The sequence below is a fragment of the Arthrobacter sp. FW306-07-I genome (assembly GCF_021800405.1).
Lineage (GTDB): Bacteria > Actinomycetota > Actinomycetes > Actinomycetales > Micrococcaceae > Arthrobacter.
The window spans coordinates 3,756,886-3,812,824 of sequence record NZ_CP084550.1 but is presented as its reverse complement, the minus strand read 5'-3'; the positions used below and the strand labels follow the sequence as shown (position 1 = coordinate 3,812,824).

General features: G+C 65.9%; 59 protein-coding genes and 1 pseudogene (2 of these 60 running past the window's edge). 40 read left to right on the top strand and 20 right to left on the bottom strand.

All coding sequences use genetic code 11. From position 1 onward, the window contains the following. The 6 genes from LFT46_RS17755 to LFT46_RS17730 all read left to right on the top strand — a co-directional run. Positions 1–543, top strand: partial view of a LysR substrate-binding domain-containing protein gene (locus tag LFT46_RS17755; protein WP_236799732.1) — the 3' portion only. Its footprint begins 354 nt before the window's first position; the window shows 543 of its 897 coding nt (coding positions 355–897); its start codon lies off the left edge, out of view; its stop codon occupies positions 541–543. A gap of 151 nt (positions 544–694) precedes the next feature. Next, positions 695–1,888 (top strand): acyl-CoA dehydrogenase family protein, encoded by a 1,194-nt coding sequence (locus LFT46_RS17750; protein WP_236799731.1) that lies wholly within the window; start codon positions 695–697, stop codon positions 1,886–1,888. A 124-nt stretch (positions 1,889–2,012) separates the two neighbouring features. After that, complete coding sequence (locus LFT46_RS17745; RefSeq protein ID WP_236820536.1) at positions 2,013–3,461, top strand: HNH endonuclease signature motif containing protein; 1,449 nt, start codon at positions 2,013–2,015, stop codon at positions 3,459–3,461. A gap of 196 nt (positions 3,462–3,657) precedes the next feature. Beyond that, positions 3,658–4,524, top strand: coding sequence for a phosphatidylinositol-specific phospholipase C/glycerophosphodiester phosphodiesterase family protein (locus tag LFT46_RS17740; protein WP_236820535.1), 867 nt, complete (start codon positions 3,658–3,660; stop codon positions 4,522–4,524). A 32-nt stretch (positions 4,525–4,556) separates the two neighbouring features. Beyond that, positions 4,557–5,609: a hypothetical protein gene (locus LFT46_RS17735; RefSeq protein WP_236820534.1), complete on the top strand. Its 1,053-nt coding sequence runs from the start codon at positions 4,557–4,559 to the stop codon at positions 5,607–5,609. A 176-nt stretch (positions 5,610–5,785) separates the two neighbouring features. After that, a complete protein-coding gene (locus LFT46_RS17730; RefSeq protein WP_236820533.1) occupies positions 5,786–6,268 on the top strand; it encodes an SRPBCC family protein in 483 nt (160 codons plus the stop codon). 80 nt (positions 6,269–6,348) lie between these two features. On the opposite strand, the gene LFT46_RS17725 is transcribed toward LFT46_RS17730, so the two are convergent. Further along, entirely contained in the window at positions 6,349–6,822 is a 474-nt protein-coding gene (locus tag LFT46_RS17725; protein WP_236799726.1) for a GNAT family N-acetyltransferase, read from the bottom strand. Positions 6,823–7,013: 191 nt separating this feature from the next. On the opposite strand from LFT46_RS17725, the gene LFT46_RS17720 reads away from it, so the two are divergent. Further along, complete coding sequence (locus tag LFT46_RS17720; protein ID WP_236820532.1) at positions 7,014–7,925, top strand: patatin-like phospholipase family protein; 912 nt, start codon at positions 7,014–7,016, stop codon at positions 7,923–7,925. A gap of 18 nt (positions 7,926–7,943) precedes the next feature. Continuing rightward, the gene (locus LFT46_RS17715; RefSeq protein ID WP_236820531.1) at positions 7,944–8,198 is read left to right on the top strand and encodes a hypothetical protein; all 255 of its coding nucleotides are present in this window, start codon (positions 7,944–7,946) and stop codon (positions 8,196–8,198) included. 76 nt (positions 8,199–8,274) lie between these two features. Here the strand turns inward: LFT46_RS17715 and LFT46_RS17710 are convergent, their stop codons facing one another. Beyond that, on the bottom strand, positions 8,275–8,559 hold the full coding sequence (locus LFT46_RS17710) for a DUF427 domain-containing protein (RefSeq protein WP_236820530.1): 285 nt from the start codon (positions 8,557–8,559) through the stop codon (positions 8,275–8,277). Positions 8,560–8,647: 88 nt separating this feature from the next. Beyond that, a complete protein-coding gene (locus LFT46_RS17705; protein WP_236799722.1) occupies positions 8,648–9,007 on the bottom strand; it encodes a VOC family protein in 360 nt (119 codons plus the stop codon). A gap of 287 nt (positions 9,008–9,294) precedes the next feature. Between LFT46_RS17705 and LFT46_RS17700 the strand changes: the two genes are divergently transcribed. From LFT46_RS17700 to LFT46_RS17690, 3 genes are all read left to right on the top strand, one after another. Further along, positions 9,295–9,621, top strand: coding sequence for a helix-turn-helix domain-containing protein (locus tag LFT46_RS17700; protein WP_208324301.1), 327 nt, complete (start codon positions 9,295–9,297; stop codon positions 9,619–9,621). Between the two features lie 38 nt (positions 9,622–9,659). After that, positions 9,660–10,472, top strand: coding sequence for an IS3 family transposase (locus LFT46_RS17695; protein WP_236800190.1), 813 nt, complete (start codon positions 9,660–9,662; stop codon positions 10,470–10,472). Positions 10,473–10,559: 87 nt separating this feature from the next. Beyond that, the gene (locus tag LFT46_RS17690; RefSeq protein WP_134166000.1) at positions 10,560–11,246 is read left to right on the top strand and encodes a hypothetical protein; all 687 of its coding nucleotides are present in this window, start codon (positions 10,560–10,562) and stop codon (positions 11,244–11,246) included. A 240-nt stretch (positions 11,247–11,486) separates the two neighbouring features. Here the strand turns inward: LFT46_RS17690 and LFT46_RS17685 are convergent, their stop codons facing one another. Together LFT46_RS17685 and LFT46_RS17680 are read right to left on the bottom strand one after the other, a co-directional pair. Further along, a complete protein-coding gene (locus LFT46_RS17685) occupies positions 11,487–13,370 on the bottom strand; it encodes a pectinesterase family protein (RefSeq protein WP_236820529.1) in 1,884 nt (627 codons plus the stop codon). Beyond that, a complete protein-coding gene (locus LFT46_RS17680) occupies positions 13,370–14,719 on the bottom strand; it encodes a pectate lyase family protein (RefSeq protein ID WP_236820528.1) in 1,350 nt (449 codons plus the stop codon). The genes LFT46_RS17685 and LFT46_RS17680 overlap by 1 nt, the downstream gene beginning before the upstream one ends. Before the next feature lie 221 nt (positions 14,720–14,940). Here LFT46_RS17680 and LFT46_RS17675 point away from each other — a divergent pair, with 221 nt between their 5' ends. After that, positions 14,941–15,246 carry a hypothetical protein gene (locus tag LFT46_RS17675; protein ID WP_236820527.1) on the top strand — a complete coding sequence of 102 codons (306 nt, stop codon included), beginning with the start codon at positions 14,941–14,943 and terminating at the stop codon, positions 15,244–15,246. Between the two features lie 44 nt (positions 15,247–15,290). Here LFT46_RS17675 and LFT46_RS17670 read toward each other — a convergent pair whose 3' ends face one another. Beyond that, the gene (locus LFT46_RS17670; protein ID WP_236820526.1) at positions 15,291–16,310 is read right to left on the bottom strand and encodes a LysM peptidoglycan-binding domain-containing protein; all 1,020 of its coding nucleotides are present in this window, start codon (positions 16,308–16,310) and stop codon (positions 15,291–15,293) included. A gap of 171 nt (positions 16,311–16,481) precedes the next feature. Here LFT46_RS17670 and LFT46_RS17665 point away from each other — a divergent pair, with 171 nt between their 5' ends. From LFT46_RS17665 to LFT46_RS17645, 5 genes are all read left to right on the top strand, one after another. Next, the gene (locus LFT46_RS17665) at positions 16,482–16,796 is read left to right on the top strand and encodes an ArsR/SmtB family transcription factor (protein WP_236820525.1); all 315 of its coding nucleotides are present in this window, start codon (positions 16,482–16,484) and stop codon (positions 16,794–16,796) included. Continuing rightward, complete coding sequence (locus tag LFT46_RS17660; RefSeq protein ID WP_236820524.1) at positions 16,793–17,200, top strand: SRPBCC family protein; 408 nt, start codon at positions 16,793–16,795, stop codon at positions 17,198–17,200. Before LFT46_RS17665 ends, LFT46_RS17660 begins: the two co-directional genes overlap by 4 nt. A gap of 92 nt (positions 17,201–17,292) precedes the next feature. Beyond that, the gene (locus LFT46_RS17655) at positions 17,293–19,233 is read left to right on the top strand and encodes an ATP-binding protein (protein WP_236820523.1); all 1,941 of its coding nucleotides are present in this window, start codon (positions 17,293–17,295) and stop codon (positions 19,231–19,233) included. Positions 19,234–19,300: 67 nt separating this feature from the next. Then, complete coding sequence (locus LFT46_RS17650) at positions 19,301–19,549, top strand: hypothetical protein (RefSeq protein WP_236820522.1); 249 nt, start codon at positions 19,301–19,303, stop codon at positions 19,547–19,549. Positions 19,550–19,749: 200 nt separating this feature from the next. Then, positions 19,750–20,436 carry an SOS response-associated peptidase gene (locus LFT46_RS17645; protein ID WP_236822071.1) on the top strand — a complete coding sequence of 229 codons (687 nt, stop codon included), beginning with the start codon at positions 19,750–19,752 and terminating at the stop codon, positions 20,434–20,436. A 39-nt stretch (positions 20,437–20,475) separates the two neighbouring features. Here the strand turns inward: LFT46_RS17645 and LFT46_RS17640 are convergent, their stop codons facing one another. Next, entirely contained in the window at positions 20,476–20,640 is a 165-nt protein-coding gene (locus LFT46_RS17640) for a hypothetical protein (protein ID WP_236820521.1), read from the bottom strand. Positions 20,641–20,768: 128 nt separating this feature from the next. Next, a complete protein-coding gene (locus LFT46_RS17635; protein WP_236820520.1) occupies positions 20,769–21,854 on the bottom strand; it encodes a hypothetical protein in 1,086 nt (361 codons plus the stop codon). 117 nt (positions 21,855–21,971) lie between these two features. On the opposite strand from LFT46_RS17635, the gene LFT46_RS17630 reads away from it, so the two are divergent. Next, a complete protein-coding gene (locus LFT46_RS17630; RefSeq protein ID WP_236820519.1) occupies positions 21,972–22,220 on the top strand; it encodes a hypothetical protein in 249 nt (82 codons plus the stop codon). A 59-nt stretch (positions 22,221–22,279) separates the two neighbouring features. Here LFT46_RS17630 and LFT46_RS17625 read toward each other — a convergent pair whose 3' ends face one another. Next, on the bottom strand, positions 22,280–24,028 hold the full coding sequence (locus LFT46_RS17625) for a DUF5671 domain-containing protein (RefSeq protein WP_236820518.1): 1,749 nt from the start codon (positions 24,026–24,028) through the stop codon (positions 22,280–22,282). After that, on the bottom strand, positions 24,025–24,525 hold the full coding sequence (locus LFT46_RS17620; protein ID WP_236820517.1) for a hypothetical protein: 501 nt from the start codon (positions 24,523–24,525) through the stop codon (positions 24,025–24,027). The genes LFT46_RS17625 and LFT46_RS17620 overlap by 4 nt, the downstream gene beginning before the upstream one ends. Before the next feature lie 159 nt (positions 24,526–24,684). Between LFT46_RS17620 and LFT46_RS17615 the strand changes: the two genes are divergently transcribed. The 13 genes from LFT46_RS17615 to LFT46_RS17555 all read left to right on the top strand — a co-directional run bounded on the left by LFT46_RS17615 (position 24,685) and on the right by LFT46_RS17555 (position 38,375). Continuing rightward, entirely contained in the window at positions 24,685–25,290 is a 606-nt protein-coding gene (locus LFT46_RS17615) for a helix-turn-helix domain-containing protein (RefSeq protein WP_236799710.1), read from the top strand. Positions 25,291–25,453: 163 nt separating this feature from the next. Continuing rightward, positions 25,454–26,785 carry an MFS transporter gene (locus LFT46_RS17610; protein WP_236799709.1) on the top strand — a complete coding sequence of 444 codons (1,332 nt, stop codon included), beginning with the start codon at positions 25,454–25,456 and terminating at the stop codon, positions 26,783–26,785. Positions 26,786–26,795: 10 nt separating this feature from the next. Next, positions 26,796–28,160 carry an FAD-dependent oxidoreductase gene (locus LFT46_RS17605; protein WP_236820516.1) on the top strand — a complete coding sequence of 455 codons (1,365 nt, stop codon included), beginning with the start codon at positions 26,796–26,798 and terminating at the stop codon, positions 28,158–28,160. Further along, the gene (locus tag LFT46_RS17600; RefSeq protein WP_236799707.1) at positions 28,157–29,407 is read left to right on the top strand and encodes a CaiB/BaiF CoA transferase family protein; all 1,251 of its coding nucleotides are present in this window, start codon (positions 28,157–28,159) and stop codon (positions 29,405–29,407) included. Before LFT46_RS17605 ends, LFT46_RS17600 begins: the two co-directional genes overlap by 4 nt. Further along, entirely contained in the window at positions 29,404–30,207 is an 804-nt protein-coding gene (locus LFT46_RS17595) for an enoyl-CoA hydratase-related protein (RefSeq protein ID WP_236799706.1), read from the top strand. The genes LFT46_RS17600 and LFT46_RS17595 overlap by 4 nt, the downstream gene beginning before the upstream one ends. 56 nt (positions 30,208–30,263) lie before the next feature. After that, complete coding sequence (locus tag LFT46_RS17590; RefSeq protein ID WP_236799705.1) at positions 30,264–31,214, top strand: dihydrodipicolinate synthase family protein; 951 nt, start codon at positions 30,264–30,266, stop codon at positions 31,212–31,214. Further along, on the top strand, positions 31,214–32,014 hold the full coding sequence (locus LFT46_RS17585; protein ID WP_236820515.1) for an SDR family oxidoreductase: 801 nt from the start codon (positions 31,214–31,216) through the stop codon (positions 32,012–32,014). Before LFT46_RS17590 ends, LFT46_RS17585 begins: the two co-directional genes overlap by 1 nt. Positions 32,015–32,043: 29 nt before the next feature. Further along, on the top strand, positions 32,044–33,513 hold the full coding sequence (locus tag LFT46_RS17580) for an aldehyde dehydrogenase family protein (protein WP_236820514.1): 1,470 nt from the start codon (positions 32,044–32,046) through the stop codon (positions 33,511–33,513). 5 nt (positions 33,514–33,518) lie between these two features. After that, entirely contained in the window at positions 33,519–33,839 is a 321-nt protein-coding gene (fdxA, locus tag LFT46_RS17575) for a ferredoxin (RefSeq protein ID WP_236799702.1), read from the top strand. 285 nt (positions 33,840–34,124) lie between these two features. Further along, positions 34,125–35,495 carry an MFS transporter gene (locus LFT46_RS17570; protein ID WP_236820513.1) on the top strand — a complete coding sequence of 457 codons (1,371 nt, stop codon included), beginning with the start codon at positions 34,125–34,127 and terminating at the stop codon, positions 35,493–35,495. Positions 35,496–35,582: 87 nt separating this feature from the next. Beyond that, the gene (locus LFT46_RS17565; RefSeq protein ID WP_236820512.1) at positions 35,583–36,839 is read left to right on the top strand and encodes an aminopeptidase P family protein; all 1,257 of its coding nucleotides are present in this window, start codon (positions 35,583–35,585) and stop codon (positions 36,837–36,839) included. An 87-nt stretch (positions 36,840–36,926) separates the two neighbouring features. Further along, on the top strand, positions 36,927–37,763 hold the full coding sequence (locus LFT46_RS17560; protein ID WP_442863656.1) for an IclR family transcriptional regulator: 837 nt from the start codon (positions 36,927–36,929) through the stop codon (positions 37,761–37,763). Positions 37,764–37,811: 48 nt separating this feature from the next. Next, on the top strand, positions 37,812–38,375 hold the full coding sequence (locus LFT46_RS17555; RefSeq protein ID WP_236820510.1) for a dihydrofolate reductase family protein: 564 nt from the start codon (positions 37,812–37,814) through the stop codon (positions 38,373–38,375). 54 nt (positions 38,376–38,429) lie between these two features. Here the strand turns inward: LFT46_RS17555 and LFT46_RS17550 are convergent, their stop codons facing one another. Both LFT46_RS17550 and LFT46_RS17545 read right to left on the bottom strand, forming a co-directional pair. Next, positions 38,430–39,017, bottom strand: a complete 588-nt coding sequence (locus LFT46_RS17550) for a DinB family protein (protein ID WP_236820509.1) — start codon at positions 39,015–39,017, stop codon at positions 38,430–38,432. 61 nt (positions 39,018–39,078) lie between these two features. Then, positions 39,079–40,695, bottom strand: coding sequence for a PucR family transcriptional regulator (locus LFT46_RS17545; RefSeq protein WP_236820508.1), 1,617 nt, complete (start codon positions 40,693–40,695; stop codon positions 39,079–39,081). Between the two features lie 106 nt (positions 40,696–40,801). On the opposite strand from LFT46_RS17545, the gene LFT46_RS17540 reads away from it, so the two are divergent. The 3 genes from LFT46_RS17540 to LFT46_RS17530 are packed head-to-tail and all read left to right on the top strand — an operon-like array spanning position 40,802 to position 44,609. Next, on the top strand, positions 40,802–42,334 hold the full coding sequence (locus tag LFT46_RS17540; RefSeq protein WP_236820507.1) for a purine-cytosine permease family protein: 1,533 nt from the start codon (positions 40,802–40,804) through the stop codon (positions 42,332–42,334). 57 nt (positions 42,335–42,391) lie between these two features. Then, complete coding sequence (locus tag LFT46_RS17535) at positions 42,392–43,339, top strand: polysaccharide deacetylase family protein (protein ID WP_236799694.1); 948 nt, start codon at positions 42,392–42,394, stop codon at positions 43,337–43,339. A 43-nt stretch (positions 43,340–43,382) separates the two neighbouring features. Continuing rightward, positions 43,383–44,609: an amidohydrolase gene (locus LFT46_RS17530; RefSeq protein WP_236820506.1), complete on the top strand. Its 1,227-nt coding sequence runs from the start codon at positions 43,383–43,385 to the stop codon at positions 44,607–44,609. On the opposite strand, the gene LFT46_RS17525 is transcribed toward LFT46_RS17530, so the two are convergent. Further along, positions 44,606–45,442, bottom strand: coding sequence for a helix-turn-helix transcriptional regulator (locus LFT46_RS17525; protein ID WP_236799692.1), 837 nt, complete (start codon positions 45,440–45,442; stop codon positions 44,606–44,608). The genes LFT46_RS17530 and LFT46_RS17525 overlap by 4 nt on opposite strands. A gap of 85 nt (positions 45,443–45,527) precedes the next feature. Between LFT46_RS17525 and ilvD the strand changes: the two genes are divergently transcribed. Then, positions 45,528–47,387, top strand: a complete 1,860-nt coding sequence (gene ilvD, locus LFT46_RS17520) for a dihydroxy-acid dehydratase (protein WP_236820505.1) — start codon at positions 45,528–45,530, stop codon at positions 47,385–47,387. 66 nt (positions 47,388–47,453) lie between these two features. Here the strand turns inward: ilvD and LFT46_RS17515 are convergent, their stop codons facing one another. Next, positions 47,454–47,723 carry a hypothetical protein gene (locus LFT46_RS17515; protein ID WP_236820504.1) on the bottom strand — a complete coding sequence of 90 codons (270 nt, stop codon included), beginning with the start codon at positions 47,721–47,723 and terminating at the stop codon, positions 47,454–47,456. On the opposite strand from LFT46_RS17515, the gene LFT46_RS17510 reads away from it, so the two are divergent. The 5 genes from LFT46_RS17510 to LFT46_RS17490 all read left to right on the top strand — a co-directional run bounded on the left by LFT46_RS17510 (position 47,722) and on the right by LFT46_RS17490 (position 51,763). Continuing rightward, complete coding sequence (locus LFT46_RS17510; RefSeq protein ID WP_236820503.1) at positions 47,722–48,240, top strand: hypothetical protein; 519 nt, start codon at positions 47,722–47,724, stop codon at positions 48,238–48,240. The two genes, LFT46_RS17515 and LFT46_RS17510, sit on opposite strands and share 2 nt — an antisense overlap. An 80-nt stretch (positions 48,241–48,320) precedes the next feature. Next, entirely contained in the window at positions 48,321–49,139 is an 819-nt protein-coding gene (locus LFT46_RS17505; protein WP_236799689.1) for an oxygenase MpaB family protein, read from the top strand. After that, complete coding sequence (locus LFT46_RS17500) at positions 49,132–50,028, top strand: DUF817 domain-containing protein (protein ID WP_236820502.1); 897 nt, start codon at positions 49,132–49,134, stop codon at positions 50,026–50,028. The genes LFT46_RS17505 and LFT46_RS17500 overlap by 8 nt, the downstream gene beginning before the upstream one ends. Before the next feature lie 61 nt (positions 50,029–50,089). After that, positions 50,090–51,355 (top strand): MFS transporter, encoded by a 1,266-nt coding sequence (locus tag LFT46_RS17495; RefSeq protein WP_236820501.1) that lies wholly within the window; start codon positions 50,090–50,092, stop codon positions 51,353–51,355. 12 nt (positions 51,356–51,367) lie between these two features. Next, a complete protein-coding gene (locus LFT46_RS17490) occupies positions 51,368–51,763 on the top strand; it encodes a (R)-mandelonitrile lyase (protein WP_236820500.1) in 396 nt (131 codons plus the stop codon). A 76-nt stretch (positions 51,764–51,839) separates the two neighbouring features. On the opposite strand, the gene LFT46_RS17485 is transcribed toward LFT46_RS17490, so the two are convergent. The 6 genes and pseudogenes from LFT46_RS17485 to LFT46_RS17465 form a co-directional block, all read right to left on the bottom strand. After that, on the bottom strand, positions 51,840–52,262 hold the full coding sequence (locus tag LFT46_RS17485) for a universal stress protein (RefSeq protein WP_236799685.1): 423 nt from the start codon (positions 52,260–52,262) through the stop codon (positions 51,840–51,842). Positions 52,263–52,362: 100 nt separating this feature from the next. After that, positions 52,363–52,914, bottom strand: a complete 552-nt coding sequence (locus LFT46_RS21300) for a hypothetical protein (protein WP_336885535.1) — start codon at positions 52,912–52,914, stop codon at positions 52,363–52,365. Continuing rightward, complete coding sequence (locus LFT46_RS21295) at positions 52,857–53,696, bottom strand: NtaA/DmoA family FMN-dependent monooxygenase (protein ID WP_336885534.1); 840 nt, start codon at positions 53,694–53,696, stop codon at positions 52,857–52,859. Before LFT46_RS21295 ends, LFT46_RS21300 begins: the two co-directional genes overlap by 58 nt. Continuing rightward, a pseudogene (locus tag LFT46_RS17475) lies at positions 53,696–55,074 on the bottom strand (LLM class flavin-dependent oxidoreductase). Before LFT46_RS17475 ends, LFT46_RS21295 begins: the two are co-directional and overlap by 1 nt. A gap of 18 nt (positions 55,075–55,092) precedes the next feature. After that, positions 55,093–55,854, bottom strand: coding sequence for an ABC transporter ATP-binding protein (locus LFT46_RS17470; protein WP_236820499.1), 762 nt, complete (start codon positions 55,852–55,854; stop codon positions 55,093–55,095). Then, positions 55,830–55,939, bottom strand: the 3' portion of a protein-coding gene (locus LFT46_RS17465; protein WP_236799682.1) for an ABC transporter permease. 745 nt of this gene lie beyond the right edge of the window; 110 of the gene's 855 nt are visible here — the last part of the coding sequence; its start codon lies beyond the right edge, outside the window; its stop codon occupies positions 55,830–55,832. The genes LFT46_RS17470 and LFT46_RS17465 overlap by 25 nt, the downstream gene beginning before the upstream one ends.

The following is a 55,939-nucleotide window of genomic DNA, read 5'->3' as shown; positions in this document are numbered from 1 at the left end:
GGTATCGACTTCGAGCTGTCCAGCTCCAATTTCGCCCTTCCGGCTATGGACAAGGTCATGGGCGGGGCCATGGAAGTCGGCCTCGGCCGCTGGAATTTCATCCCGGCTGTCCTCGATTCGCGGATCGTGGCCAACGAGCGGCTCGTCGTGGCCCTGTATGAGAGTCACCCCCTGAGCGGTCAGGCTTCGCTGCGCATGGCAGACCTTGCCGGACAGCCCTTCGTCACGTTGCCGGAGCACCCGGGCGCCATCCTCCATGACCACCTTCGAAGGCTCTCAAGTGCCGCGGGATATGTCGTGGAGATCGCCCAGGTTGCGCCGGATTCCCAGACGCTCATGGCACTGGTGGCGGCAGAAATTGGTGTCGCGCTGACAGTGTCGTCTGTGCCGGAAAACTTCAGCCATCCGGGTGTCGTGTTCCTTCCCCTTGACGACCCGGCCGACCCCATCCAGCTGCGGCTGGTTTGGCGGAAGGACAATGCCAGCCCGGCTCTGCGCGAGGTTCTTCGGCTCTCGGAAGAGGTCCTCCCGTCGCCGGATTGAACGGTTATTGATGCACGTGGGGCATAAGCGGGATCCTTATTAGGTATTGGCTTTGACCGCAATCGGACTGGCACAGTGGTTCAGGTCACCGGGTGGTGCAAATCACGCCCGTGCCGACACCGACCCACCCTTGACCTGCCAGGAGAACCCCGTGACCGTAACCGCACCCGCACCCGCCCTGGTCTTCGACGACGTGCTCAACCTCGACAGCCTCCTGACCCCCGCGGAGCTGGAGCTGCGCAGCACGGTCCGTAACTTTGTGGATGAACGGATCCGGCCCAACATTGCTGGCTGGTACGAGGACGCCCGTTTCCCGCTCGAGCTTGTTCCCGAGCTTGGGAAGTTGGGGGTCCTTGGGATGCACCTGAAGGGCTACGGATGCCCGGGCCGCAGCGCGGTCGAGTACGGAATCGCCGCCATGGAGTTGGAAGCCGGCGACTCAGGACTTCGGACCTTCGTCAGCGTCCAGGGTTCCCTGGCCATGAGTGCCATCCACAAGTGGGGGTCCGAGGAGCAACGGAACGAAAACCTGCCGGCGATGGCGCGGGGCGAGAAGATCGGCTGCTTCGGGCTCACCGAGCCGACGGCCGGCTCCGACCCATCCAGCATGGCGACTTTTGCGGCACCCGATGGAGACGGTGGGTGGGTCATTAACGGGGCCAAACGCTGGATCGGCCTTGCCTCCGTGGCCCAGATTGCGATCATCTGGGCGAATACCGCCGAAGGTATCCGCGGGTTCATCGTCCCGACGGACACCCCCGGCTTCACTGCGACGCCCATCAGCTCGAAGCTGTCCATGCGGGCGTCAATCCAATGTGACATCAGCCTCGATGACGTACGGCTGCCGTCCACTGCGCTGCTGCCCGGTGCCCGTGGACTCAGCGGCCCGTTCTCGTGCCTGAATGAAGCCCGCTACGGGATCATCTGGGGCGCAATGGGTGCTGCCCGGGACTCCTATGAAGCCGCGCTCGCCTACGCCGGAGACCGGCTCCAGTTCGGCAAGCCCCTGGCCGGGTACCAGCTCACACAGGAAAAGCTGGTGAATATGCTGCTGGAAATTCAGAAGGGAACGCTGCTGGCGCTCCACACCGGCCGCCTGAAGGACGCCGGGACGCTGGAGCCGGTCCAGATCTCCGTAGGAAAGCTCAACAACGTCAGGGAGGCCATTGCCATCTGCCGCGAAGCGCGCACCATCCTTGGGGGAAACGGAATTACCTTGGACTACTCGCCACTGCGGCACGCCAACAACCTTGAATCAGTGCGGACGTATGAGGGTACGGACGAGGTCCATACCCTGATTCTGGGCCAGCGAATTACGGGTATTTCGGCGTTCCGCCAGGAGTGACGTCATGACTGGGCGCTCGTGCCCTGGTGTCACATACCGGTAGAACCAGTCCGCCCGCTGAGCTGACTGACCGGGCCACGGGAACCAAACCTGGAATGTCGGACCCCGGTGGCAGGCTTTGGATATGGAAACCAAAGCGGTTCTGGACAGTGGAGGCAAGGCCCGGCTGGCCGACGCCGCCACGTTCCTGGGCGGGCTGGCGGACGAGTTGGCCGGAGTCCTGGGCGAATCTCCGGAGACTGCGGATCGCGCTCATGACACCGACGGTTATGATCCGCTTCGCGAACTTGCAGATTCCTACCTGGACGGCTTAGGCATTGTGGCCCGGATCGAAGCGGCCACTGCGGCCGTCAAAGTGCGCTTGCTGACGGAATATGCAGAAGCAACCTCTGCCATGGAAGGACCGGCGGAAAGCGCATATGAGTCATCAGCTCGCGAAATGAGCCTGGTGGCGGAGGTCGCCTGCGTTCTTACCATCGGTGAGCCTGCAGCGTCGGGGCTGCTGGGTGAGGCGCACGCGTTGACCACAACGTTGCCTGCGGCCTTGGATGCCTTGGCGGCGGGGAAAATCTCGTGGCAGCACGCGCGGATCATGGTCGACGAAACCACTGGGCTGAACGATGCCGCTGCTGCTGCACTTGAGGCGCACTTCCTGGACCCGGAAGCGCCCAACGCAGCAAGGGGTGCCGCGGTGGGGGAACTGGCGCCGGCGCGCTTCCGGCGCAAGGTACGTGCTTGGCGGGAACGCCACCATCCGGAGTCCCTTGAGGCCAGGCACGCGAAGTCGGTTGAGGACCGGCGGATGGAGTACTCCCCGGACCGCAACGGGATGGCTTGGGTTTCGTTGTACATGGCCGCGGATAAGGCCTGTGCCATCTGGAACAAGGCGTCCGCCGCGGCGCGTGGACTGCAGGGCCCGAATGAACCGCGGACCCTCACCCAGCTCAAGGTGGACGTAGCGGCAGGGCGGCTGTTAGGGGATTCCGGCCACTCCTCCGGGTCCGGGCCGTCCATCAAGGCGGACGTGTTGGTCACGGTCCCGGTCTTTTCCGTCCTCGGCACAACCGACGAACCCGCCGAGCTTGACGGATACGGGCCCATCCCGGCATCCATGGCACGCAAACTTGTCGCGGAGGGTGCAGGTTCGTTCTACCGGGTCTTGGTGGACCCTCGTGATGGAGCGCCGCTGGAAATTGGCCGGACTAGCTACCGCCTCCCGGAGTCATTGAAGCGGTGGTTGAAGATGCGCGATGGAACATGCACTTTTCCTGGCTGCAGCAACCACAGCCAGGACAACGACGCGGACCACCTCACAGCCTGGGAGCACGGAGGCCCCACCGGAATCAGCAATCTGGGACAGTTGTGTCCCAAGCACCACCGGCTCAAGCATCGAACCGGCTGGAGTCCGGGTCCGGCTGCCAGGAACGAGCCACCGGGCTGGGTCTCGCCCACCGGCCGCAAGTACAACGCTGAACAAGCGGACCGGGAACCGACGGTCTGGCCCCCGGGGTGCCTGCGCGAAGAATCGAGCCCACTGGAAGCAATGATCGTTGATTACCTCATTGCCTCTTAGGGTGCCGCCCGCGGCTGGCCGATGGCCACGACAGGTCGACATCACTTAGCTCCCCGTTCTGTTGTTGCCTCTCGTTCACCACCCAGCAACCAAGGGGCCTCACCCCGTTTCAGCAGTTCAACCAGTCTTTTCACGCACCCTTCGCCCGGCGCGCTAACCGCTGGGCAAAAAATCCCCGAGGTACCAGGAGTACTGCGTGTTCGTGAAAACCACCCTCGCCGCCGTCGCCCTTCTCGCCACCCTGGCCGGGGCGGCACCAGCTCCTGCCCACGTCCGGGCCGAGGCACCCGAGCCCGCGCCCGTCGTCGTCGGCCAACCGCTTGCCGGGACGCATGCGCATAACGACTATGAGCATGGCCGTCCCTTGTTCGACGCACTGGAGCACGGCTTCACCAGCGTCGAGGCGGACGTCTGGCTGGTGGACGGCGAACTGCGCGTGGCCCACGACCTCGCCGACGCCAAGCAGGGCGTCACCCTCGAGAGCCTCTACCTCGACCCGCTCCAGGCACTGGTCCGCAGCCAGCCCGGCCACAATGTCTACCCCAAGTGGGACGGCAGCCTGCAGCTCCTGATCGACATCAAGAGCGAGGGTGAGGCCACCTACGCCGCCGTTGAGAAGGAACTGGCCGGGCACCGCGACATCATGAGCCGCTACACCAATGGCAACGTCAAGACCGGTCCCGTCACCGCAGTCATCAGCGGCAATCGCCCGCTGGCCACCATGCAGGCGCAGACCCAGCGCTTCAGCTTCTACGACGGCCGCGCAGCCGACCTCACCTCCGGCCTGCCAGCCACCCTGATGCCGCTGGTCAGCGACAACTGGACCAAGCTCTTCACCTGGCAGGGCGTCGGCCCCATGCCCGAAGCCGAACGCACCAAACTACGCGCCTTCGTGGCCAGCGCGCATGCCACCGGCTACCGCGTCCGCTTCTGGGCCACCCCGGACCAGCCCGGCGCAGCCCGCGACGCCGTCTGGACCGAACTGGCCGGCGCCGGCGTGGACCACATTAACACCGACGACCTCGCCGGCCTCCAGCAGTTCCTCGCCGCCCGCGGCGCGTAAGCCCGTCCAGACACCACAAAAGGACCATCCCCATGCCTTCAAAGACAGTCAAAATCACGACGGCGGCACTGACCCTGACGTTCGGCCTCCTTGCGTCGCAGCCCGCCTTCGCCGAAAGCAGCCAAGACAACAACAGCGACAGCAACCAGGCCTTCACCTTCGCCGCGATCGGCGACATCCCCTACGGCGCCGCCGAGATCGCAAAATTCCCCTCCCGCATCCAGGACCTCAATGCGGACAAGGGCCTGAAGTTTGTAGCACATGTGGGCGATATAAAAAATGGCTCCTCCGTCTGCTCGGACGAGTACTTCTCCTACATCCGCGCCCAGTTCGACACCTTCACCCACCCGCTGGTCTACACACCCGGTGACAACGAGTGGGTGGACTGCCACCGCACCAACAACGGCGCATACAACCCGCTGGAGCGCTTGGACAAGATCCGGGAGGTTTTCTTCAACCAGCCCGGCAAGACGCTGGGCGCCACCATGCCGCTGAAGTCGCAGGAAAACCTGGGGCTCCCCGAGGACGTCCGCTTCGACAAGGACCGGGTGGCCTTCTCTGTGCTGAACGTCCAGGGCAGCAATAATTCCCTCCTGCCGTGGACTGGCCTGGGCAAGACCGAGCCCACCCCGCAGCAGCTGGCCGAGGTGGATCACCGCACGAGTGCCGTGATCGCGCAGATCCACCAGACCTTCACCGACGCCAGGCGCAGTAACGACCGGGCCGTGGTGCTCATGCAGCAGGCCGACATGTTCGACCCGTCGCTCCTGGCCGACGCCACCGTCAACGCGGACACCGTGTCCGGCTTCCGCGACATCGTGCAGGCCATCGCCCAGGAGACCAACAACTTCGACGCCCCGGTCTACCTGGTCAACGGCGACAGCCACGTCTTCGCCGAAAACCAGCCCCTCGCCGCCGGTTCGCCCTGGCTGGGCATTTACGGCTCGCCGGCCGCCGACGATCTGCAGCACATCACCGTTGACGGCGCCAACAACGCCGTGGACTACGTCCGTTTCACGGTGTCCGGTAACAGCGCCAAGGGCGCAGATGTCCTGAGCTGGGAAAAGGTCCCCTTCAGCCGCTAGGCGCTTAATGGAAAGTGGATGACGGCGGGGCCACCCGCCGTTGTCCACTTCGGCATTAAGGCTCTGGACACGGGTAGGCGCCGGATCTATCGTGCAGGGGTGGCGGCTGCCTGGCTGGCAGGAAGGCCGAATCTGCCGGTCCGCCGTTGCGGCCGTCCGTCATGAGGAGGAAGCAGATGGAACACTTTCAAGAGGTTGAAGAGGCCGTCGAGGTCGCGGTTCCGGTGCGGACCGCGTACAACCAGTGGACCCAATTCGAATCCTTTCCGCAGTTCATGTCCGGAGTGGAATCGGTGACGCAGCTGACCGACAGAACCAACCACTGGGTCACCAAGGTGGGCGGTGTCCAGCGGGAGTTCGACACCGAAATAGTCGACCAGGAGCCAGATGACCGGATCGCCTGGCGCAGCACCGATGGCAAGTCTCATGCCGGCATCGTTCGGTTCACGCCGCTGGATGCCAACCACACCAAGGTCAAAGTTCATTTCGAGTGGGCACCGGAAACCGTCACGGAAAAGGCTGGCGCGGCGCTGAAGATCGACGAGGTGCAGGTCAAAGCTGACATGCGGAAGTTCAAGGACTTCATTGAATCGCGCGGCACTGAAACCGGCGGCTGGCGCGGTGACGTCAAGGACAGCGGCCCGGGCGGGCAACTCTAGCAAGCCGGGACACAGGAAAGCGGACGACGGCGGGTGGCCCACCCGCCGTCGTTCGCATTCTTATATGCCGAGGTGAGGTGCTAGAGACGAAGCTCCATGAAGACACTGTTGGGATCCAGCTCGTAGTCCGCAAAGGGCGGGCATTCCGTGAAATCGTGCTTGGCGTAGAGTCGCCGCGCGGGGGCAAAGTAGTCCTCGGTGCCGGTCTCCAGGTAGACCCGCTCAATGTTCCGGGTCCGGGCGTCCTCGAGGATGTGCCCGAGCATGAGCGTGGCCACGCCCCGGCCCCGGGCGGATGCCGTGGTGCGCATGGACTTGATCTCGCCCTGCCTTACGGGACCCGTGGGGGAGCCCAGCAGTTTGAGTGCGCCGCACCCCAGCAGGTTGCCGTCCTCGCGGGCGGTCCAGAACGTGATGGAGGGGGCGGCCAGCGCGGAGTGGTCCAGGGCGTGAACGCTTTCGGCGGGCGAGGTGGCGTACATATCGGCCAAGTGTTCGCTCAGGAGCAGGTGGACGTCGTGGCGCGTGGGGCTGTCCCGGTCAATCGAAATCATCGCCTCAAATTTACCCGTTGCGGGTGGCACTGCTGGTGTGCCCAGATTCCCCTGATCGTGACGCGACCTCAGGAGGTGAGACCCATGAAAGCTGTATCCGCAATGGGTGCTCCCTCCCAGCCCACGATCCACGGCTGACCTGGCCGCGCCACAGGGAGCGCCGAACAGGCACTTCGCGAAAGGCGACTCCCATGAACACAACACCTTCTTTCATGCCGGGTGCCAGTGGCGCTGCGGCATCCGGCCGCGCACTGGTCCTCGGCGGCGGGGGATCCACCGGCAATGCCTGGCTGATCGGCGTCCTCGCCGGCCTGGCCGACGCAGGCCTGGACGTGACCAACGCCGACAGGGTCATCGGAACATCGGCAGGAGCCACAGCCGCTGCCCAGATCGCCGGCGCCATTCCCGCAGAACTCTATGCCGCCGTCCTGGCCGCTCCGCTCCCGCAGCGGCCGCGCCCGGGAGGACCTCCGGCTTTGGGCGGGTCTGTACCCGACCACCTGGAGCGGACCGGCCGGATCATCGCCGCCGCCGGGAACGCCGCGGAGATGCGGTGCCGAATGGGGGCGGCTGCACTCGACCTGGCTTCGGACTACGACGGCTCCGTGCGGTGGCGGGCCATTGTGGCGGGGCGGCTGCCCCGGCAGGAGTGGCCGGACCATGAGCTGCTGATCACTGGAGTCGACGCGAGGACCGGGGACCCCGCAGTGTTCCACAGAGACAGCGGTGTCAGCTTGGTGGACGCCGTGGCGGCCAGCTGTTCCAGCGCCTCCGCGTACCGGATCGGGGATAGCAACTATATCGACGGCGGCTACCGGCGCAACGAGAACGCCGACCTGGCCGCCGGATGCAGACGCGTCGTGGTTCTCTCGCCCTTTGGCGGCAGGACCCGCATGCCGCTGGAGTGGGGCATGCAACTTGGGGCGCAGGTCGAGGAGCTGCGGGCGGGCGGCAGCCTGGTCGAAACGATCTTTCCGGACAGCGACGCCGAGCACATGTTCGGCCCCAACGCGATGGACCTGTCACTCCGCCCGGGAGCCGCGCTAGCCGGGTACAACCAAGGCAAGTCCCTTGTGAGGAGGCTCGGTGAATTTTGGCGGTAAGCAGCATCCGGCCCGCGATTGGCGATGACCTGGGATGGGTGGTTTGTGCGGCTCTGGGCTGCGGGAAAACGGGGGCTGGCTAAACAGACAAAAGTGGGTATGGTAGCGGTTATCACGGGAAAGGAAGGCGTGATTCCGATGTCAGGAAAATCCTCCAAGGGTGGTGCCGCCAAGAAGGTCGGTAAGTCCATTCTCGAAAAGCGGGCCGAAAAACGGGCGAAAACCGAAGCCAGCGAACTACATGTCGTAAAGCACCGCAAGAACCACCGCTGAACGCCGTCGGCGTACCGCTAAAGCTAAGCGGACGACGCCGGGGTTCCCACCCGCCGTCGTCCGCTTCTTCTGTCCGCTAATCCTCGATGGTGACGCCGCGCCAGAAAGCGATCCGGTCCTCAATGTGCTTGGCGCGCGGCTTGGCCTCGGGGTAGTACCAGGCCGCGGCCTCGTTCAGTTCGCCGTCCACTTCAAGCGTGTGGTAACTGGCCGTGCCCTTCCACGGGCAAAATGTGTTCTTGCTGCTGTCCCGCAGAAAGGCGGGATTGACGGCGTCGCGCGGGAAGTAATGGTTGCCCTCCACCACCACCGTGTCCGCGGATTCGGCGATGACTTTTCCGTTCCAGATAGCCCTGACCATGAGTTCCCTTCCGTCGCTGCCGCCCCTTAAAAGGTGACGGTTGTACGGATGCCAACGGGCTGGGCGGCGGGCTTGTTCCCGGGCTTCGCTAGCGCGGGCTCTTGTCGATGACGCAGAACCTGTTCCCGTCCGGATCCTCCAGGACCACGAAGTCGGGATCGTCCGGGTACGAGTCCCAATCCACGCGCTGGGCGCCGAGCGACACCAGCCGCTCCACCTCCGCGGACTGGTCGTCCGCATACAGGTCCAGGTGGATCCGCGGGTGGTGCTGGACGGGGGTTTCGCTGAGCATGAGGGACAATTCCGCGCCCGGGCCCGACGACGGCACCAGGGTCACCCAGGTTTCGTCACCCGGTTCCCGGGGGACATAGCCCAGGGCGTCATGCCAGAACTTTGTGGCGGCTGCGACGTCGTTGACGCCGAGGACGATAGTGCCGATGGTCAACATCCGCCCAGCCTAGACCCGTCTTGTGCGTCCGGCTAGGGATGACGGACAGGGAAGGCCCGGCTCCATTGAACTGCTCCCCGAAAGTTGGACTGAGAAATCAGTTCTGACTTTCGGGGAGCAGTTTTATGCATGGGAGAAGTTCGTTGTCCGTGGAGCAGCGCGAGGCCGCGGTAGCGTTGTTTGAAACGGGTTGGGGTGCTTGGGCGGTAGCGACCCGACTCGGGGTAGGTAGGGGTGCTATCAAACGTTTGTATGGTCGATGGCGGACGCGCGGAGGTACGACGCTGGTGGCGAAGCCGACACGACCGGTGTTCTCGTTTGAGTTCAAACTCGATGCTGTGCAGCGATACCGCGCGGGTGAGCCCAAAGTCGCCCTGGCGAAAGAGCTTGGGCTGTCCTCTCCACTGTTGCTCGAGAAGTGGGCGCGTCAGTACCGGACCGAAGGCGAGGACGGGCTGCGGCCCAAGCCGAAGGGCCGTCCGAAGACGAATCCTGGGACGGCAAGGAAACCTGAGTCTGAGGTAGAGCGGCTGCGCCGTGAGAACGAACGCCTGCGGGCAGAGGTTGCCTTTCTGGGAAAAGTAAACGCCTTGAGGGACGGGGAACAGCGCTAAAGGTCCGCGCTGTCATCGCTCTCAGGGCTGAACACCGCTTGGAAGTTCTCCTGGACGTAGCCGGGTTAGCCCGGTCCACGTTCTTCTACCACCAGTCCCGCCTCCAAGGCCCAGATCCACGGGCTTCTCTGAAGACCGCTGTCACGGAGATTTTCGAGAAGAACCATGGCCGGTACGGACACCGCCGGATCCATATTGAACTGCTCAAGCAAGGGTGGACGGTCGCTAAGAAGACCGTATTGAAGCTGATGCGTTCCCTGCGGCTGGTCTGCAAGGTCCGGAGCAGGAAGCGGTACAACTCGTACCAGGGCGAGCAGGGCGCTGTGGCCCCGAACCTGCTGAATCGCCAGTTCGAAGCGGATGCCCCAAACCAGAAGTGGGTGACCGATGTGACCGAGTTCAGCGTGGGTGACCGGAAGCTCTACCTCTCACCGATCATGGACCTATTTGACCGGCAGATCATCTCCTATGCCATCGGGAGGTCCCCCAATTTGGAGCTGACCAACGCCTCGCTGCGCAGCGCCTTGGCCACGCTAGCGGACGGGCGGAAACCCCTCGTTCACTCCGACCAGGGATTCCAGTATCAGCACAACTCTTGGCGCACGCTCTTGGCGGAGGCCGGTGCGGTGCAGTCGATGTCCCGCAAAGCCAACTGCTTCGACAACGCCGTGATGGAAAACTTCTTTGGGCACCTCAAGGAAGAACTCTTCCATCACGTCCGCTTCCTCAACACCGAGGCCCTAACAGCGGCCTTGCACGAGTACATCCACTGGTACAACACCGAAAGAATCTCCACCAAGCTCAAGGGTTTGAGCCCGCTACAGTATCGTGCTCAGACGCTTGCGGCATAGGTCCCTCATAGCGAACCTTCACCGGGACTTTGGGGGCTGAAACTCAATCCCATTTACAGGCACCCTCGCGTGGTTCATAGTCGGGGTATGAGAGGGGCTGGAATTCTCCCCGCAGACGCTCCCGACCCGCGGGCTGGATGGGCCGAGCGCCTGAAACTCATGCCCATTCCCGTGATGGGGCTCATCCCCCAACCGTCATTGGAGGACACCGACAGCGTTGGTGTGACCTATGGCCAAGATGATCGTGGGTACAACGAGATGACGGCGAGCATCACCTATACGCTCTGGCGAAACCCGGATGACCGCTCAGACCCGGTAAACCTCGCAGACCTCAACGAGAAGACACGCAGATCGATCGAGGAAGTTCCGCCATGGCCGCGGCCCCCTTGGCTGATCGAGTACGTGGAGCGCCTGCGTTACCCGCAAGTTGAGGAGGCCGTGCGAACCACCTGGCACCGCGATCCATCCGAGCGCTCTTCGGTTCGAAGCCTGTTGGCTGACCATGTCAACCACATCCTCATGAACCAATACCGGCAAGAGCTCTGGCCGGGCAGCAACCCGTGGGACCAGCACGCACCCTCAGTAACCGCCCGGATGGTCAACAGCCAGGCCAGGACCGTTATCAACGGAGTCGACATGCCCGGCGCAGAGATTGATACAGACCCGTTCGTCTACGGTATCGGAGCCCAGCTGTCCGGCGGCGGCGTGGTGACCGCTGTGCTTCCGCGCACGGAGCTCAAGCACGTCCAAGTCCAATTCACCACCCGGAGCTAATACATCTACACACAGCGACAACGCGAGGGGTCTACAAATGGCAGAAAATTTGGGTACTCGCCTCTGAAGCAGCCAGTCTGGAACTTCGGCCACCGAAGCATGGGACGGAAAAGGCTCCGACCAGGAAGGGACGGAGCCTTTAGCAAAGGGCCAACCGCTTACCGCTAGAGTTGGACTCGCACATTTGCGAGTCCAACTTTCGGGGTCCGGTTCACATAGTGAACCGGACCTTCCCTGCAGTTACGCTGCCGTTTCCTCCGCCGGCACCACACTGCAGTCCGCCGTCGAACCTGCCAGTTGCGGGGCCCAGCCATCGGTTCCCTGCAGGTAGTTCCGGACCGTGTAGTTGCCCGCCTCCGGCCCGGGCAACTGCGGACGGTCAGGCGTTACCTGGGACCCTGGGCCGCGGTTGTTGTACTCGACGAACCGCGCCTCCTGCCAGGAGAAGCCGCTCATGTCCGTCCACGGCGTCCCAGAAATGTGCGGGCCCAGCCAGGAATCCCTGACCAGCACCTGCGCAACCGCCTTCGGATCACCGCTCGGGTGCCACGGCCTGCCAAGGTGGACGGAGCCCGGGGCCGCGTCCGAGACAAGGCGGCACCGGTCGAAGAGGTACCCGTATTTGATGGACAGGTCCTGGCTGCCGGCGGTGACGTACCCGTTGTTCGTCGTCGAGCCGCGGTCCAGGCTCTTGATGTCACAACCGCTGAATACAGCGGTGCCGCGGCCGAAGATGAAGTCCACGTCCCCTTCCACATAACAGTTGTCAAAGTAGAAGCGGGCTTGGACACCTGCGCCCGGGGAGTTGACCAGCAACGTGTCCTGGTTGCCCAGCAACCTGACGTTGGACAGTACCGACCGGTCTCCGGTGATGTGCAGGGCGACTGCCTGGCGGTCCTTCATGCCCGGGTTGGCGGCCTCATCGAAATCGTTGCTGATGGTCAGGTTCCGTGCCACGAAGTCCGGTCCGTCGACGCGGACCGATGCGCTTCCCGAAGTGCCATAGTTCCCGCTTCCGTCCGGCTTGGGAGTGCCGGACGCGTTGTTGTAGACCAGCACCACGTCCTCTGGCCGGCCGCCCTGTCCAATGAACGAAATTCGGGGCTTGGTGGCCGGGATCCGTATAGCTTCGCGGTAGATGCCGGGCCGGATCCTGATGACCGTCCGCTGGAGGCTGCCCTCAGGGACGGAATCCACTGCCGACTGCACGGTCGTGAACGTCGTGCCGGGGCCGGCGTCGAGCGTTACCGGCAGGTCCACCGGACGCTCACTCGGCCAGTACATCTCAAGCAGGGGTTCGGTGCCGGCGTCGATGTTCAGGAAGTACCCGGGCGGGACGATCTGCTTGGATTGCAGCTCGCGGGCCACCAGGCGGGCCACCTCCACTGCACCGAGGGCCTGGAAGTGCGTGTTGTCCTCGGATCCTTGGGGATACTGCGGGTACTGGCCCGGGGCGAGGAACAGGAAGCGGGACTTGGTTCCTTCCGGCCCCAGGTCCTGCCACAACTGCTTCGAGGACGCCGTCAGGTCCACCAGCGGAGTGCCGGACGACGCAGCAAGTTCCCGGACAGCCTGCGGATACTCGCCATGGGAATCCTTGGCGTTGCCGAAGGAATCGAAGCGGCGGCGTTCCACTGGAGTGACCAGCACAGGCGTGCCACCCCGTGCTCGGGCGCCGTCAAGGTAGCGGCCCAGATATTCCTTGAAGGTGGAGCCTGGAAGCGTGCCGCGGGCCGGGTCTGCAACCTTCTCGTCGTTGTGGCCGAAGCTGATGAGCAGGTAGTCGCCCGGCTGCATCAGGGCCAGCACCCGGTCGAGCAGGCCGGCGTCGGCAAAGCTCTTGGAGGAGGCGCCTGACCAGGCATAATCAAAGACCGTTGCCTGCGGCCCCAGCAGGAGGGGCAGTGCCTGCCCCCACCCGGCGCGCGGCCTTTCCGACTGCTGGTAGGCCGACGACGTCGAGTCCCCGACGACAAAAATGACGGGCTTGGTGCGGGGTTTCGTGGGGTCGGGGTGGGCTCGCGTGAAGGCGTTTGCCGCGTTCGTCCCCGAGAATGCCGCCGTGCCGGCAGCAAGGGCCAAAGTGGCCAGGATGGAGCGGCGGCTGGGGAGAATGGCCGGCATCAGGAGTTTCCTCCGGCGGTGAAGATGGGTCCGGTGGAGTCCTTCAGCAGGGCCGGTACGGCCTGGGCCGGGTGGACCTGGGTACGGAAGGTGGGCGTCCAGGAGGTGTCCTCGGCCAACTGGTCGGCAGGCGCAGCAGCGGCGTTGTACTCGGCGCGTATATCCGTAATTTTGCCGTTGACGGCGTTGCCGACGGTGGTGATCTGCGTTCCCTTATAGCGCCCGATGATGTCCGCGGCCGTTATTCCATCCGGCAGCGTGAAGGCGTTGGCCTCCGCGTACAGGTGGGAGCTGAAGCCGGCCCCCAGGCTGTACTCATAGGGGATGGGGCTGTCCGCCGCCACCTTGTAGTGGTTGTTGTACACGTCCACCTGGCCGAATCGTACCCGTGGGGCGCGCTGGCCAACGTTCTCGAACACGTTGTGGTGGATGGTGACGCGGAGCTTGCCGGGGTCGCCACGGGTGGCAGAGTCTGTGGAGCCGATCAGGAGCAGCTTGTCATGGTCGGAGAAACGGTTGTAGGACATGGTCACCAGGTCCGAGCCGTTCGTGACGTCCACTGCGCCGTCGTGCACCTGGTAGGGGCGGTTGAAGTAGAGCGGCTGCGAGCTGTCCAGGTTGGGGGCGTCCGTGAAGGCGGCGTGGTCGATCCACACGTGGGTTGCCTTGTTGATGACCTGCAGCAGGTCGTATTCGCTGTTCCAGTTGCCCTCGGCCCCGTCAGTCGGATCCCATGCGGGGAAGCAGTCGGCCGAATCCTGCAGCGTCAGGTTGCGGACGATCACGTTGGTGGCGCCGTTGATGCGCATTGCCGCGCCCGTGATGCTGCTGTCCGGGGTCGCTCCGACGATGGTGGTGTTGCTGGGGATGTCCCAGCGGATGGTCTTTGCCTGCTTTGCCGCGGCCAGGCGGCGGGCGTCCTCCTGCGGGCCGGCCGGCTCCTGGCTGCGGCCGTAGGTAGCGGGATCGAAGTCCTGGAGGTACTGCTCCAAGCTGTAGCCCGTTCCTGCGGCATAGTCTGTGCAGGTCAGCGGGGTTTCGTCCGGGGCCGTGTTCGCGTTGATGGTTCCGTAAACCCGGACGATCTTCGGCTGCGTGCCGGCATCCGCGAAGGCCGCCAGCATTTCGGCCTTGCTGTGGACGTCGTAGACGTGGGCATCGGTTGCTGCCGAGCCGCCGGTGGTTCCCGTCCCTTCGGACGCCCAGCCGTTGTTTTCACCGAGTACCTGGCGCTCCAGCGGTGTCTGGACGGTTTGCGCGATTGGGCCGGCGGCAGGGTTTGGTGCTGCCTCTGCCTGGGTTGGAATGATGAGCGCTCCGGCTACTGCCAGTGCTGCGGATAAAGACATGTAGGCACTGCGTTTTCGCATGTTTTCTCTTCCGTCATTGGAATGAACTGCGCCCCCGGTCCGCGGTCCACAATGACGCCGATCACTGGAGGGCGCTGACAAGGACCCTATCGAGAAAGCGGTTTCTCAGCAATAGGAGAGGCGAATGTTTTTGGAGTGGCTGAAGTGCTGCACGACCGGCGTTTGCGCACAGGAGAGCGCCCGCGGCTACACTCGCGTGCATGGGGGAGAACAACACGCCTGACGAACGCCCGCCGTCCAGACGCGACAGGGTTCCTGTCGCCGTCGTGCCTTTATTGGGCGTTTCCGCCGTATTGGTTGGCTGCCTGGTCGCGTACCTGAACCGGGACTTCACCGGCTGGTTCGCCTACGCGCCGCTGAGCAACAAACCGTTCAGCGTGCCCGGCGCAGCCTTCATCACCCAAGGCGCACAGATTGGCTTGGCCATCATGGTGGCCGGGCTGCTGGTGCTCGCCTTCTGGGCTGGTTACGCGATGGGCCGGCGGGTCAGTTCCGGCCGCCAGTAAAAGCCTGGAGGGTCGGGCCCCCCCGGACGTGGAGTGGGCGGACCTCAGCTCCCAGGTTTATTGATGGGCTTGTCCAGCGCCACGCTGATGGTCTGGCCCGGCACCAGTTCGCCGGTGGGTAGGTCGGTGAAGTCATACCAAGCCCCGGCCGTGCCCGTGCTGGGACGGTTGGCCGAGCGCAGGTCAGTGACGCCGAAGCGGAACGAAACTTGCCGCTCGGTGTCCCCGGGAGCCGTGGTGTACGTCAGCGGAATCCCTTGGTCGTCGGCGGTGAACGTTCCCTGCGCGCCCTCGATCTTCAGTTCACCGGGTATCAGTCGAACCTTAGTGCCTCCAGGGATGGGTTGATCCGCCGACAGTGCAGGGTTGTACAGCAGGATCTGTGCCGTGGTGGACCGGAACTTGTAGCCAAAACTGTCGAACGAGTCGCCGTCCACGGTCGTGTAGAAGACGGTCTGGCCGAATGAGTTGTTGATCGAGGGGCCTGAGCCGGACCTGCTGTCCACCGGCTTCTTCTGAAGCTGGATGACCGCGCCGGCCTGGATGAAGTAGGCGTTCCCCTTTTCGTAGGTGAACGGGACTTTGTTCGCTTCAGCCAACTGCTTCTCGGTCAGGTTGAGCCGGTAGGTGATGCCGGCCAGGCTGTCGTCGGGTTCTATTGTGTAACCCGTTGGAATGCCGTTTGCGTCAACCGTCACTGCGCCCTTCGCGCCTGGCATGGGGTCGGCCGGAATCAGCCGGAGCTTCGTGCCCGGAGCGAGGGGAGTTCCGGGCTGGAGTCCCTTGAACCCGGCGACCTTCGCCTCGGATAGCTTGTATGCCGCCGCCACTGCCGGAAGCGTGTCGCCGGCAACTGTGGTGTAGAAGTCCACGTTGCCAAACGAGTCCCGCACGGTTTCTCCACTCACGGGAGGCCTCGCGGCGACGGGCGAAGGGGGTGACGTTGGCACGGCTGCGGCGGCGTGTTCCGCCTGGGGTGGGGCGCCCGAGTAAGCGCATCCCGCCAGTCCCAGGGACAGCAGGACGGCGAACCCGGCTATCGATCGAACCAGGGGTGGACGCATGCCGATTGTTGAAGTGCCGCCAGTTCCCACAATGATTTAGCCCCCAAAGGTTCGGCGTCGCCGAGTAAAGGTCCAAATTGGACCAAAAGTGAGCCTAGTGGATGAGTCTCTTCCCGCTGATACAGGAGCGCAGATAGTTTACGTCGGAAATTCCCGACATATACTGTTGCTGTGCTTCCCGATGTCTTCGCCGCAGTGTCCAACCCGGGACGGCGCGTCATCCTGGACGAGCTGAGGCAGGGTCCCCGGACAGCCGGCGAGCTTACCGGCCTGCTGGACCTCAGCCGCCCGGCCGCGTCCGAACACCTTGCCGTGCTCCGCGAGGCGGGGCTGGTCCGGGAGGAGCGGCAGGGCAGGAACAGGGTGTACCACCTGCAGCCCGCCGGGCTCGCCGAGATCGGCGGCTGGGTGCAGCACTTCGAGCATTACTGGAACGGGCGGCTGGATGCCCTGGCCGACCTTTTGGACGAGGAGGAACCGTCATGACCGAGAGCGCCATCCGGCTGGAACGCCGCTACCCGCACCAGGCTGCCGTAGTTTGGGCCGCGCTGACCACCCCTGAACTGCTGGCCCGCTGGTGGGCTCCGGGCAACATCGCGCCAGTGGTGGGCCACCGCTTCACCATGGACATGGACGCGTGGGGCCAGCAGCAGTGCGAAGTCCTTACCGTGGACCCCGGCAGATCCATCAGCTTCCTCTTCTCTGAGGGCCAGCTGGACACCACCATCACCTGGCGCCTGGAACCCGTCGACGGTGGCACCATCCTCCACTTCGAGCACGCCGGCTTCCAGCTCGACACCCCCATGGGCCGCCACGCCATCGAAGGCATGGGCAACGGCTGGCCCGGGCTGCTGACCCGGATCGACGGGGTTCTTGCGGGGGTGTCCTGACCTCTCTGCGTGCTGCTACGCTCCACGTAGTTGGCCCGTCGTTGCGCCTTCGGGTTGACCATCAGCTTCGGTTGTAAGCGAAGGAACCACAGATGACGGTTGCCCAGATCCAAGTGGACCAGCGCGTGATCGGGATTGATTCCCGGCGCTTCGCCTCGGTTGAGAAGGCTCTGGTGGAGCTCATCACCAACAGCGATGACAGTTACTCGCGGCTGGAAAGAGCCGGCGGCACCTTGACGGGTCCCATCGTCGTCGGTTATCAGCGGCACCACTCTGGGGCGGTGCTGATGGTCACCGACCAGGCGGAGGGCATGTCCTTCGAGCAGGCGGGCAGGATCCTCAGCTACGGCGGCGCCCACAGTCCGCTGGCCCGCGGGGAGGGAGCAGGCCGGGGCTACTTTGGGCGCGGGCTCAAACAGGCCATCTTCGGGCTGGGGCACGGCTGGATCGAGACCATTCAAAGTGGCCGGTTCACCCGGATCGACATCTTCCGGGGTGAGAACGGCGGCTACCTTTATGACGACGACGGCGCGGACCGCCGGGCGTTCCCCGAGGACTACATCCGGCTCGGGATTCCCGACGGCGGCAACGGCACCAGGGTCACCATCGTGGTAGACAACCCGCACGCCACCATCACCCAGCAGGCAACACTGCTGCAACTCCTTGCGGACAACATCTACCTGCGGGACGTACTGCACAGGCGAAGGGTGGAACTGGTCCACGGACACCCCGGTGACGGGGATCTCGGCAGTGACCGCATCCGTTTCCGGGAACCTCCTGCCATCACGCTGGTGGGCCCTGAAGAACCGGGCAGCTTCAGCGTCGACGGTACGGAGTACGCGTTCACCGTCACGCTTAAACGTGCCCAGGGCGTTGAACTGACACTGAAGGGTGACGAACGAACCGCCGGCCTGGTGGTGGAGTCCGGCAGGGCTGTGCTCGACTGCCAGATGTTCGAATACGAGAACCAGGTGGGCACCGAGTATCTTTTCGGGACGGTGCGTTGCCCCGCGCTGACCGAAATGCTCGGCAAAGGTAGGGCCATCATCAGCGACGAGCGTGAAGGCCTGAACCCCAAGGACCCGTTCGTTGCGGCGTTCTCGCGGGCCGTGAGCCGGATGATCGCCGCCCCTGTCCAGGCCGAGAAAGAAAAACTCACCCACCTGGAACGGGCCACCACATCCGGGCGAACCGCCGAGATGATCGAGCACCTGCTTCAGCACATGAGCGAGGCCGCCATCCTGGACCTGGGCCTGGAGACGGCACCTGGTGTCCGGAACGGGGACGGCGGGCAGGCGCCGGAGTCACCGTTGCCTGCGGCACTGCGGTTCACAACGCCCTTCTACTACCGGCCGCCGGTGCATCCGTTCCACGTTGCCCTGCTGCTGGATCCATCCCAGCTGCCCGTTGGCGAAACCCTGGCGTTCGAACTGGACCTTCCGCCCTCGATCCGCCTTGACCCGCTGCCAGCACCGGTCCCGGTCAGCACCCTGGCGGAAACCCTTCGGCTCGAATGGACGGCAACTGGGGACAAGGCTGGAGACCGCGGGGAAATCACTGCCCGAGCCGGGGACTACTGGGCGCTGTGCGAAGTGGTCATCGCCGAGCACGCCTCACACCGCAGCGCAAACCAACCGCCGCACCAGGCCGTCGCCGCCCCCGGACAGCTGCCGGGCCCTCACCGCCAGGTCCACCACCCGAGCAGGGACCACGGCGTCGACCTCTTCACCGGCTACGACTTCCGCAGCCTGCACAACAGCACGGACCGTGCCATGTACAGCGAAGTGGAGCGAAAAGTCATCATCAACACCGCAGCCCCCACCGTCCAGCTCTATGTCGACGGACGGGGCCGATTCCGCGACTCCGCCCGGCTGCTCCTCGCAGAACTCTTTCTTGACGTGATTTCGGACGAGCTGGCAAGGCGCCGCGTTGAGCAGCATGGCCATGCCGGGGACCTCGAAGCCTTCAGGAACGCCAAACGCGCAATCATTGGCCGCTACGGCAGCGATATACACCGCACCTTCCTGGGTTGAAGCCGGCTGGATCGGCGCAACGGGGACGCGGCGTTTACTGCCGGGCGGCAAAGGGTAACGATGGAGTATGACTGATAGCGGAGACGGCGGCGCCAACGACCCCTTTGACGGCAACGATGAGCTCGTGGCGGGCACCGATCCCGACGCCACGCCCGAAGCCATCGCGGAGGATGTCCGCCACGACATCCAGCTGGGCCATGTCCAGGACGATGTTAGCCACGTCCTTGAAGAGCGCTTCGAGGAAGCCGGGATCAAAGCCCGTCCCGAAGAAGTGGATGACCTGGCCGAGGAAATCGAGCGGGAAGCCTCCAGCTGACCTTCCGTCACTGATAGCGGCGTTAAGAGCCGGGCGGGCCTGAAACGGCGGGTAACGACCTGGACCAGTGCGCTGGCCGTGTTGGGCGCATGGCTCCATGAGTCATACCGGTGGTCCAGGTGGCCCGCCCCTTCGCCTATCCGGGCAACAACCGGCCGACCTGCAGTGGGGAGAATAACCGTATGTGCGGCAGATATGTCATGTCCAAGGCCACCGGCGACCTCCTGAGCCACTTTGACGCCAAAGAGGTTGAAGGCAGCCTGCCCCCACCAAGCTGGAACGTGGCCCCCACTGAGCCGGTGCCGATCGTGGCCGAGCGGTTGGATGAGGGCAGCATTGAGCGGCACCTGCTGGTGGCGCACTGGGGCCTGGTTCCGTCCTGGGCCAAGGACATCAAGATCGGAAACAAGCTGATCAATGCCCGCAGCGAGAGCATCCTGGAGAAGCCGTCATTCCGCAAGGCAGCGGTGAAACGACGCGCGATTCTTCCTGCCGACGGCTACTACGAGTGGCAGAAGACGGAAGACGGCAAAAAGATCCCCAACTACCTGTACTCCGAGAAGGAACCGATACTCGGCTTTGCCGGCCTGTACGAGTGGTGGGCCGACCCTTCAGTGCCGGAGGATGACCCGGGGCGGTGGCTCCTGAGCTGCACGGTCCTGACCACCACAGCCCAGGACGCCTTGGGCCACGTCCACGACAGGTCCCCGGTGATCATTCCCCGCGACCGCTTCGCCGAGTGGCTGGACCCGGACCTGACCGATAAGAACGATATCCGGCACTTTCTGGACACTCTTCCCGAGCCCGTCCTGACCCCACGGATAGTGTCCATAAGGGTGAACAGCGTGCGGAACGACGGACCGGAACTGATCGAGCCGGCTGATTGACGAGGCTGTCCCGGAGCCGGTGCCGGAAGTTCGAGCGGCCTAGGGCCAGTCGGCCCGGGTGAAGCGGATTGGGCTGCGCATGGTGAGCAGGCAGTCGGATGTCCACTCCGCCAGCTTGTGCTGTACGTCCAGTGAATCCGTAACGGCAGCCTGCTGCCCGTCCTGGTTTGCGGCGTCTGTAAGACTCTCAGCTGTGCTTTTCATTTGTCCCCCTTGGCAAAGCGTGTGTGCCAACACTAGGCAGCGCAGAATGCCAGGGGAAGAGGGTTAATCCACCAGCGGGATAAACTGAGCAAATCTTGAGGAACGCCGCATTCCCGGGGCAGATGGTCCTACTTTCCCGCTCGTGAGAAAACGGCGTTGAAGAAGGACGCAAGCGCGTCCGCCTTGGCCTGTGTCTCGGATTGCGACCCAGTCCGGGTGCTCGCCTCAATCGACAGCGTCCCCCTGCGCGCTCCGCACCGGACGTGCCATTCGCCGGTCCCGTCGGAGAGTTGATAGGCGACGGCGTAGGTCGCGTCGGCGGTGATTGTCGTGGTGAGTGCGGCGACAGGGGACCAGGGCCGGCTGCTGCCTCCGAAGGACTTCTCCTGGATGCTTGTGCAGCCCCGGAGATGCTCTGCCCGGGTGTCGAACGGATAGGGCGGAGCCATTGATGACGGCATGTTGACCACGCTGAAGTCGGTGTAGTCGATCTTGGTGGCACCCTGGATCTGGCCCTGGCCATGGACCGCGCCGGCCAAGGCCGAGGCGTAGGACTCATCGTCAAAGGTGCACGGGGAATCGGACGGCGGAGCTGACGCGCCTGGGGAAGAGCCGGGAGGCGGGCCGATTATTGCCGCCTGCGGCAGGCTCACCGGTTCCCCGCCGGGGCCGGTCATGCCCTTGAACAGCGCCACCATCTGGTCAGGCGGCATTGCGTTTGGCGCCGGCGGAGGCGCGGACGTGGAGCCTTTTGCGGCCTGGTCAATGAGCTCCCTGGCAAGGACTGCCATGGCGTCCAGTGCAGGCTTGGCGTCGGCCTCCGAGTTGAGGTTTTCCACTGCGAGGCTGAGCGTGATGGACAAGGTGCCCTTGAGGACACGCAATCCCACGGAACCGAAGTCCCCGGGACCCTTCGGCTTGGTCACCTGCATGAAGGCGTGCTGCTTTTCCCCAAGCGGGGGAGCGGTGAGCAGCTGGACGCCGTAAGTGGAGGTGCGGCCGGATTCGGTGTAGGCCAAATCGAACTGGCCGCAGCGGGACACCAGATCGTCCGTGTAGCCGAAGTCGGCCTTGGCGATGGCTTCCCTTTCCGCGCTTCTTAGAACGACCATGACTGTGGTCGCGGGTCCGGACTGGCCGCCCACTGGGGGCATGGCACCTTCGGCGAAGTTGATGTCCTTGTCTGCCCAGCGGGCGAAGGGGTCCTGGGGCACGAAGGCAACGCACTCCCCGGGCGTGGTTTCGGTTTTGGTTGAGGGGAAGGACCCTCCGGCCGCCCCGCTGCGCAGGCGGTGGAATCGTGGGCTGCAGGAAACGGCAGGTTCCGGCTCGTGCCTACCCCATTGATGATCGCCGCCAGTTCCGCATCCGTGAGTGGCTTGGCGGGCATGCCCGCAGTCTGGGTGCTGGGCGGCGCTGACGATTGGGGCGCAGTTGCCTGGTTGGATGAAGGGCTGGCCGCCGGCGCGTTGTCCCCGGATGAGCATCCTGCCAAGACGAGCAGGACAAGGGCCATGCAGCCCAGCCAGCTCCTGCTGTTCATTCCCTTTGCAGCACCGGGAAGTTTTGCGGCTCGATGAGCAGCCATGGCCGGCCTCCTTTGCCAGCACCAACGCTAGGCTTCAGCTTCCCGAACAAGCTAGGGCCGTAGGGCCCGGCCGGTCGCAGGACCGCCAGCGACGGCAGCGCCCCCGGCAGCAGCCACCGGGATGACCTCCAGCCGGGCTCCCGGCCCGGCGATCACCAGCACCTGCTGCGCGGCAGTGACCTCCAGCGCCGCCGCGATCTGCCGCATGACGTCCGCAACCACGGGCGAAGGAACGGACGACGACGGAAGTCCCGCGCCGCCGTCGTCCGCCCTCAGCAAAGTGGTCACCTTCGCCCCGGTGGCGTCAGCGATTCCCCGCGCCACAGCCTCGGCATCAACGACAGCCGGTGGATAACCGCTGACCAGGGTGACCCGCTCGATTACCCGCCGCCGGGCAGGGGCCGCCGCGGCGAGTAGTGCACGGTCGTGCCGCCACAGCGCAAAGTGGTAGCCCGCCACGAGCCCGGCAGCCACCAGGAGTCCCAGGGGCGCCCGGATCCGGTCAAGGACGCTGCCGCCGGTGACTTCGCCCAGCAGGAATTCGAAGAGCCGGTATCCGATCACCAGCAGCGTAATGAGCGCCACCACCGCACTGACGCCGAAAAATGCAACCAGGTACAGGCGCCGGCCGGGCGGAATGTCGTCCGCACTGCGTGGTTGGTGCAGGGGCTTCCACGCGAGCCACCACACCGGTGCTCCCACCACCAGGGAACTGATGCCGCCCAGAAGCAGGGTACGGGTTGTCCCGCCCGCCAAAGGAGATACGGCTGCAGCCAGCAGTGCATTCACCACCACGCCGATGCCGGAGGCCGCCGCGGCAAGCGCCACCGCGGACGTCACCAGGAGGCTGGCCCGGCGGGTCCGGGTGGAACGGTGCACGGACGCACTGCGGTGGTACCGCCACACCAGCGCCCCGATGGCGGCAGAGGCGATGGCCGGGGCCAGCGGCTCAAGCAGATCGTTCAGGGGATCGCTCCGGTCGAAGGCCAGCCGCAGGAGGACGAACAGGATGACGCCCAGCCCGCCCACGGCAGCGATGCCGGCCATGAAGATGCCCACGCCGATGATGGTGACGTCCACCAGCCCTGTTTGGAAGCGCTGCCCGCCCTCCCGGAACCAGTGCCACCACCACACCACCGCCCCGCCCGCGGCCCAGATCAGGGACCGGAGGACCTCAAACCACCAGGGCTCGAAGACGGTGGTTGCCGTGAAACCGCGGATCGCGACATCCAGCAGCACACTGAGCGCGGCGATCAAGCCGCCGGCACCCAGCAGCAGCCCAAAGACGGAGCCGACGACGGCGCGCACGTCCTCAAGGTGGCGCGACGCTTTGCGGGGGTGCTTCCACATCCACCGGTGCCACCACCAGATAGCCGCCCACACAATGGCGTTCGCCAGGGGGGACGGCCACTGGCTGACCTGTCCGCCGATGAAGGACGTGGCCAGATCCAGCAGCGACGTGGTGGCGATGATCAGCGAGACGGCGTAGATCCCGGTGAGGTAGAGGCCCCACCCGGGGGCCCTCCGCTCGGCTTCATCGTCGAGCCGCCGCCACACGAACCACCACAGCAGCAGCGCCAGCGGGCCGCCGATCAGGGTGAAGGCCAGGGACAGGGCCAACCCGGTGACGTCGCCGGAAACCAAGGTGGTTGCCGTACGGAAGAGGCGCTCAAGCAACCCGCTTACACCTGACGCGGCGATGACCACCAGCGCGAACAGCAGGACGTACAGGATCAGCCGGCGGAGGGTGGCCAGGCCACCTGTGGGCGCGGGAGACGTTGGGGCCGCGGGGGAGCTCATGGCTTTACCGGCATCCCGGTGCAGGCCATCAGCGGGTAAGGCGGCTGGTCAATCATCCATTTCCCATTCACTTTGAGGAGCGAGAAGGCGTCCTCCGTCTCGTACTCGGACGGCCCAAAGGGGCCGCCCTGGGCCGACCGCACAATCGAAACCTTCACGGTGGCTGAGTCGGTGCGCTCCGTCGTCGAGATGAGGACAACGCGGGCGGGCGACGGCTCGCCGGTGTACGTGCCGCGGCACCTGCTCCTGGCACCCTCCGTGAGATAGGACTGGGCGGTGGGAACGTCGCCGTCGATCACTGCCTTGCTGTACCGCTGGACCACCCCGGCGGGACTGCCTTCATCCAGCGGCGCCGGCTCGCCGCGGGTGAAGACCACGGCCAGCGCCACCACCACCAGCAGTACCACCACGCCCACCAGCGCGAGCAGGACCCGGTCCGGTTTTCGCGCGTTCTGATGTTCCTGCACAGTCCGGTCCCCGGCGGCGGTGTCGTCCATGGCGCAAGTATGGGGCAGGAGAAGCGGTTCCGCTCGTGTCTTTGGGCCCGTTTTTCCTGCACGAGAGCAGAATCTTCAAGATAATTAGGAAAAGGGATTGTTTGAGTAAAAATCTTCACTATAGTTGTGTGAGTAAGCTCACCCAGTGAAAGACAGCCGATGACCACCGAGAGTAGCACCACCGCACCGCCGGCCACCAGCGAACTGCTGGCCACGGTTGGCAACAAAGTGCGGGCCATGCGCAAGGAAAAGGGCATGACCCTGGCCAAGCTCTCGGACGTCACAGGGCTCAGCCAGGCGATCGTCAGCCAGATCGAACGCGGAATGGCCAACCCGTCCTTCACGACCCTCGCCCAACTGGCCCATGGACTGGACATCCCCGTGGGAAGGTTCTTCATTGGCCAGGACCAAACCAAGTCACCCGTCGTCCGCAGATCCGCACGGCGGAACCTGAAAAACGTCACCCGCGAATCCGTGGGGGAGGCAGTTCACGAACTGCTCACCCCGGACCGTGACGGCACCATCGAAGCGCAATGGATCATGACGCCCCCAGGGCATGACACCAGCGCAACACCCTTTACCCACAGCGGGGAAGAGTTCTGCTACATCATCTCGGGCCGGAAGGACGTCTACTTGGACGGCGTCTGCTACAGCCTGGAAGAGGGCGACTCGATCACCTACCCGGCAGAAACCCCGCACTGGTACAAGAACAGCTACGAAGAGGTATGCGTAGCCATCTGGGTAAACGCACCACACAAGTGGTAGGCCTGCCGGTCCCCGCCGGCGCCTGCGTTTCCCCATAACTGTCCGGACCCAATCTGTGGCCCCGGGCAATCCTTGCCACCTTCGCATCCTGCGCCTCCTCCAACAGGCGTCGCTGCGTCATACCCTCCTGCGCCCTTCCCGGCGCCAGCGTAAGGACACTCCCATGCTCGACATCCAAGCGACGGACAATGCCGTACCGTCACCACGTGCCACCACCTCATCCCCCCGCAACCGCGATAAATTCACCCCAGAAGTCCGCAAGGGCCTCCTCGGCCTTGGCCTGGGCAACGCCCTGGAATGGTACGACTGGATGGTCTTCGGCCTCCTGTCCGCCTTCATCGGCCCCAACTTCTTCCCCAGCACCGAGCCCCTCTCCGCCACCCTGAACGCGCTGGCCGTGTTCGCCGTCGGATTCGCCTTCCGTCCCCTCGGCGGCATCCTGCTGGGCACTCTGGCCGACCGCATCGGCCGCCGCCGCGTGATGCTGCTGTCAATCATGCTGATGGCAGGCACCACCCTGCTCATCGCCGTCACCCCCAGCTACGCCACCATCGGCGCCTGGTCCGGCATCATCCTGGTGGCCTGCCGTATCCTGCAGGGCATCTCCACCGGCATCGAAGCCCCGCTCTCCACCTCCCACGCCGTTGAACTGGCGCCGGAAGGCCGCGAAGGCTACGTGGCCGGCATCATGTCCTTCTACGTCAACATCGGCATCCTGCTCGCCTCCCTTGTCAGCTTCGTCTGCAGCCTGGTGATCGGCGGCGCGGCCATGGGGGAGTGGGGCTGGCGCGTTCCGTTCATCATCGGCGCCCTGTTCGGCTTCGTGGTGCTCTACCTGCGCCGCTCACTGCCCGAAACCCTCAAGGAAGAAGAGCGCGCCACCAACACCGCCAAGACCGTATGGTCCGGCGTGGGCAAGCATTGGCTCTCCGTCCTGGCGATCATCTTCGTGGTGGGGGCCGCCCAGGCCTACAACTACGCCTGGAACGTGGGCCTGCCCAGCGCCGCCCGCAGCGGCTTCAAGGAAGACCCCACCGCAGTCTTCGCCCTCACCACCGTCCTGGGCGTCGTCCTGGTGATCGGCAGCTGGATCATCGGCAAGCTGGCCGACGGCCGGTCCATGTCCCGCTGGTTCCTGGTGACCCGCGTCCTGGCCATCCCCTCCGTGTTCCTCATGCTCCTGTACGTCCAGCCCGGCATCGGCGGTTTCGCAGCAGTCCTGCTGGGTGGCTCGATCGTCCTGGTCCTGAACATGACCCTCTACAACGTGGTCAGCTCCTCCCTGATGCCCAAGAACATCCGCGGAACCGGTGTGGCCCTTGGCTACGGCATCGGCGTGGCCCTCTTCGGCGGCACCGCCTCCTACCTCCTGGTCTGGCTGCAGTCCCTGAACCTCACGTGGGTCTTCCCGGTCTACGTCGCAGTCCTCTCCATCCTCAGCATCGTTTTCTACCTCGCCGCACGCCGCTCCAACGGCATCTTCGTCGGAAAGTAAGGACTTCCCCATGAACACGCTCGAACTCAGCACCACCACTGCGGACCTCACCGCCCCGGTGATCTCCCGGTCCAACGTCCTGGTGGTTGGCGGTGGTCCCGCAGGTGTGGCCGCCGCCGTCACCGCCGCCCGTTCCGGCGCCAAGGTGACCCTCCTGGAACGCTACTCCTCCCTGGGCGGCCTGGCCTCCGGCGGCATGGTGCTGGTCCTGGACGACATGATCAACGGCCAGGACATCACCGTCACCGGCATCGTCTCCGAATACGTCGAACGCCTGCAGAAACTGGGCCTGGCCATCGTCCCGCCGGCCGAGGACCGCCGTACCTCCGAGGAACTCTGGAACAAGTGGGGCCGCTACGGCACCTTCGACTTCCACTCCCACACCAACCCCAAGCCCATCTGCTACGCCGCCGCTTTCGACCCGGACGGCTGGAAGCGAATCTCCAACGACCTGGTCCGCGAGGCCGGCGTGGACCTGCGGCTGCACTCCTGGTTCTCCCGCCCCATCGTGGACAACGGCGTGATCAAGGGCGTCATCTGCGAAACCAAGCTGGGCCCGCAGGCCTTCATGGCGGACGTGGTCATCGACACCACCGGCGACATCGACGTGGCCTCCCGCGCCGGCGCCAGCTACGCCAAGGACAACTACCTCACCACCCTCGTCTTCCGGCTGGGCAACGTGGACACCGCTGCCGCCGAAGCCTTCGAACAGGCCAACCCCAAGGAAGCCCGCGCCATCAACCGCAAGATCAAGCGCCTGCTCGGCGGGGCCTGGGAACTGTGGTGGCTCAAGACCCCCATCGAGGGCGTGGTGTGGTGCAACGCCCCGCACATGACCGGCTTCGACGGCGTGGATCCGGCAGACATGACCGCCGCAGAGTTCGCCGCCCGGGACAAGATCTCCGAGGCCGTGGACTACGTCCGGGCCAACCTCCCCGGCTTCGAAAAGTGCTACATGCTCGATGTCGCCTCCCAAATGGGCGTCCGCCAGACCCGCCTTCTGCAGGGCGAGTACGTCATGACCAAGGAAGACGTCACCTCCCGCCGCCACTTCCAGGACAGCGTGGCCCGCGGCCGCGACTACTACTACCCCTACCGCTCGCTGCTGCCCAAGGAAGTGGACCAGCTCCTGGTGGCCGGCCGCCACTACTCCGCCACCCCCGAGGCGCAGAAGATGTCCCGCGAAATCCCGCCCTGCATGGCCATGGGACAGGCCGTCGGCGTCGCCGCAGCGCTCGCCGTCGAGTCCGGCGTGCTGGTCCGCGATGTGGCGGCAGCGGACATCCAGCAGGGCATGCGCCGGCACGGCGCGGACCCGGGCGACGTCCCGTCGTCGAACGCCACCCTGGACGCCGAAGCAGCGGTGCCGGCGTGAGCGCGGCAACGGTAGAGCGGGTGGAACGCCCGACGGCGGCGGGCGCCAATGCGGCTGCCTCACCCGTGCCCCTTCCGCTGGAAGGCATCCGGATCGTGGACTTCACCCAGGTGTTCATGGGCCCGTCCTGCACCCAGCTGCTGGGCGACTACGGTGCGGACATCATCAAGGTGGAGCGCCCGGGCGCGGGTGACATCTCCCGCAACTCGTTCCCGGACCAGGACGGCCAGGACAACCCGATCTTCCTGTCCATCAACCGCAACAAGCGCAGCGTCTCGGTGGACACCCGCACGGAGGAAGGCCGCGAGGTGCTGCACCGGATTCTGGCCGACGCGGACGTGGTGGTCAGCAACTTCCGCTCCGGCGTCATGGAGCGGATGGGCTTCGGCTATGAGCACCTGAAGGCGAAGAACCCGGGCATCATCTGGGCCTCCGGCACCGGGTTCGGCCCGGTGGGACCGTACTCGCACAAGGGCGGGCAGGACGCGATCGCCCAGGCCTACTCGGGCGTGATGTGGCGCCGCGAATCGGATGACCAGAAGCCGGCCATCTACCCCACCACCCTCTGCGACTACATCACCGGCATGCACCTCATGCAGGGCATCCTGCTGGCGCTGCGCACCCGGCAGGCATCGGGCGTGGGGCAGAAGGTGGAGGTGACCATGTACGACTCCATGCTGCACCTGCAGATGCAGGAGGCGTGCATGCAGCTCAACCGCGGCTACGAGGTCAACTGGGGCGCCATGCCGCTGAGCGGCGTCTTCGAAACCACCGACGGCGCCGTGTGCATGGTGGGCGGCTTCACCCCCGACCCGCTGGCGCGGATCTCCGACGCCCTGGGCCTGGACGAGGACCTGACCGAGCGGCCCGGGTTCGCCACCCTGGAGCAGCAGTTCAAGAACAAGCCCGCCCTCCAGGCCATCTTCCGGGAGCACTTCGCCACCAACACCACCGAATACTGGACCGGGAAATTGGAGGAACAGGGGCTCCTCAACGCCCCCGTCCACACCCTGGAACAGGCGCTCGCCGACGCCCAGACCGAGGCCAACGGCATGATCGTGGAGGCCGAACACCCGCGGGTGGGCACCGTGAAAATGCTCAATGCGCCCATCCGGCTCTCCGCCACCCCGCCCACGGTCCGCCGCGTGGCGCCCCGCCTCGGCGAACACAACGTGGAGGTCCTGCTGGAAAACGGCTTCGACGCCGAAACGATTGAACGCCTGCAGCAGTTGGGGGTCCTGCGGTGACGGCCCTGGCGGAGCGGGTAGACGAAGTCACTCTCAGCATCAACGACGGCGTCGCAACCGTCACCATCGACCGCCAGCACGTCCTCAACGCTGTTGACGGCACCGCGCAGGCCCGGCTCAACGACATCTGGGACCAGCTGGAGCAGGATCCGTCCGTGCGGGCTGTGGTCGTCACCGGGGCAGGGTCACGCGCGTTCTGCGTGGGCGCGGACATGTCCGCCTCCGCCGTGGACAAGACCGGCCTGGAGTACTGGGCCGGCCTGGACCCCAACGGGTTCGGCGGCCTGAGCCTGCGCACCACCCTGGACATCCCCGTGATCGCCAAGGTCAACGGCTACGCATTGGGCGGCGGCATGGAGATCGTGCTGGGCGCGGACATCGTGGTGGCGGCGGACAGCGCCAAGTTCGGATTGACGGAGCCCCGGGTTGGGCGGTTGGCGCTCGACGGCGGCATCCACCAGCTGCTGCGCCGCGTCCCCTACACCCAGGCCATGGGCATGCTCCTTACCGGCCGGAAAGCCGGCGCGGCCGAGATGCAGGCCATGGGCCTGGTCAACGAAGTGGTGCCGGCCGAGGAGCTCGACGCCGCCGTGCAGCGCTGGGTGGACCAGATCCTCGCCTGTGCCCCCACCTCCGTCCGGGCGGTCAAGCAGATGGCTGCCCGGACTTCGCACCTGACGGCCGCCGAAGCGCGCGGCCTCCGGCTCCCGGCCCTCATGGCCGCCCTGGACAGCGAGGACTCCGCCGAAGGCGTCCGGGCGTTCCAGGAAAAACGGCAGCCGCTGTGGCCGGGCCGCTGACCGGGCCGCCGCCGTCGAACCTCTTCCCGCTTCACTTTCCTTGAAAGGAAACAACCATGCCGCAATCCGCCGCGCCTGAAAAGCGTGAATCCCTGGCCCCGGGCGTGTGGGGCGTCGTTGCCACCCCGTTCCAGGGCAGCACCCTGGACGTGGACCTGGACAGCCTCTCCGACCTCGTGGAGCGCTACGAAACCATCGGTGCCACCGGCCTCACCGTCCTGGGCGTGTTCGGCGAAGCAGCCGCACTTGCGGCGGAGGAGCGGCGGCAGGTCTTGGAAATCGCCGTCGAATGCACCAGCCTGCCGCTGGTGGTGGGCGTGACCGCCCTGGCCACCCGGCCCGCCATCGAGGAGATCCGTGCTGCCCAGGAGGCTGCCGGCCAGCGTCTCGCCGCCGTTATGGTGCAGGCCAACTCGCCAAAACCTGAAGTTGTCGCCGCCCACCTGGACGCCATCCACCGTGCCACCGGCGCCAAGGTGGTGCTGCAGGACTACCCCCTGGCCAGCGGGGTCACCATCTCCACGGAGGCGCTGATCGCGGTGGTCAGGGCAAGCCCGTCCGTTATCGCCATCAAGGCCGAGGCGCCGCCGACCAGCGTGGCCATCGCAACCCTCAGCGCCGCCACCGGCATCTCGGTGTTCGGCGGCCTTGGCGGCCAAGGCCTGCTGGATGAACTCCTGGCCGGAGCCGCAGGAGCCATGACCGGATTCTCCTATCCGGAAGCATTGATTGCCTGCGTCCGGGCCTGGCAGCGGGAGGGCTACGCGGCGGCCGCCGCCCAGCTGGTGCCTTACCTGCCGCTCATCAACTTCGAGCAGCAGGCCAGGGTGGCCCTGGCCGTCCGCAAGGAATGCCTGCGCGAACGCGGCTGGATCAAGGACTCCGGCGTCCGCGCCCCGGCGCCGGGCTTCCCGGAGAACCTGCGGCACGCCATGATCGCGCACCTCCGCGAAGCGGCCACGGCACTGAAAATCACCCGCACGCCCGTCCCGGCCGGGAGCCTCTGATGGATCTGGGCATTGCGGGACGCACAGCGCTGGTGGCGGCCTCCACCGGCGGACTGGGGCTCGCCGTGGCGCGGGCACTCGCCGCGGAAGGGGCCAAGGTGGCCATCGTGGGCCGGCGACATGACCGGGCCCAGGAGATCGTGGGCGAACTGCACGCAGCATATGGTGACCTCCCTGGGTTCGGCGCCATTGCCGTCGAAGCCGACCTCACCGCCCCCGGGGGAGTGGCAGCGGCAGCGGCGCAGACCGAAGCGGGCCTGGGCCAGATCGACATCCTGGTCCTCAACGGGCCCGGACCCAAGCCCGGCGCCGCGGCGACCCTGGGCTCCGAGGACATCGCCGCAGCGTTCGACACCCTGGTCAAGCCCCACCAGGCCCTGGTGGCCCTGGCCCTCCCCGGAATGCGGGAGCGGCGGTGGGGGAGGATCCTGGCCGTCGGGTCCAGCGGGGTGGCCGCGCCCCTGCCCAACCTGGCCATCTCCAACACCGGCCGCGCAGCCCTGGCCGCGTACCTCAAGACCCTCGCGGCGGAGGTGGCGCTGGACGGGGTAACCGTCAACCTGCTCCTGCCCGGCAGGATCGCCACCGACCGCGTCACCGAACTGGACCAGGCAGCGGCCAAGCGCCGCGGCACCACCCTGGACGAAATCCGGCTCGAATCCCGCAAAACCATCCCCGCGCGGCGGTATGGGGAACCCGCCGAGTTCGGTGCCGCAGCCGCCTTCCTGTGCAGCGCACCGGCGTCGTACATCACCGGCGTGGCGCTGCGGTGCGACGGCGGCCTCATCCGCAGCCTCTAGCCCCACCCACCATCTTCCAAAGGAACGCCATGACCTCCACCGCCCTGGACCCCCAAACCACCGCCGACGCACACCTGACCGCCCAGCACCTCATCAATGGCCAATGGCTGGGCGAGGCAGAAACCCGGCGCATGAACCCCGCCCGGCCGGACGAGCTCGCCGCACTGTCACCCCGCGGCACCGCCGAGGACGTGGACGCCGCTGTCACCGCAGCAGTAGCCGCGCAGCCCGCCTGGGCAGCGCTGCCCGCACCATCCCGCGGCGCCGTCCTCCTGGCCGCCGGAAACCTGCTGATCGAACGGCAGGCGGCCATTGCCGAGGACCTGGTCCGCGAGGAAGGCAAGACCCTGGCCGAGGCCAAGGGCGAAGTGAAGCGCGCCTCCGACGTGCTGCGGTTCTTCGGCTCGCTCGGCTGGGCCGCGACCGGTGAGGTGCTGCCCAGCGGGCTGCCGGACACCACCATCACCACCCGGCGCGAGCCGCTGGGCGTGGTTGGCCTGATCACCCCTTGGAACTTCCCCATCGCCATCCCGGCCTGGAAAACGGCGCCGGCACTGATCAGCGGCAACGCCGTGGTCATCAAGCCCGCCGAGCTCACGCCGCTGTCCGCCACCCACCTGGCCCGCGCCCTGCAGGACGCGGGACTGCCGGCCGGCGTATTCAACGTGGTGCACGGCAAGGGCCGCGTGGTGGGCGATGCCCTGGCCCGCGATCCGCGCATTGCCGGAATGTCCTTCACCGGTTCCACCAAGGTGGGCCTGGGCCTGCAGGAGATCCTCAACGGCCGGCGCGCCCGGGTGCAGCTGGAGATGGGCGGCAAGAACGGCGTCCTGGTCCTGGACGACGCCGATCCAGCGAAGGCCGCACAGGTGGTGGCGGCAGGCGCCTTCGGCCTTACCGGCCAGGCCTGCACGGCCACGTCGCGCGTTTACGTCACCCCCGGCATCCGCCCCGCGTTCCTGGAGGCGCTGGTGGCAGAAGCCGCCAAATACACGCCGGGCGATGGCCTGGAGTCTGCCATGGGGGCCGTGGTGAGCCAGCAGCAGTTCGAGCAGGACCAGGCAGCGGTGCGTGGCGCCGTCGAACGCGGTGCCACCCTCCTGCATGGAAGGTACGACGGCGATTCCTCCGGAGCGCTGTCCTTCCCCGCCGCCGTGCTCACCGACCTGGCCTTCGACGATCCGGCCGTGACCGAGGAAATCTTCGGCCCCGTGGTGGCCGTCCTGGAAGTGCCAGGCTACGAGGCCGGACTGGCCGCCATCAACGACTCCCGCTACGGCCTCACCGCCGGTATCTGCACCGACTCGCTGGCCCTGGCCACCGATTTCTCCGCCAGGGCGCAGGCGGGCGTCATCAAGGTCAACCGGCCCACGGCGGGACTGGACCTGAATGTGCCGTTTGGCGGCGTCAAGGACTCCTCCACCAACACATTCCGCGAGCAGGGCAGGTCCGCCTTGGAGTTCTTCACCTGGGGCAAGACCGTCTACACGGGTGTGTAGCTGCCATGACGTACGTGATCGCCCAGCCCTGCGTGGACGTAAAGGACAAGGCCTGCATCCAGGAGTGCCCAGTGGACTGCATCTACGAGGGCGAACGCTCGCTCTACATCCACCCATCCGAATGCGTGGACTGCGGTGCGTGTGATCCCGTGTGCCCGGTGGAAGCCATCTACTACTCCGACGACGTGCCGGACGAGTGGGCAGACTACGTCCGCGCCAACGTGGAGTTCTTCTCCGACCTGGGGTCACCGCAGGGGGCCTCGGCCCTGGGTAACCTGCACCGGGACCACTCGGTAATCGCAGCGGAACCTGTTCCTGCGGGATAAACCCTCCAGCACATCCCTGCCGTTGAATGGCCGCCAAGCGCTCCCGCTTGGCGGCCATTCCTGCGTTGAAGCCCAAGTTCCGCTCTTGTTACAACTCTGTTGCTTTGAACGCAACCAGTCGGATCCTTTTGTTAGGGACCCTGAAGTGTGCCACTTCCGGTCCATCCACTCGATGGTCGCGGGATTAATCATTCCAAAACCTATTGACTGTGTTGCGCATCACGGCCTATCTTGGAACAACCACGTTGCAAGTAATGCAACTCCAACTTTTCAATTGGTGGTTTCATGAGTACCCAACAAAACTCACCCCGGGCCGGAATCGTTGCCGCTGACGCCAACGGTCCCGCCCGGGCTGGCGATGCTGCGGACAGTACCGTTGCCAGCAAGGACGTCCGACGGCGGGTGGTCACCGCGAGCTTCATCGGCAACTTCGTCGAATGGTTCGACTACGCCGTGTACGGTTACCTGGCAGCAGTCATCTCCTCGGTGTTCTTTCCCGAAGCGGACCGGCAGACCGCGCTCCTGGCAACCTTCGCAGTCTTTGCCATTTCCTTCTTCGTCCGTCCCTTGGGCGGCTTCTTCTGGGGCCACATTGGTGACAAGCTGGGCCGCCGCAAAGCGCTGTCCCTCTCCATCGTCATCATGTCCGTCTCCACCTTCTGCATCGCACTCATCCCCGGCTACGGCACCATCGGCATGCTGGCCCCGATCCTGCTGCTCCTGGTCCGCGTGGTCCAGGGATTTTCGGCCGCAGGGGAGTACGCCGGAGCCTCGGCCTTCTTGGTGGAATACGCACCGGCCAACCGCCGCGGCCTCTATGCCGCCGTCGTTCCGGCCAGCACCGCTGCTGGCCTGCTCCTGGGCTCACTGATCGCGGCACTCCTCAGCTCGGTGCTCAGCACCGAACAGCTGCACGACTGGGGCTGGCGGCTGCCGTTCCTCCTGGCAGCCCCCATGGGCCTGATCGGGCGCTACATCCGCACCAAGCTGGAGGACACCCCGGCCTTCCGCGCCCTGGCCGACCAGGAGGAAAACGCCCCCAAGGCTCCCGCGCTGGACATGTTCCGGACGTACCGCAAGCAGCTGGTCATCGCGTGCGGCGCGGTGCTGCTCAACGCCGTCGGCTTCTACGTCATCCTCAGCTACATGCCCACCTACCTGTCCGAGGAACTGGGCTTTGGACCCACCGAGTCCTTCCTGGCCACCACCATCGCCCTGGCCAGCTACATCGGCTTCATCTTCCTGACCGGCATCGCCTCGGACCGGTTCGGCCGGAAGCGCATGCTCATCACCGCCTCGGTGCTCTTCATGGTCCTGACCGTCCCTGCCTTCATGCTGCTGGACACCGGCAACTTCCTGGTGATCGTCCTGGTCCAGATCCTGCTGGGCGGCATGCTCACCCTGAATGACGGGACCCTGCCCAGCTTCCTGGCCGAACTGTTCCCCACCAAGGTCCGGTACAGCGGCTTCGCCGTCAGCTTCAACCTCTCCAACGCGCTCTTCGGCGGCACCGCACCGTTCATGGCCACCCTCCTGATCGGCATGACCCAGAGCAAGCTGGCGCCCGGCTGGTACCTGGTGGCCGCGTCCGCAGTGTCCCTTGTGGCCGTGCTGTTCGCCGCCGAGACTTCCCGGAAACCCCTCAAGCACCTCTGACCAAGAGGTCTTCCCAAGACCAACCTCATCACGCAAACCAACACCGGCTGCAGCAGCTGCCGGCACCCATTAGAAAGGCACACCTTCGTGACTATCACCGCTGACAACGCGTCCTCCATTGCCGAACTCGAGCGCCTCAAGGTCCTGCACATCGGCTCCAAGGGCAAGCTGACGTTCTCCGACGCGGAGTTCGAGCGCCGCCTGGGCGGCCTGCGCCAGATCATGGCCGCCAAGGACCTGGACGCCGTCATCCTCACCAGCTACCACGGCATCAAGTACTACTCCGACTTCCTGTACACCACGTTCGGCCGCAACTACGCCCTGGTGGTCACCGCCGACGACTCGGTCACCGTCACCGCCAACATCGACGCCGGCATGCCCTGGCGCACTTCCTACGGCGAAAACATCGTCTACACCGACTGGCGCCGGGACAACTTCTACTTCGGCCTGCAGGAAGCGCTGCGCCAGCGCGGCGTCAAGGCCAACCGGATCGGCGTCGAGGATGACTTCCTCCCGGGCTTGACCCGCGAAAAGATCGCCGCCGCCTTCCCGGGCGCCCAGCTCCTGGACGTGTCCCAGGACGCCATGCGCCAGCGCATGATCAAGTCCGCCGAGGAAATCGAAGTCATCAAGCACGGCGCCCGCATCGGAGACCTGGGCGGCGAGGCCATCCGCAACGCCATCCGCGAAGGCATCAGCGAGTACGAGGTTGCCCTGATTGGCACCGAGGCCATGGTGCACGAGATCGCCAGGACCTTCCCGCACCGCGAGGTCCGGGACACCTGGGTGTGGTTCCAGTCCGGCATCAACACCGACGGCGCGCACAACTGGGCCACCACCCGGAAGCTGCAGCAGGGAGACATCCTCTCGCTCAACTGCTTCCCCATGACTTCCGGCTACTACACCGCCCTGGAGCGCACCCTCTTCCTGGGCCAGCCGGACGAGCGCTCACTGGAGCTGTGGAACATCAACGTGGAGGTGCACCGCCGGGGCCTGGAACTCATCAAGCCCGGCGCCGTCTGCAAGGACATCGCCGCGGAGCTCAACGAGATCTACATCAGCCACGGCCTGCTGGCCAACCGCACCTTCGGTTACGGCCACTCCTTCGGCGTCCTCAGCCACTACTACGGCCGCGAAGCCGGCCTGGAGCTGCGCGAGGACATCGACACCGTCCTGGAACCGGGCATGGTGGTGTCCATGGAGCCCATGATCACGGTTGCGGACGGCCTGCCCGGCGCCGGCGGCTACCGCGAGCACGACATCCTGGTCATCGGCGAGGACAACTCTGTCGAGAACATCACCAAGTTCCCGTTCGGTCCTGAGCACAACATCATCGAGGCATAACCCACTGAACAGCCAGAGCGGCGCCGTGGACTGAGCAGCTCAGGCCACGGCGCCGCTTTCGGCGTCCGCCGCCAACGATAGGGAAAGATGGTATCCACCATGACTCCTGCAAAGACCCCCGACAGCAACGGCAACGGAAGCGGCACCAACGGCGGGCCGGACGCGAAGGGCGCCTCCGTCGTCGTCAATGCCATCGCCGTCCTGCGCACCTTCACCGCGGATGAGCCGCTGCTGGGCGTTACGGAAATCGCCAACCGGGTGGGCATGCACAAGAGCAGCGTGTCCCGGATCCTCGCCACCTTCGAGCAGGAAAACCTGGTGGAACGGGACCCGGAGACCAAGCGCTTCCGGCTGGGCCTGGGGCTCATCGCCGTCGCCGGGCCGCTGCTCGCCGAGATGGAGGAACGCCGGGTGGCCTACCCGGTCCTGCGGCAGTTGACGGAGCAGACCGGGGAAACCAGCGCGCTCATGCTGTGGAACGGCGACGAAGCCATCTGCGTGGAACAGATCGCCAGCCACCACCAGATCAAGCACACCACCCCGCTGGGCGCGCGCTACCGGGACGCCATGAGCGCGTCCGTCCAGGTCTTCCTGTCCACCCTGCCGGCAGAGCGGGTGCGGGAGCTGCTGAGGAGTGGCACCATCACTTTTCCAGGCATGGACGACGCCGGCCTTGCCGCCTACGGGGCCCGGCTCCAGGATGTTGTGCGGCGGGGGTGGGCGGGCAACTACGGGGAATCGTCCATGGACGAGGTGGGCGTGGCAGCGCCCGTCCGCGACCACCGCGGCGACGTGGTGGCGGCCGTGTTGATCCCGGCACCCCGGTTCCGGGTATCCAAGGAGCAATTCGAGAGCCTGGGCGAGGCCTGTGTGACCGCCGCAGCGAAGGTAACCACACGGCTGGGCGGGCGGACGGCAAGCTGACCTCGGCAGGTCTGTACAACTAGCCGTGGCCCACGGGAGACTGGCGCCATGCGCAAACTGGCCTTTGGCATGAACGTGAGCCTGGACGGTTACATCGCCGCGCCCGGCGACGACATCGCCTGGAGCACACCGAGTGACGAACTGTTCCAATGGTGGTCCGACCGGGTGGGGGCGACCGGCCTGGCGCTGTATGGGCGCAAACTTTGGGAGACGATGAGCTCCCACTGGCCTACCGCGGATCAGCAGCCTGACGCCACACCGGCACAGGTCGAGTTCGCCCATCGCTGGCGCGATATGCCGAAGGTGGTTTTCTCTTCGACGATCAGCGCGGTCGACTGGAACGCCCGTTTGGTCTCGAGCGATGCGGTTGCCGAGATCACCCGGCTCAAGGACGGCGACGGCGGTCCCATGGATATCGGCGGCGCCACACTCGCCGCGGCGGCTATGCGGGCTGGACTGATTGACGAGTATGCGGTGGTCACCCATCCGGTCCTGGTAGGCGGCGGCACACCGTTCTTCACAGCCCTGGACAACTGGGTGAACCTGGCCCTGGTGGAGACCCGCACGTTTCCCGGCGGTGTGGTCCTAACGAGGTACGAGGCCAGGCGTTGAGCCGTACGACAACCGCGTCCACGAGTCTGTATAGCTGTAAAACCGGACGATGCCTTAGGTGCCGTCGGCTAGCTTTTTCATTCGCAGACGCTGCTCTTCCCACTGATCGGGCGTGAGGTCTGGAATGTTCGGCGCGGATGGGCGCCAACCGATGAAACCGTCCAACTGCTCGCGCACGATGTCCAGGTGTCCGGCATGACGGTGAGACTCGGCGATCATATGCACCAGAAGGCGTTCGACCGTAGTGTGCCGATGCTTTACCCACCACTGCACCACGGCCGGTGAATCCAGCTCCATTTCGTCGAGCACTGCATCCGCCGCGACGTTTGTCTCCCGATAGACCTTAACCGTATCGATCAGCGTCATATTCGGCGGCGGGAGGAAGTCTGCCTGAGGGTCCTCGGCGTCGATAACGCCCCGGATAATGGGGTTCTCAATTTTGCGTCCAAGACATGAAATGAAGTACTGGGATTCGGTGACGGCCAGGTGGAGCAGTAGGCCCATGACATGGGTGCCTGTCGGAGTAAGGGGAGTACGTGCCTGGGCATCACTCAGGCCCTCACATTTCCACAGGATTGCTTCGCGGGCATCGTTCAGATATTCACGAAGCTGTGCACCTCTGTCATTTCTATCGATTGGCATGAACTGAACGTTATGTCCTTTTTAGAAGCTGACTGCACAACCTTCCGCAGACTTCCTGGTTTCACGGCAGCCCGGCCACCCGGGCCGCCAGGTGCAGTGCCGCCAGCCGGCCCGTGCCGCGCGGATCGCCCCCACACAACTCGAAAATCCGCTGCAGCCGGTGGTGCATTGACTGCCGTTCCAGATGCAGTTCGCGGGCAGACTGCGCCGTGTTGCAGCCGGAGTCCAGCCACACCTGCAGGGTCTCCAACAATTGGGACTGCCGCTGCGCATCATGCTCCAGCACGGCCCGCAGCTGCCGGTTGACGAACGCGTCACGGGCTGAGGCATCGAGGCAGGTCAGGGCGAGGCTTTCAACGGCGGTGTCCTGGGCATCAACCACCACCAGGCCGCGCGCCGGAAACCGCCTGCGCGCCGAGGCATTGCGCCGCCGGATCTGTCGCACGTCCAGGGCACGGCGCGCCTCCGCCAGCGACCAGGCCGCCTCCGCAACACGGCCTACCGGCGGTCCCAGGGCTATCACGGCATCATGGTCGCCCTCCAGCCCCCGCAGGGATTCCAGAAGCTCCCGCCGCTCGCCCGGGGGCTCGGTGCAGGGCAAACCGATCATCACCACCAGCTCTGCGTCGTCCAGGTAAGCGGCGCACGGAATCCTGCGCGAGCTCAGGAAGCTTTCGACGGCCCCACGCAGCTCCTGCGGCGCCGCAGCATGAATGGCCGCCACCACGGCCGGGGAGTCTGTCGGAAAGCCGGCACCTGGAGCAAGTTGTTCAAGCCGCCACTCGGGAGCGGAATTGAGCACTGCGCGCATCAGTTCAGCACCTGCCAGGGCATGCAGCCCGGGAGGCGTATGCTGCAGCAGGGCCAGGCCCAGGATGTCGACTGCGCGTTCCCCGGCCACCTGTGCCAGTGCCGTGTCGGCTACCTCCGGCACCAGCACCTCCAACCGGCCCATGAGGACGCCGCGCACGGGGATGTCCACGCTGAGCACTCTTCCAGCAGGAGTCCCGCCGAAGTTGGCATCCCCGCCCGGCCCGGAGCCGGCGTCGTCCGCTGCTCCTTCCTCGGCCGCCCCGGCCGCGCCATCCGCACTAACCTCGCTGCTCCACCCCTCCGGCACCGCGCTCCCCATGGTGACGCCCCACGGGGAGGTGAGCTTCACGGCGGAACCGGTGATCCCCGCCAGCACGGCCAGGATCTTGTCCAGCGAGGCGCCGTGGGCCAGCTCCGAAGCCATGGCGCGGGTGGCGGCATCCGCTTGCTGAAGGTGGCCCACCGACTCGCTCACCAGCATGGAGTTGATGGCCTGCATGACGCCCACAAAGGGCACCACCTTGCGCAGCTCCACCACTGGCAGGCCGAACTCCTCAGCCTTCTGCAGCATGTCGGCAGGAATCTCCGGCAGTGCGCCGCCGGTCTCGATGGCCAGCGCGGCAATGCCGCGCTGCGCCAGTTCGCGGACATACTCCTCGCGTTTGGCGGGCGTGGCGGTGGCAAGTGTGATGCCGCCGCAGAGCAGCAGCTCGCCGCCGCGGAGCAGGGGAGCGATGTCCAGCACCTCGCTGGAGTGGACCCAGCGGACCGGCTGGCTATCCGCGGCTACCCCAAGGGGATGGACCACGGGGTCTGCGGCGGCGAGCGCGGGATGGGCGAGTATTTCGCCAAGAAACACTGACACGACATTCCGTAACGTAGTAGGAGAATCTATTCGACAGATCGTATCTTGTCCCTTGTGATGGGGGCCACATAGCCTTTTGGTACTTATCCACCTCACGGAGGCCCCCATGCAAGAAAAGCTTTCAACAGCCACGCACGGCCAACCTGCCCAGGCACCCGAGGACCACAACGCCGTGGACCACGAAGCCTGGCTGCAGCCCATTCCCGAATCAGCGAGAACACGCAAGGTATCCGGCCAGTTCTGGATCTGGGCGGGCGCCAACCTGGCGCCCATCAACTGGGTGCTGGGGGCACTCGGGATCCAGCTGGGACTCGGACTCGCGGACACCATCACCGTCCTGGTGCTGGGCAACCTGATCGGCATGCTGCTCTTCGGCTGCTTCGTCCTCCTGGGACAAAAGACCGGAGCCACCGGCATGGTCCTGGCCCGGGCGGCGTTCGGCCGGCGTGGCAACTACCTGCCGGCCGCCATCCAGGCCCTGCTGGTCATCGGCTGGTGCGCGGTGAACACGTGGATCATCCTGGACCTGGTCATGGCACTCTTCGGAACCCTCGGCTGGGTTGACCCGGAAGCACCCAACTACGGCTGGAAGATCGGCGTCGCCACCTTCATCATGGCCCTCCAGGTGGCCATCGCCTGGTTCGGCTACAAAGCCATCGCCGCCTTCGAAAAATGGACCGTTCCGCCCACCATCCTCATCCTGGCCGTCATGTCCGCCGTCGCCTGGTTCGGCATGGACATCGACTGGAGCTACGCCGGCCCGGCCGGCGCCATCCTGGAAGGCTCCGAAAGGATCGCCGCCATGAGCGCCGTGATGACCGCCATCGGCATCGGGTGGGGCATCACCTGGTTCACCTACGCCGCTGACTACTCCCGGTTCGTCAGCACCAGCGTCCCCAAGAAAAAGGTCTACTTGGCCTCAGTGCTGGGCCAGTTCATCCCCGTGGTGTGGCTCGGCGTCCTGGGTGCCAGCCTGGCCACCAACAGCGGCGAGATCGATCCCGGCAAACTCATCGTCCTGAACTTCGGCGCCATGGCGCTGCCCGTACTGCTCATGGTGCTCCACGGCCCCATTGCCACCAACATCCTGAACATCTACACCTTCTCAGTGGCCACCCAGGCTTTGGACATCTCCATCAGCCGCCGCAAGCTCAACCTGTTCGTCGGCGTCTTCTCACTCGCCGCCGTCGTCTTCTTCATCTTCCAGGAAGACTTCGCCGCGGTGCTCGACGCCTGGCTGATCGGCCTGGTGGCCTGGGTGGCCGCCTGGGGCGGGATCATGCTGGTCCACTACTTCTGGCTGGACAAGCGCTGGCCGGGTGCGCCGGAGCGCCTGTTCGACGGCGTTGGCACCAAGCGACTGCCCGTCGTCAACTGGGCGGGAGTCATCTCCCTCGTGGCCGGGATTTTCGCGACGTGGCTGTTCATGTACGGCCTGATCCCCATCATGCAGGGCCCCATTGCGGTGGCCCTGGGCGGCTGGGACCTGTCCTGGCTGGCCGGCGGACTGACCAGCGCCGGGGTGTACGCCATCCTTGGGCCGCGCCAGCACATCCGCTACCTCGCCCTGGAGCCCCGCATTCAAGCTGAAGCAAAGAGCCCGGCGGCGGACACCACTCCCGCCCTTCCTGCCCTCTGATCCCTTCCCCTCCCTGAACCTGGCGGGCGCACTGCGCCCGCCAGAAAGGATTTTCCCGTGAACCAGCCCGCCATTGCGGACGCCCTGCACAGCATCACCTGGCCCAACGGTGCCAAGGCCGCCGCGTCCTTCACCTTCGACGTCGATGCCGAATCCTGCACCATCGCCCACGATCCCACCAGCACCCGGCGCATGTCGCTGATGACCCACCAGTCCTACGGCCCCAAGATCGCGGTGCCGCGGCTGCTGAAGATCCTGGAGCGCCAGGACATCAAGGCCACGTTTTTCATCCCCGGCTTCACCGCAGAGTCCTACCCTGATGTGGTGCGCCGGATCGTGGCCGACGGACACGAGGTGGCCCACCACGGCTACCTCCATGAACCCATGCAGGGCATCAGCGCCGCCACCGAGGCCAGCTACATCGACCGCGGCCTGGAGGCCCTGGCAAAGGTGGCCGGGATTCGGCCCGTGGGCTACCGGGCACCGTGGTGGGAGCTGAACTGGCACTCGCCGGGCCTGCTGGCGGACCGCGGCTTCCTCTACGATTCCAGCCTGCTCGACGGCGACGCCCCCTACCGCTTCGCCGTCGCCGCCGATGATCCCAGGGACCTCGTGGAGATTCCCGTGGACTGGACCCTGGACGACTGGGAACAGTACGCCTTCTACCCCGGCGTGACCGGCAGCGGCGTGATCGAGAGCCCGGCCAAGGTGCTGGAAATGTGGACGCTTGAAGCCGAGGCACACCACTCCCAGGGAAGCTGCTTCGTGCTGACCAACCACCCGTTCATCTCCGGCCGGCCGTCCAAGGCTGTGGCCCTGGAGCAGCTGATCGAGCGGGTGAAGAGCATGGACGGCATGTGGGTGACCACGATGGAACAGATCGCCTTGCACACCAGGGCCACCGTGAACGAGGTCCACACCCACGCCCGGATCGACGTGCCGGTATTCCCGGGCGCGGGTGCACAGTTTCAGCCGGCCGTGGTGCGGCAGGGGGTGCTGGCCTAGAGTGGCCGAAGAGGCCGGCGCCGCCGGCCGGGAGGAGCTCCGCATGGACGTCAGGGACAGCAGCTTCGAGCTTGAACTGGCATGGCAGGTACCGCTCTACGAGCAGATCCACCGGAACCCCGAGCTTGGCCTTGCCGAACACGCAACATCCGCGGCCGTCGCGGCGAAGCTGGCCGGCTGGGGCTTTGACGTCCGGCACTTCGGCGGTACCGGCGTCGTAGGCGTTCTTGCCAACGGCGCCGGTCCCTGCGTCCTGGCCCGGGCGGACATGGACGCCCTCCCCGTCACCGAGGCCACCGGCGCATCGTACGCCTCCGCCGTTCCAGGGGTGATGCACGCCTGCGCGCACGACATGCACGTGGTGGCCCTGCTGGGCGCGGCAAAGTACCTCGCTGACCACCGGGACACTTGGCAGGGCACCTACGTTGCCCTGTTCCAGCCGGCGGAGGAGACGGCAGCGGGTTCCCAGGCAATGCTCGACGACGGCCTGGCCGCCGGAATCCCGCGGCCGGACATTGCGCTGGCCCAGCACGTCATGCCCACCGAGGCGGGAACCATCGGCACCACGCCGGGACCCGTGCTGTCCGCCGGCGATTCCCTCCGGATCACCGTCCACGGCCGCGGAGCCCATGGATCCATGCCACACAAGGCGGTGGATCCCGTGGTGCTGGCCGCCTCGATCGTCCTTCGCTTGCAGACCGTGGTGTCCAGGGAAACCACGCCGGGGGAGTTCGCCGTGCTGACCGTTGGATCGGTGAACGCCGGGGCCACCGCCAACATCATCCCGGACCGCGCCGAACTGCTGCTCAACCTGCGGACCTACAGTATGGCGACCCGGAGCCAGATGATTGCAGCCATCGAACGCATTGTCCGCGGCGAGTGCGCTGCGGCTGGCTCGCCGCAGGAACCCGGGTTCGAGTACTACGACCAGTACCCGCTGACCAGCAACGATCCGGAGGCCAACACCCGGGTCACCGCGGCCTTCACCAGGTCCTTCGGGTCGGATGCCGTCTACCGCACCGCCCCGCAGACGGCGTCCGAGGATTTCAGTCGCATCCCCGACGCTTTCGGGAGTCCCTACGTGTACTGGATTGTCGGTTCCGTTCCCCGGGACCTTTACCGCCGGGCCGTGGAAGCGGGGACTGTGGACACGGACATTCCGGCCAACCACTCGCCGTTCTTCCTGCCGGCCGTGGACCCCACCCTGCGCATGGCCACGCAAGCACAGGCCACCGCGGCCTTGGCTTACCTTGGCACCGGCGCCGGTTAGCCGGCGGCAGCCATCAGGGACTGCATCTGCGCGGCGGCGTCGCTGCCGGGGGCCGGCGTGTAGACCACGATGTGCAGGTCCGGCCGGTCCGACGGGGACACCTGGTGGTGCTCCAGCTGCAGCACCCCCACCGCGGGGTGGTGGAAGAGGCGCTCGCGGGATTCAAAGCCCAGGATGTCGTAGAGGTCCCAGCCCTGCCGGAACTCCGGGCTCGCTTCCTTGAGCCGCTCCACCTGGTACTGGATGTCGGGATCGCCCAGCCGCTGCCCGGTCTCGGCCCGGAACTCGGCAAGGAACCTCTTGCTGGTGGTTTCCCAGTCGGGGAGCAGGTCCCGGACATAGGGGTCCGTGAACACCAGCCACAGCAGGTTCCGGTCCGCCGGCGTCACGGTGTCGATGTTGGGGTAGAGAGCTGCGTAGGCCCTGTTCCACCCGGCCACGCCCCAGTCCGGGAACAAGGCGAAAGCCGGATTGGGATCCAGCGCATCCATCAGTCTTTGGATGTGGGGCGGTGCCGTATCGGCGGCGGGGCTGGCGGGAGCGGCCGACGCGTATCCGCCAAGGGACAGCACATAGCCAAGGCCTGTACTTGAAAGGTGCAGTGCGCGGCTGACCGCTTCCAGGACCTGGCGGGACGGGCTAATGTCGCGGCCCTGTTCAAGCCACGTGTACCAGGTCACGCTGACGCCGGACAGGAAGGCAACCTCTTCACGCCGCAACCCCCGCTCACGGCTGCGGCCAATCGGGGGCAGGCCATAGTCGGCCCGCAGCGCCTGGTCGCGCCGGGCCCGCAGGAAGAGGCCAAGTTCTTTGCGCCGCCCGGGATCATTCACCCGTAAATACTATTACTCTGGTACTCCCACTACTAGGAGCAGCGCTGTCTTCCGCGTCACTCCCCGACCAAGCAGGATGGTACACATGCCTGCACTCCGCTCTAAAACAGTCACCCACGGCCGCAACATGGCCGGCGCCCGCGCACTGCTGCGCGCCTCCGGCGTCGCCAACTCGGATATCGGCAAGCCGATCATTGCCGTGGCCAACAGCTTCACCGAATTCGTCCCCGGCCACACCCACCTCGCCCCCGTGGGAAGGATCGTCTCCGACGCGATCCTCGCCGCCGGCGCCGTGCCGCGGGAGTTCAACACCATTGCCGTGGACGACGGCATCGCCATGGGCCACTCCGGCATGCTCTACTCGCTGCCGTCCCGCGACCTGATCGCCGACTCCGTGGAATACATGGTCAACGCCCACTGCGCCGACGCCCTGGTCTGCATCTCCAACTGCGACAAGATCACTCCCGGCATGCTCATGGCCGCGCTGCGCCTGAACATTCCCGTGGTGTTTGTCTCCGGCGGCCCCATGGAAGCCGGCCGCGTGACCCTGACCGACGGCTCCGTGCGCTCCCTGGACCTGGTGAACGCGATCGCCGACGCCGTGGACGAGTCCATCTCCGACGCCGACATCAACCTCATCGAAGAGAACGCCTGCCCCACCTGTGGATCCTGCTCCGGCATGTTCACCGCCAACTCGATGAACTGCCTCACCGAGGCCATCGGCCTGTCCCTGCCCGGCAACGGCTCCGTGCTGGCCACCCACACCGCCCGCAAGGCGCTGTACGAGAAGGCCGGCGCCACCGTCGTCGACCTGGTGAAGCGCTATTACGACGGCGACGACGACTCCGTGCTGCCGCGCTCCATCGCCACGGCCAAGGCGTTCGACAACGCCATGGCCCTGGACATCTCGATGGGCGGCTCCACCAACACCATCCTGCACCTGCTGGCCGCAGCCCAGGAGGCTGGTGTGGACTATGGACTGGCCGAGATGGACGCCAAGTCCCGCCAGGTCCCTTGCCTGGCAAAGGTGGCGCCGAACGTTGCCAAGGACAAGACCTACTACATGGAGGATGTGCACCGCGCCGGCGGCATCCCTGCGCTGCTCGGCGAGCTGAACCGCGGCGGCCTCCTGCACAAGGACGTCCACTCCGTGCACTCCGCCGACCTCGACGGCTGGCTGGATGACTGGGACATCCGCGGCGGCAAGGCCACGGAGGAAGCCAAGGCCCTCTGGCACGCGGCCCCCGGCGGGGTCCGCTCCTCCACCGCTTTCTCCCAGTCGAACGAATGGACCTCCCTGGACACCGACGCCGCAGGAGGCTGCATCCGCTCCGTGGAACACGCCTACTCCAAGGACGGCGGCCTGGCCGTGCTCCGCGGCAACGTGGCCGTCGACGGCGCCGTCGTGAAGACCGCAGGCGTGGATGAGTCCATCTGGACGTTCTCCGGCCCGGCCGTGGTGTGCGAGTCCCAGGACGAGGCCGTGGAAAAGATCCTGAACAAGTCCATTAAGGAAGGCGACGTGGTGGTCATCCGCTACGAGGGCCCCAAGGGCGGACCGGGCATGCAGGAAATGCTGTACCCGACGTCGTTCCTCAAGGGCCGCGGCCTGGGCAAGAAGTGCGCCCTCATCACGGACGGCCGCTTCTCCGGCGGTACCTCCGGCCTGTCCATCGGGCACATCTCCCCGGAAGCTGCCTCCGGCGGCGCCATCGCCCTGGTGGAGGACGGCGACATCATCAGCATCAACATCAGCGAGCGCTCCCTGCAGTTGGAGGTCTCCGATGAGATCCTTGCTGAACGCCGCGAGAAGCTGCTGATCAACGGCGGCTACAAGCCCAAGGACCGGGACCGCCAGGTGTCTGCCGCGCTGCGTGCGTACGCCGCGATGGCCACGTCCGCGGACAAGGGGGCTGTCCGGGACGTGTCGCTGCTGGAGCAGTGACTCCTTCCCCGGGTGGGGGAGGGCAGGTCCTCCGGCCCTCCTCCACCCGGGGGAACCGCGCCACACTTAAGGGGTCAACGTCAGGCCCAAGGAGGGTGTGGTGCGCAGGTTCGTGGCAGCCCTTGTACCCGTAGCCCTTTTCCTTGCCGCGTGTGCGCCGCAGTTGGGAAGCCAACAGCCCACTGCTTCAGCTTCCGGCCCTGCCAGTACCTCCGCGATGGCGCCGAGCGCGCCGGCCGCGCCAACGCCGTCGAGCGTTCCCCCTGCGCAGGTTCCGACGGCGCCCGGCAACGCCGGGGAAAGATGGACCACGTTTACGACGGCGGATGGCACCATGGCGTTCGACCTCCCCGACGCCTGGAGCGTCAAGGATCCGGCGGGGGAACTGGCCGAAGGCGGCGGGGCGTTTGCGGAGGTGCGGAACCAGGCCGGCAAGGTGATGGCGACGCTGCGGACCAACATGGCCACGGGATCCACGTGCACCGAGAGGTTCCCCTATGAGGTCCTGGACAGCGCAGACCTCCCCGTACTGGCCCAGGGCGGCGTGGTGCCACACTTCATTTTCGAGACGAGGGGCAACGCTGCCATCCCCGGTCCGCCCTACACCCCGGCGGCCGGCTACGGCATCACGTCGGGCCCGATGCCAGGCGGCCCCGACGCCTGCCCCATCTTCCAGTTCTTCACATGGCCGCCGAACAGTGCCATGTTCGGCGCGTTCTACGACCCGGCCAACAACGCCACGCCGGGGGACCCGTCGCTGCCTTATCTGGAGCAGGCAAGGAAGTACCGGGATACGGCCGAGTACGCGCACATCAGGAAGATGATCATCTCGCTGCGGCCTGTTGCCAAGTGACCCAGCTACCGGCACGGGCGAGCTACCACAACGGGCCGAAGGGCCCATCCGCTGTCATACCCCTCCGGTACTCTTTTCCCATGGTGCAGGGAGTTGCCGATTACCGGGCAGAAGGCATAATGCTCGCCGGGGCGGGACGCGCCATCCTGCTGCAGCTTGCCAACCCTGCCATCGGCCGCGGCGTCGCGGCACACAGTACCTTCACGCAACGCCCGGTTAACCGGCTCAAGGGCACGCTCACGTACGTCTACGCCATCACCTACGGAAACGATGAGCAGGTGAGGGAAGTCCGGCGCAGGGTGAACCGGGCCCATGTACCCGTCCGCCGCGGTGCCGACGAATCGTCCGCCGGCTACAACGCCTTCGATCCGGCGCTGCAGCTGTGGGTGGCAGCAACTCTTTACGACACAGCGCTCACCATCATCGAGAAGATTCACGGCCCGCTCGACGACGAGACCGCCGATGCGATGTACCAGGACTATGCGCGGATCGGTACCGCCCTTCAGCTTCCGCCGGGGATGTGGCCGAAAGACAGGGCGGCCTTCCGCCACTACTGGGAGGAGCAAGTGTCTGCCCTCCGCGCTGAGGAAGAGGGCGTCCGCGTTGGACGGGGCCTGCTGTTTCCCAGGCGTACGGCCCTTTGGTACCGCGCCATCATGCCACCGGCCCGGTTCCTCACGGCCGGGCTCCTTCCCGCCCAGCTACGGCAGGACTTTGGCCTGGAATGGAGCGATCGCCACCAGCGCAGGTACGACCGGTCCTGGCGCGTTATTGCCGTGGCCTACCCCAGGCTTCCGCGCGGCATCAGGCACTGGTTCAAGGACTACTGCCTGGCAGAGCTCGAAAAAGATTTGCGCAGGAACCGCCAGCCAAGCCGGCACCAGGGGATCAGTGCGTAATTCAACTTCAGTTGAGCAGCGGATCGACGAACGGGCCCGCCGCTTCCTGGCCGCGGCCCCCGCCGGTGGTGCCAAAGCGAAGCTGACAGAGTTCGTTGTCTTCGCCCTCAAGCAGGGCTGGGCCTGCATCTTCGGCGCCGCGCTGCTGGCGGTGCTCATGGCGGCCAGGCTCTGGTACCCGGACCACGCCGGCCTGGCGCGCAATGATTTCCTGACCGTCGCCGCCGTCGTTATCCAGATCCTGATGGTGGCGTTCAGGCTGGAAACCCTGCGCGAGCTGCGGGTGATCGTCCTGTTCCATCTGGTGGGGACCGTGATGGAGCTGTTCAAGACCGATATGGGTTCCTGGTCCTACGAGGCCGAAGGCGTCCTGCGCATAGGTGCCGTGCCGCTCTTCAGCGGGTTCATGTACGCGGCCGTTGGCTCGTACATGGTGCGCGTCTACCGGCTCTTCGACCTCAGGTTCGCGGGCTATCCCCGCCGCTGGATCACGGCCATCCTGGCCTCCGCCATTTACGCCAACTTCTTCACCCACCACTACATCTGGGACCTGCGCTGGGTGCTGCTCGCCGCCGTCACGGTGGTGTTTGGCCGGTGCGTAATGCACTTCCGGGTATTCCGCCGGGAGTTCCGGATGCCTCTGGTGGTCGCGTTCCTGCTGGTGGCATTGTTCATCTGGCTCGCAGAAAACATCGCCACGTGGTCCGGCGCCTGGCTCTACCCCAGCCAGGTGGACGAATGGCACCCCGTCGGCCTGGAGAAACTGGTGGCCTGGTTCCTGCTGATGATCATCTCCGTGGTGCTGGTCGCCTGGGTCTACAAACCACAGCCGCCGGAAACAGACAACATACCGCGGCGGGAAGCTCCGTCAACGGCCGTGCTCCCCTAAGGAGGGTCTGGCAAAACCCGTTTCAGCAGGGCCCTCGCTACGACTTTGGCAGCGCGGTTTGATGGAAACCATGGCCCCCGAAGCAACAGTCACAAATATCAGTGCGCCCCAAAAACCCGACGGGCAGCACCCTGCGCACTGGGGCGGCGTGTATGCGATGTCGCTGTGCGTCTTCGCGCTGATCGCCTCCGAGTTCATGCCTGTAAGCCTGCTGACGCCAATGGCCGCCGAGCTCCAGGTCTCCGAAGGGATGGTGGGGCAGGGCATTGCGATCTCCGGCCTGTTTGCAGTCCTGACCAGCCTTTCGGTGGCCACGCTGGCCGGCAGCATGAACCGGAAGACCCTGCTGCTGGGACTGACCGGGCTCATGGCCCTCTCCGGTGCCCTCGTTGCGTTGGCTCCGGGATACCTGCTCTTCATGGTGGGCCGCGCCCTCATTGGCGTGGTGATTGGCGGGTTCTGGTCCATGTCCGCGGCAACTGCGATGCGGCTGGTGCCTGCCTCCAAGGTGCCCCGGGCCCTGGCGGTCTTCAATGGCGGCAATGCCCTCGCCACAGTCCTGGCCGCACCGCTGGGCAGCTATTTGGGCTCCATTATCGGCTGGCGCGGGGCATTCTTTTGCCTGGTCCCCGTGGCGCTGCTGGCACTCGTCTGGCAGTGGATCAGCCTTCCATCCATGCCGGGCGGGACACGTCCTGCGGGAACCGGGGGCATCTTCGCGGTTTTCCGGGAGCTCAAGAACAAACCCGTCGCCTGGGGGATGGCCGCCTGCGGGTCCTTCTTCATGGGGCAGTTCGTCCTGTTCACCTACATCCGCCCGTTCCTGGAGACGGTGACCCGCGTCGACGCGGCCACGGTATCCCTGGTTCTCCTGGTGATTGGTGCCGCGGGATTTGCGGGCACCCTGCTGATCGGCCGTTATTTGGGGAAGCGGCTGTACCGGACGCTGGTTGCCATCCCGGTGCTCATGGCGATCATCGCCGCCGCCCTCGTTCCTACCGGTGACTGGCTCGCCGCCGTCGTGGTTCTCCTGGGACTTTGGGGCCTGATGTCCACCTCCGCGCCGGTGGGGTGGTGGAGCTGGATCGCCAAGGCCATGCCGCACAACGCCGAGGCCGGTGGCGGATTGATGGTGGCCGTCATCCAGACCTCGATCGCCCTCGGTTCAACTCTGGGCGGAGTCCTGTTCGATTCTGCCGGCTACCGCGGCACCTTCCTGGCCGCTGCCGCAATCCTTGCGGCGGCGACCGTCCTGGCGTTCATGACGTCCCGCGTTACAGACCGAACTGCCGGGACATCCAACACACTGTCCAGCAACCCCGACTAACAGGAGGAGAACATGAAGTACACCAAAAGCGGCGGCCAGACCGGCGCCGGACCGGCGGAATGGTTCACCGGAACCGTGCAGATCGACGGCATCCGGAACCCTGACGAGCAGTCGGCCATCGGCTGTGCGCATGTGCGGTTCGCCCCCGGTGCCCGCACCGGTTGGCACCACCATCCCAAGGGCCAGACCCTCTACGTGACCGACGGGGTTGGGCTCGTGGCCCGGCGCGGCGGCGAAATCCAGGAGATTCGTCCCGGCGATGTGGTCTACATCGAGCCGGGCGAGGAGCACTGGCACGGGGCCACCCCGGAGCGGTTCATGGCACACATCGCCATGCAGGAGGCCGATGCGAATGGGCAGGTGGTCACGTGGCTCCACCACGTTACCGACGAGGAGTACGGCGCCTGACCCTTTCGCCGAAGAAAGCGGGCGGACGACGGCGGGAGGTCCCGCCGTCGTCCGCCCACCTTTGCTGCGCGGTAGGTCAGTCCTCGTAGGTGTTCGCGATGTAGACATCGCACGGGGCGTTGTGCGCCACGCTGTTGGCCACACTGCCCAGGAGCCGGCCGATGCCGCGCATCCTCCGGTTGCCCACCACGATCACGCGGGCATCCAGGCGGACGGCTTCCTTGATGAGGGAATCGGCCGGCTTGCCGCGTGCTGCGAAGTGCGTGATTTCCACTCCCGGATGCGATGCGGCCAGGGACTTGGCCACCATCTCCGAGCTGTCGGCGTTGGAGATCCGGACCTTGTCCGATCCCACGCCAAAGGTCTCCGCGTTTTCAATTTCAAAACCAGTCACCACGTGCAGTGACGCTCCCAGCGACTGGGCGAGGTCCAGCGCCACCTCCGCAGCCTTCCGTGCCGACTGGCTGGCATCCACACCTACAACAACTACATTGGCCATGCGCCCGCTCCTTCGTATAGTCCTGCTAAACGTCCATCTGTCAGTCTAGGGACTACCCGCGTGGAGCCTCTTGTACTCACACGGCGCTGTGTCAGGAAAATCAATGCACCGCAGCCCCGACCCTGTCTGCCTTCTTCGCATACTGGCTGTTGGGCCGGTCGAGGCCGAAGTGCTCCCGCAAAGTCCGGCCCGTGTACTCGGTGCGGAACAATCCGCGGGCCTGGAGGATGGGAACCACCTCATCAGCGAACGCCTCAAAGCCCCCGGGCAGCCACGGCGGCATGATGTTGAATCCGTCCGCGGCGCCGCCCCCGAACCAGCGCTGGATCTCGTCCGCCACCTGCACGGGGGTTCCGGCGAATACATAATGCCCGCGGGCGCCGGCGAACCGGTGCAGCACCTGGCGGACCGTGAGGTTTTTGCGGCGGATGATGTCCAGCACCAGCTGGCTGCGGCTGCCTGCGTTGCCGGCCGCGGCCAGCAGATCCGGTGGGAATTGCCCGTCCAGCGGCACGCCGTCCAGGTCGATACCCAGCAGCTTCCGCAGGATGCCCAGCCCGTACTCCGGCTGGGTCAGTTCATCGAACTCCTGCTTCAACGCCCGGGCTTCGGCCTCCGTGGAGCCCAGGTAGGGGCTGATTCCGGGGAGCACCAGGAGGTGGCCTGGGTCGCGGCCGAACGCCGCCGCCTGCTCCTTGATGTCGGAGTAAAAGAGGCCAGGGACTGGTGCGCGGTGAACACGGCTTCGGCGTGTTCGGCCGCGAAAGCCTTCCCGTCCGCAGAGGACCCGGCCTGGACGAAGACCGGACGGCCCTGCGGGGACCGCGGGGTGTTGAGCGGACCCGCCACCCGGAAGTACTTGCCCTCATGGCCGATTTTGTGGATCAGGGACGGGTCGGCGAAAAGTCCGCTGCCGGCGTCGGCCACCACGGCGCCGTCCTCCCAGCTGTCCCACAACTTGCCAACCACGCGGACGAACTCGTCGGCCCGGGAGTAGCGTTCAGCGTGCGGTGGGTGTTCATCCAGTCCGAAGTTCTGCGCCGCACGCTCCGCGCCGGTGGTCACGATGTTCCAGCCTGCGCGGCCCTTGCTGAGGTGGTCCAGTGAGGCGAACAGCCGGGCGGCGTTGTAAGGCTCCAGGTAGGTGGTGCTGGCCGTGCCAATCAAGCCGATTCGTTCAGTGGCCACCGCGACGGCGGACAGCCACGTGAAGGGTTCGATCCGGAACCGGGTGGCGTACTGCACGTTGCTTTCCAGTGCCGGCCCGTCCGCGTAGAACACTGCATCCAGCTTGGCGGCCTCCGCCCGCTGCGCCAGCTCCTGGTAAAAACCGATGTCCAGCAGCCGGTCCGTCTGCGACTTCGGGTGCCGCCACGCAGCCTCGTGGTGGCCGCCCGGGTAGATGAAGAGGTTGAGCTTCAGCTGCCGGCCCATCAGAACGCCGACCCAATGGACGCCAACTCCGGCACCGCAGCACCCTCGTACTGGTTTTCCGGCCGGCCCAAACCGTAGTGCTCCCGCAGCGTTTTTCCGGCGTACCCGGTCCGGAACAGGCCTCGCTCCTGCAGGATGGGCACCACCTGGTCCACGAAGGTTTCCAAGCCGGACGGGAGCACCGGCGGCATGATGTTGAAGCCGTCCGCCGCGCCGCCGTCGAACCATTCCTGGATGGCGTCCGCCACCTGCACGGGGGTCCCCGTGAAGGTCCGGTGCCCGCGGCCGCCGCCCAGCCGGCCGATCAACTGGCGGACAGTGAGCTGCTCGCGGCGGGCCAGCTGCACGATGAGCGTATAGCGGCTCTTGGCTCCTTCTATCTCGTCCTCGCTGGGCAGGTCTTCCGGCAGCTGGCGGTCCAACGGCAGGTCCTCGGGGTCCACGCGAAGAGTCCTGGCAAGCTGGATCCGCGCGTACTCGGGTTTAATCAGGCGGTCCAACTCCCGCTCGAGCTCCAGTGCCTCTTCCACGGTGGCGCCGATGACCGGCACAATTCCCGGGAGGATCTTGATGGTTTCCGGGTCCCGCCCGGCGGAAGCGGTGCGGGCCTTCAGGTCGCGGTAGAACTCCTGCGCGTCCGCGAGGGTCTGGTGGGCGGTGAAGACGGCGTCGGCGTACTTCGCGGCCAGGTCCTTGCCGTCTTCCGACGATCCCGCCTGCACGATCAGCGGGTGTCCCTGTGGGGAACGCGGAACGTTGAGCGGGCCGCGGACCTTGAAGTGTTTGCCTTGGTGGTCGATGGTGCGGATTTTTTCCCCGTCGCCCCACACGCCCTCCGCCTTGTCCGCCAGCACGGCGTCGTCCTGCCAGCTGTCCCACAGCTTCTGCGCCACCTCGATGAATTCGGCAGCACGCTCGTACCGGACGGCGTGGGCGGGCTGGTCGTCCACGCCAAAGTTGCGTGCGGCGTCCGGGCCAGCAGTGGTCACCACGTTCCAGCCGGCCCGCCCGCTGCTGGCCCAGTCCACCGACGCGAAGCGGCGGGCCAGGTTGAAGGGTTCGTTGTAGGTGGTCGAGGCAGTGGCGATCAGCCCGATGCGCTCCGTCGCGCCGGCGATGGCGGTGAGCAACACCGTGGGTTCCAGTTTGCCGGCCGGGCGCCTGCCCACCTCGCCGAAGAGGACGGGGGAGTCGGCAAAGAAGATTGAGTCCAGCTTGCCGCGCTCGGCGGTACGTGCCAGCTGCTTGTAGTGCTCCACTCGGTGCTGGCCTGCGGGTCGCTCTCCGGCAGCCGCCACGATGCTTCATGGTGGCCCGTGCTCATGAGGAAGGCGTTGAGGTGGAGTTTGCGGTTTTTGGGCTGGCTATGGGAAGTCATGGGAGTCCTTTTCAGCTATCAGCGGCCGACGGCGGCCGGTTCAGGGGTGTGCGCGGGCTCGACGCCCAGCGCGGTGAGGAGGTCGCGGCGGAGGGCTTCATGCCCTGCGGCGTCCGCGGAAGAGCGGATTTCCGGCGACACCGGGCGGACGGTGGCGATGCGGCCGTGGTCCAGGACCACGATCCGGTCGGCCAGCGCGATGGCCTCGTCCACATCGTGGGTGACCAGCAGAACGGCGGGCCGGTGTGCGGCCACCAGGTCCTGGAGCAGGCCGTGCATCTTGATCCGGGTCAGCGCGTCAAGGGCGCCGAAGGGTTCGTCGGCCAGCAGCAGCTGCGGTTCGCGGACCAGGGACCGCGCCAGCGCCACGCGCTGCTGCTCGCCGCCGGAAAGCTGGTGCGGCCAGGCCTTTTCCCGCCCGGCGAGTCCCACCTCGGCGAGGGCCTTGCGGCCCCGGGCCTCGGCGTCGTGCTCCCGGATACCCAGGGTGACGTTGCCCAGCACGGTGTCCCAGGGCAGCAGCCGGGAGTCCTGGAAGACCACGGAGACGCGCTCAGGCACGCTGATCACGCCGCTGCCGCGGACGTCGTGATCCAGCCCGGCGAGGGCGCGCAGCAGGGTGCTCTTGCCGCAGCCGCTGGGGCCAAGGAGGGCCACGAATTCGCCCGGGTCGATGTCCAGGTCCACCCCGTTCAGAACGCCTTTCGGGCCGAAACCGCGGATGAGGTCCCGGACGGAAACTGCGGAGGCGGTGGTCAGCCCGCCAGGGTGCGCTGCCATGAAAGGGCCTTTCGTTCGATGAAGCGGACAATGCCGTCGGAGAGCAGGCCAAGGATGCCGTAGACGGCCAGGCCCAGGACGATGA

Coding starts and splice junctions, on each gene's coding strand:
- LFT46_RS17745 (WP_236820536.1), top strand. CDS start 2,013: ATGGAAACCAAAGCGGTTCTGGACAGTGGAGGCAAGGCCCGGCTGGCC.
- LFT46_RS17735 (WP_236820534.1), top strand. CDS start 4,557: ATGCCTTCAAAGACAGTCAAAATCACGACGGCGGCACTGACCCTGACG.
- LFT46_RS17730 (WP_236820533.1), top strand. CDS start 5,786: ATGGAACACTTTCAAGAGGTTGAAGAGGCCGTCGAGGTCGCGGTTCCG.
- LFT46_RS17725 (WP_236799726.1), bottom strand. CDS start 6,822: ATGATTTCGATTGACCGGGACAGCCCCACGCGCCACGACGTCCACCTG.
- LFT46_RS17720 (WP_236820532.1), top strand. CDS start 7,014: ATGAACACAACACCTTCTTTCATGCCGGGTGCCAGTGGCGCTGCGGCA.
- LFT46_RS17710 (WP_236820530.1), bottom strand. CDS start 8,559: ATGGTCAGGGCTATCTGGAACGGAAAAGTCATCGCCGAATCCGCGGAC.
- LFT46_RS17705 (WP_236799722.1), bottom strand. CDS start 9,007: ATGTTGACCATCGGCACTATCGTCCTCGGCGTCAACGACGTCGCAGCC.
- LFT46_RS17690 (WP_134166000.1), top strand. CDS start 10,560: ATGAGAGGGGCTGGAATTCTCCCCGCAGACGCTCCCGACCCGCGGGCT.
- LFT46_RS17685 (WP_236820529.1), bottom strand. CDS start 13,370: ATGCCGGCCATTCTCCCCAGCCGCCGCTCCATCCTGGCCACTTTGGCC.
- LFT46_RS17680 (WP_236820528.1), bottom strand. CDS start 14,719: ATGTCTTTATCCGCAGCACTGGCAGTAGCCGGAGCGCTCATCATTCCA.
- LFT46_RS17675 (WP_236820527.1), top strand. CDS start 14,941: ATGGGGGAGAACAACACGCCTGACGAACGCCCGCCGTCCAGACGCGAC.
- LFT46_RS17670 (WP_236820526.1), bottom strand. CDS start 16,310: ATGCGTCCACCCCTGGTTCGATCGATAGCCGGGTTCGCCGTCCTGCTG.
- LFT46_RS17660 (WP_236820524.1), top strand. CDS start 16,793: ATGACCGAGAGCGCCATCCGGCTGGAACGCCGCTACCCGCACCAGGCT.
- LFT46_RS17655 (WP_236820523.1), top strand. CDS start 17,293: ATGACGGTTGCCCAGATCCAAGTGGACCAGCGCGTGATCGGGATTGAT.
- LFT46_RS17650 (WP_236820522.1), top strand. CDS start 19,301: ATGACTGATAGCGGAGACGGCGGCGCCAACGACCCCTTTGACGGCAAC.
- LFT46_RS17645 (WP_236822071.1), top strand. CDS start 19,750: ATGTCCAAGGCCACCGGCGACCTCCTGAGCCACTTTGACGCCAAAGAG.
- LFT46_RS17640 (WP_236820521.1), bottom strand. CDS start 20,640: ATGAAAAGCACAGCTGAGAGTCTTACAGACGCCGCAAACCAGGACGGG.
- LFT46_RS17625 (WP_236820518.1), bottom strand. CDS start 24,028: ATGAGCTCCCCCGCGGCCCCAACGTCTCCCGCGCCCACAGGTGGCCTG.
- LFT46_RS17620 (WP_236820517.1), bottom strand. CDS start 24,525: ATGGACGACACCGCCGCCGGGGACCGGACTGTGCAGGAACATCAGAAC.
- LFT46_RS17615 (WP_236799710.1), top strand. CDS start 24,685: ATGACCACCGAGAGTAGCACCACCGCACCGCCGGCCACCAGCGAACTG.
- LFT46_RS17610 (WP_236799709.1), top strand. CDS start 25,454: ATGCTCGACATCCAAGCGACGGACAATGCCGTACCGTCACCACGTGCC.
- LFT46_RS17605 (WP_236820516.1), top strand. CDS start 26,796: ATGAACACGCTCGAACTCAGCACCACCACTGCGGACCTCACCGCCCCG.
- LFT46_RS17590 (WP_236799705.1), top strand. CDS start 30,264: ATGCCGCAATCCGCCGCGCCTGAAAAGCGTGAATCCCTGGCCCCGGGC.
- LFT46_RS17585 (WP_236820515.1), top strand. CDS start 31,214: ATGGATCTGGGCATTGCGGGACGCACAGCGCTGGTGGCGGCCTCCACC.
- LFT46_RS17580 (WP_236820514.1), top strand. CDS start 32,044: ATGACCTCCACCGCCCTGGACCCCCAAACCACCGCCGACGCACACCTG.
- fdxA (WP_236799702.1), top strand. CDS start 33,519: ATGACGTACGTGATCGCCCAGCCCTGCGTGGACGTAAAGGACAAGGCC.
- LFT46_RS17570 (WP_236820513.1), top strand. CDS start 34,125: ATGAGTACCCAACAAAACTCACCCCGGGCCGGAATCGTTGCCGCTGAC.
- LFT46_RS17560 (WP_442863656.1), top strand. CDS start 36,927: ATGGTATCCACCATGACTCCTGCAAAGACCCCCGACAGCAACGGCAAC.
- LFT46_RS17555 (WP_236820510.1), top strand. CDS start 37,812: ATGCGCAAACTGGCCTTTGGCATGAACGTGAGCCTGGACGGTTACATC.
- LFT46_RS17550 (WP_236820509.1), bottom strand. CDS start 39,017: ATGCCAATCGATAGAAATGACAGAGGTGCACAGCTTCGTGAATATCTG.
- LFT46_RS17540 (WP_236820507.1), top strand. CDS start 40,802: ATGCAAGAAAAGCTTTCAACAGCCACGCACGGCCAACCTGCCCAGGCA.
- LFT46_RS17530 (WP_236820506.1), top strand. CDS start 43,383: ATGGACGTCAGGGACAGCAGCTTCGAGCTTGAACTGGCATGGCAGGTA.
- ilvD (WP_236820505.1), top strand. CDS start 45,528: ATGCCTGCACTCCGCTCTAAAACAGTCACCCACGGCCGCAACATGGCC.
- LFT46_RS17510 (WP_236820503.1), top strand. CDS start 47,722: ATGGCGTTCGACCTCCCCGACGCCTGGAGCGTCAAGGATCCGGCGGGG.
- LFT46_RS17515 (WP_236820504.1), bottom strand. CDS start 47,723: ATGGTGCCATCCGCCGTCGTAAACGTGGTCCATCTTTCCCCGGCGTTG.
- LFT46_RS17505 (WP_236799689.1), top strand. CDS start 48,321: ATGGTGCAGGGAGTTGCCGATTACCGGGCAGAAGGCATAATGCTCGCC.
- LFT46_RS17495 (WP_236820501.1), top strand. CDS start 50,090: ATGGAAACCATGGCCCCCGAAGCAACAGTCACAAATATCAGTGCGCCC.
- LFT46_RS17490 (WP_236820500.1), top strand. CDS start 51,368: ATGAAGTACACCAAAAGCGGCGGCCAGACCGGCGCCGGACCGGCGGAA.
- LFT46_RS17485 (WP_236799685.1), bottom strand. CDS start 52,262: ATGGCCAATGTAGTTGTTGTAGGTGTGGATGCCAGCCAGTCGGCACGG.
- LFT46_RS21295 (WP_336885534.1), bottom strand. CDS start 53,696: ATGGGCCGGCAGCTGAAGCTCAACCTCTTCATCTACCCGGGCGGCCAC.
- LFT46_RS17470 (WP_236820499.1), bottom strand. CDS start 55,854: ATGGCAGCGCACCCTGGCGGGCTGACCACCGCCTCCGCAGTTTCCGTC.